The organism is Streptomyces sp. NPDC090499 (assembly GCF_044769305.1).
Taxonomy (GTDB): domain Bacteria; phylum Actinomycetota; class Actinomycetes; order Streptomycetales; family Streptomycetaceae; genus Streptomyces.
Window position 1 is genome coordinate 1 of sequence record NZ_JBIVXP010000005.1, and the last position, 57,277, is coordinate 57,277.

50 protein-coding genes and 2 pseudogenes (1 of these 52 cut by a window edge) are annotated in these 57,277 nt (G+C 67.9%); 26 read left to right on the forward strand and 26 right to left on the reverse strand.

Going from position 1 to position 57,277, the window contains the following annotated elements; genetic code table 11:
- Positions 1–245 precede the first annotated feature (245 nt).
- From ACIQVL_RS19290 to ACIQVL_RS19300, 3 genes are all read left to right on the forward strand, one after another.
- Positions 246–1,676 (forward strand): hypothetical protein, encoded by a 1,431-nt coding sequence (locus ACIQVL_RS19290; RefSeq protein WP_403442681.1) that lies wholly within the window; start codon positions 246–248, stop codon positions 1,674–1,676.
- Between the two features lies 1 nt (position 1,677).
- Complete coding sequence (locus tag ACIQVL_RS19295) at positions 1,678–1,830, forward strand: hypothetical protein (RefSeq protein ID WP_403442679.1); 153 nt, start codon at positions 1,678–1,680, stop codon at positions 1,828–1,830.
- An 895-nt stretch (positions 1,831–2,725) separates the two neighbouring features.
- On the forward strand, positions 2,726–3,319 hold the full coding sequence (locus tag ACIQVL_RS19300; RefSeq protein WP_403442678.1) for a DUF4352 domain-containing protein: 594 nt from the start codon (positions 2,726–2,728) through the stop codon (positions 3,317–3,319).
- 1,345 nt (positions 3,320–4,664) lie between these two features.
- On the opposite strand, the pseudogene ACIQVL_RS19305 reads toward ACIQVL_RS19300, so the two are convergent.
- Positions 4,665–4,802: pseudogene (locus ACIQVL_RS19305) on the reverse strand (pyridoxamine 5'-phosphate oxidase); the annotation flags it as partial.
- 457 nt (positions 4,803–5,259) lie between these two features.
- The gene (locus ACIQVL_RS19310; RefSeq protein WP_403475926.1) at positions 5,260–8,916 is read right to left on the reverse strand and encodes a LamG-like jellyroll fold domain-containing protein; all 3,657 of its coding nucleotides are present in this window, start codon (positions 8,914–8,916) and stop codon (positions 5,260–5,262) included.
- Between the two features lie 421 nt (positions 8,917–9,337).
- Here ACIQVL_RS19310 and ACIQVL_RS19315 point away from each other — a divergent pair, with 421 nt between their 5' ends.
- From ACIQVL_RS19315 to ACIQVL_RS19340, 6 genes are all read left to right on the forward strand, one after another.
- Entirely contained in the window at positions 9,338–10,360 is a 1,023-nt protein-coding gene (locus ACIQVL_RS19315; RefSeq protein ID WP_403442708.1) for a LacI family DNA-binding transcriptional regulator, read from the forward strand.
- Between the two features lie 142 nt (positions 10,361–10,502).
- Positions 10,503–11,750 (forward strand): extracellular solute-binding protein, encoded by a 1,248-nt coding sequence (locus tag ACIQVL_RS19320; protein WP_403442673.1) that lies wholly within the window; start codon positions 10,503–10,505, stop codon positions 11,748–11,750.
- A gap of 7 nt (positions 11,751–11,757) precedes the next feature.
- Positions 11,758–12,744, forward strand: coding sequence for a carbohydrate ABC transporter permease (locus ACIQVL_RS19325; RefSeq protein ID WP_403442670.1), 987 nt, complete (start codon positions 11,758–11,760; stop codon positions 12,742–12,744).
- Entirely contained in the window at positions 12,741–13,565 is an 825-nt protein-coding gene (locus tag ACIQVL_RS19330) for a carbohydrate ABC transporter permease (RefSeq protein WP_403442667.1), read from the forward strand. Before ACIQVL_RS19325 ends, ACIQVL_RS19330 begins: the two co-directional genes overlap by 4 nt.
- A gap of 77 nt (positions 13,566–13,642) precedes the next feature.
- Positions 13,643–15,382 (forward strand): amylo-alpha-1,6-glucosidase, encoded by a 1,740-nt coding sequence (locus tag ACIQVL_RS19335; protein WP_403475927.1) that lies wholly within the window; start codon positions 13,643–13,645, stop codon positions 15,380–15,382.
- Between the two features lie 79 nt (positions 15,383–15,461).
- Positions 15,462–17,306, forward strand: coding sequence for an RICIN domain-containing protein (locus tag ACIQVL_RS19340; RefSeq protein WP_403442663.1), 1,845 nt, complete (start codon positions 15,462–15,464; stop codon positions 17,304–17,306).
- Positions 17,307–17,532: 226 nt separating this feature from the next.
- Here ACIQVL_RS19340 and ACIQVL_RS19345 read toward each other — a convergent pair.
- The 4 genes and pseudogenes from ACIQVL_RS19345 to ACIQVL_RS19360 all read right to left on the reverse strand — a co-directional run bounded on the left by ACIQVL_RS19345 (position 17,533) and on the right by ACIQVL_RS19360 (position 22,768).
- Positions 17,533–18,260: pseudogene (locus tag ACIQVL_RS19345) on the reverse strand (integrase core domain-containing protein).
- A gap of 388 nt (positions 18,261–18,648) precedes the next feature.
- Positions 18,649–19,530 carry an aldo/keto reductase gene (locus ACIQVL_RS19350; protein WP_403442660.1) on the reverse strand — a complete coding sequence of 294 codons (882 nt, stop codon included), beginning with the start codon at positions 19,528–19,530 and terminating at the stop codon, positions 18,649–18,651.
- 710 nt (positions 19,531–20,240) lie between these two features.
- A complete protein-coding gene (locus ACIQVL_RS19355) occupies positions 20,241–21,200 on the reverse strand; it encodes an aldo/keto reductase (protein ID WP_403442658.1) in 960 nt (319 codons plus the stop codon).
- 293 nt (positions 21,201–21,493) lie between these two features.
- Positions 21,494–22,768, reverse strand: a complete 1,275-nt coding sequence (locus ACIQVL_RS19360; protein ID WP_403475928.1) for a LuxR C-terminal-related transcriptional regulator — start codon at positions 22,766–22,768, stop codon at positions 21,494–21,496.
- A gap of 164 nt (positions 22,769–22,932) precedes the next feature.
- Between ACIQVL_RS19360 and ACIQVL_RS19365 the strand changes: the two genes are divergently transcribed.
- Together ACIQVL_RS19365 and ACIQVL_RS19370 are read left to right on the forward strand one after the other, a co-directional pair.
- Positions 22,933–23,871, forward strand: a complete 939-nt coding sequence (locus ACIQVL_RS19365) for an NADP-dependent oxidoreductase (protein WP_403442652.1) — start codon at positions 22,933–22,935, stop codon at positions 23,869–23,871.
- Between the two features lie 337 nt (positions 23,872–24,208).
- On the forward strand, positions 24,209–24,673 hold the full coding sequence (locus tag ACIQVL_RS19370; RefSeq protein WP_403475929.1) for a hypothetical protein: 465 nt from the start codon (positions 24,209–24,211) through the stop codon (positions 24,671–24,673).
- 573 nt (positions 24,674–25,246) lie between these two features.
- On the opposite strand, the gene ACIQVL_RS19375 is transcribed toward ACIQVL_RS19370, so the two are convergent.
- On the reverse strand, positions 25,247–25,705 hold the full coding sequence (locus ACIQVL_RS19375; protein ID WP_403442647.1) for a MarR family winged helix-turn-helix transcriptional regulator: 459 nt from the start codon (positions 25,703–25,705) through the stop codon (positions 25,247–25,249).
- Positions 25,706–25,922: 217 nt separating this feature from the next.
- Between ACIQVL_RS19375 and ACIQVL_RS19380 the strand changes: the two genes are divergently transcribed.
- The 3 genes from ACIQVL_RS19380 (at position 25,923) to ACIQVL_RS19390 (ending at position 28,864) form a co-directional block, all read left to right on the forward strand.
- Complete coding sequence (locus tag ACIQVL_RS19380; RefSeq protein WP_403475930.1) at positions 25,923–26,867, forward strand: ABC transporter permease; 945 nt, start codon at positions 25,923–25,925, stop codon at positions 26,865–26,867.
- An 839-nt stretch (positions 26,868–27,706) separates the two neighbouring features.
- Positions 27,707–28,183 (forward strand): hypothetical protein, encoded by a 477-nt coding sequence (locus ACIQVL_RS19385; protein ID WP_403442641.1) that lies wholly within the window; start codon positions 27,707–27,709, stop codon positions 28,181–28,183.
- A 99-nt stretch (positions 28,184–28,282) separates the two neighbouring features.
- The gene (locus ACIQVL_RS19390; RefSeq protein WP_403442639.1) at positions 28,283–28,864 is read left to right on the forward strand and encodes a hypothetical protein; all 582 of its coding nucleotides are present in this window, start codon (positions 28,283–28,285) and stop codon (positions 28,862–28,864) included.
- 194 nt (positions 28,865–29,058) lie between these two features.
- Here ACIQVL_RS19390 and ACIQVL_RS19395 read toward each other — a convergent pair whose 3' ends face one another.
- From ACIQVL_RS19395 to ACIQVL_RS19430, 8 genes are all read right to left on the reverse strand, one after another.
- Complete coding sequence (locus tag ACIQVL_RS19395) at positions 29,059–30,018, reverse strand: amidohydrolase family protein (RefSeq protein ID WP_403442636.1); 960 nt, start codon at positions 30,016–30,018, stop codon at positions 29,059–29,061.
- 53 nt (positions 30,019–30,071) lie between these two features.
- Positions 30,072–31,655: a Na+/H+ antiporter gene (locus tag ACIQVL_RS19400; RefSeq protein ID WP_403442634.1), complete on the reverse strand. Its 1,584-nt coding sequence runs from the start codon at positions 31,653–31,655 to the stop codon at positions 30,072–30,074.
- Positions 31,656–31,788: 133 nt separating this feature from the next.
- Positions 31,789–32,160, reverse strand: coding sequence for a DUF2255 family protein (locus tag ACIQVL_RS19405; protein ID WP_403442632.1), 372 nt, complete (start codon positions 32,158–32,160; stop codon positions 31,789–31,791).
- Positions 32,157–32,990, reverse strand: a complete 834-nt coding sequence (locus ACIQVL_RS19410) for an MFS transporter (protein WP_403442629.1) — start codon at positions 32,988–32,990, stop codon at positions 32,157–32,159. Before ACIQVL_RS19410 ends, ACIQVL_RS19405 begins: the two co-directional genes overlap by 4 nt.
- A 77-nt stretch (positions 32,991–33,067) precedes the next feature.
- Entirely contained in the window at positions 33,068–33,490 is a 423-nt protein-coding gene (locus tag ACIQVL_RS19415) for a nuclear transport factor 2 family protein (protein ID WP_403442626.1), read from the reverse strand.
- 96 nt (positions 33,491–33,586) lie between these two features.
- On the reverse strand, positions 33,587–34,603 hold the full coding sequence (locus ACIQVL_RS19420) for a zinc-dependent alcohol dehydrogenase family protein (protein WP_403442624.1): 1,017 nt from the start codon (positions 34,601–34,603) through the stop codon (positions 33,587–33,589).
- 41 nt (positions 34,604–34,644) lie between these two features.
- Complete coding sequence (locus ACIQVL_RS19425) at positions 34,645–35,052, reverse strand: cupin domain-containing protein (RefSeq protein ID WP_403442622.1); 408 nt, start codon at positions 35,050–35,052, stop codon at positions 34,645–34,647.
- Between the two features lie 103 nt (positions 35,053–35,155).
- Positions 35,156–35,488: a carboxymuconolactone decarboxylase family protein gene (locus ACIQVL_RS19430; protein WP_403442621.1), complete on the reverse strand. Its 333-nt coding sequence runs from the start codon at positions 35,486–35,488 to the stop codon at positions 35,156–35,158.
- A 413-nt stretch (positions 35,489–35,901) separates the two neighbouring features.
- Here ACIQVL_RS19430 and ACIQVL_RS19435 point away from each other — a divergent pair, with 413 nt between their 5' ends.
- Both ACIQVL_RS19435 and ACIQVL_RS19440 read left to right on the forward strand, forming a co-directional pair.
- On the forward strand, positions 35,902–36,747 hold the full coding sequence (locus ACIQVL_RS19435; protein ID WP_403442618.1) for a helix-turn-helix domain-containing protein: 846 nt from the start codon (positions 35,902–35,904) through the stop codon (positions 36,745–36,747).
- 106 nt (positions 36,748–36,853) lie between these two features.
- Entirely contained in the window at positions 36,854–37,723 is an 870-nt protein-coding gene (locus ACIQVL_RS19440; RefSeq protein ID WP_403442615.1) for a helix-turn-helix domain-containing protein, read from the forward strand.
- 236 nt (positions 37,724–37,959) lie between these two features.
- On the opposite strand, the gene ACIQVL_RS19445 is transcribed toward ACIQVL_RS19440, so the two are convergent.
- The 10 genes from ACIQVL_RS19445 to ACIQVL_RS19490 all read right to left on the reverse strand — a co-directional run bounded on the left by ACIQVL_RS19445 (position 37,960) and on the right by ACIQVL_RS19490 (position 48,141).
- Positions 37,960–38,877 carry an alpha/beta hydrolase gene (locus ACIQVL_RS19445; RefSeq protein WP_403442612.1) on the reverse strand — a complete coding sequence of 306 codons (918 nt, stop codon included), beginning with the start codon at positions 38,875–38,877 and terminating at the stop codon, positions 37,960–37,962.
- Positions 38,878–38,907: 30 nt separating this feature from the next.
- The gene (locus tag ACIQVL_RS19450; RefSeq protein WP_403442610.1) at positions 38,908–39,840 is read right to left on the reverse strand and encodes an NADP-dependent oxidoreductase; all 933 of its coding nucleotides are present in this window, start codon (positions 39,838–39,840) and stop codon (positions 38,908–38,910) included.
- Positions 39,841–40,014: 174 nt separating this feature from the next.
- Positions 40,015–41,421, reverse strand: coding sequence for an MFS transporter (locus tag ACIQVL_RS19455; protein ID WP_403475931.1), 1,407 nt, complete (start codon positions 41,419–41,421; stop codon positions 40,015–40,017).
- A gap of 41 nt (positions 41,422–41,462) precedes the next feature.
- Positions 41,463–42,332: a helix-turn-helix domain-containing protein gene (locus ACIQVL_RS19460; protein WP_403442605.1), complete on the reverse strand. Its 870-nt coding sequence runs from the start codon at positions 42,330–42,332 to the stop codon at positions 41,463–41,465.
- 186 nt (positions 42,333–42,518) lie between these two features.
- The gene (locus tag ACIQVL_RS19465; protein ID WP_403442603.1) at positions 42,519–43,217 is read right to left on the reverse strand and encodes a type 1 glutamine amidotransferase domain-containing protein; all 699 of its coding nucleotides are present in this window, start codon (positions 43,215–43,217) and stop codon (positions 42,519–42,521) included.
- Between the two features lie 24 nt (positions 43,218–43,241).
- Complete coding sequence (locus tag ACIQVL_RS19470; RefSeq protein ID WP_403442601.1) at positions 43,242–43,634, reverse strand: nuclear transport factor 2 family protein; 393 nt, start codon at positions 43,632–43,634, stop codon at positions 43,242–43,244.
- 198 nt (positions 43,635–43,832) lie between these two features.
- Entirely contained in the window at positions 43,833–44,078 is a 246-nt protein-coding gene (locus ACIQVL_RS19475; RefSeq protein WP_403442598.1) for a hypothetical protein, read from the reverse strand.
- Positions 44,079–44,728: 650 nt separating this feature from the next.
- Positions 44,729–45,184, reverse strand: coding sequence for a putative PEP-binding protein (locus tag ACIQVL_RS19480; protein WP_403442706.1), 456 nt, complete (start codon positions 45,182–45,184; stop codon positions 44,729–44,731).
- A gap of 31 nt (positions 45,185–45,215) precedes the next feature.
- Entirely contained in the window at positions 45,216–46,010 is a 795-nt protein-coding gene (locus ACIQVL_RS19485; RefSeq protein ID WP_403442595.1) for an IclR family transcriptional regulator, read from the reverse strand.
- Positions 46,011–47,133: 1,123 nt separating this feature from the next.
- Positions 47,134–48,141, reverse strand: a complete 1,008-nt coding sequence (locus tag ACIQVL_RS19490; protein ID WP_403442593.1) for an SDR family oxidoreductase — start codon at positions 48,139–48,141, stop codon at positions 47,134–47,136.
- Between the two features lie 336 nt (positions 48,142–48,477).
- On the opposite strand from ACIQVL_RS19490, the gene ACIQVL_RS19495 reads away from it, so the two are divergent.
- From ACIQVL_RS19495 to ACIQVL_RS19535, 9 genes are all read left to right on the forward strand, one after another.
- On the forward strand, positions 48,478–49,872 hold the full coding sequence (locus ACIQVL_RS19495) for a Rieske 2Fe-2S domain-containing protein (RefSeq protein WP_403442591.1): 1,395 nt from the start codon (positions 48,478–48,480) through the stop codon (positions 49,870–49,872).
- Positions 49,869–50,516, forward strand: a complete 648-nt coding sequence (locus ACIQVL_RS19500; RefSeq protein WP_403442588.1) for a 3-phenylpropionate/cinnamic acid dioxygenase subunit beta — start codon at positions 49,869–49,871, stop codon at positions 50,514–50,516. The genes ACIQVL_RS19495 and ACIQVL_RS19500 overlap by 4 nt, the downstream gene beginning before the upstream one ends.
- On the forward strand, positions 50,513–50,830 hold the full coding sequence (locus ACIQVL_RS19505; protein WP_403442586.1) for a hypothetical protein: 318 nt from the start codon (positions 50,513–50,515) through the stop codon (positions 50,828–50,830). The genes ACIQVL_RS19500 and ACIQVL_RS19505 overlap by 4 nt, the downstream gene beginning before the upstream one ends.
- Positions 50,827–51,612: a 3-(cis-5,6-dihydroxycyclohexa-1,3-dien-1-yl)propanoate dehydrogenase gene (gene hcaB, locus ACIQVL_RS19510; protein ID WP_403442585.1), complete on the forward strand. Its 786-nt coding sequence runs from the start codon at positions 50,827–50,829 to the stop codon at positions 51,610–51,612. Before ACIQVL_RS19505 ends, hcaB begins: the two co-directional genes overlap by 4 nt.
- 43 nt (positions 51,613–51,655) lie before the next feature.
- Positions 51,656–51,853, forward strand: coding sequence for a ferredoxin (locus ACIQVL_RS19515; RefSeq protein ID WP_403442583.1), 198 nt, complete (start codon positions 51,656–51,658; stop codon positions 51,851–51,853).
- The gene (locus ACIQVL_RS19520) at positions 51,853–53,094 is read left to right on the forward strand and encodes an NAD(P)/FAD-dependent oxidoreductase (RefSeq protein WP_403442580.1); all 1,242 of its coding nucleotides are present in this window, start codon (positions 51,853–51,855) and stop codon (positions 53,092–53,094) included. Before ACIQVL_RS19515 ends, ACIQVL_RS19520 begins: the two co-directional genes overlap by 1 nt.
- Positions 53,094–53,855, forward strand: a complete 762-nt coding sequence (locus ACIQVL_RS19525) for a class II aldolase/adducin family protein (protein WP_403442579.1) — start codon at positions 53,094–53,096, stop codon at positions 53,853–53,855. Before ACIQVL_RS19520 ends, ACIQVL_RS19525 begins: the two co-directional genes overlap by 1 nt.
- A 612-nt stretch (positions 53,856–54,467) precedes the next feature.
- Entirely contained in the window at positions 54,468–54,800 is a 333-nt protein-coding gene (locus ACIQVL_RS19530; RefSeq protein WP_403442576.1) for a non-heme iron oxygenase ferredoxin subunit, read from the forward strand.
- Positions 54,797–55,399 (forward strand): TetR/AcrR family transcriptional regulator, encoded by a 603-nt coding sequence (locus ACIQVL_RS19535; protein WP_403475932.1) that lies wholly within the window; start codon positions 54,797–54,799, stop codon positions 55,397–55,399. The genes ACIQVL_RS19530 and ACIQVL_RS19535 overlap by 4 nt, the downstream gene beginning before the upstream one ends.
- A 214-nt stretch (positions 55,400–55,613) precedes the next feature.
- On the opposite strand, the gene ACIQVL_RS19540 is transcribed toward ACIQVL_RS19535, so the two are convergent.
- Positions 55,614–56,261 (reverse strand): TetR/AcrR family transcriptional regulator, encoded by a 648-nt coding sequence (locus ACIQVL_RS19540; protein WP_403442571.1) that lies wholly within the window; start codon positions 56,259–56,261, stop codon positions 55,614–55,616.
- 148 nt (positions 56,262–56,409) lie between these two features.
- On the opposite strand from ACIQVL_RS19540, the gene ACIQVL_RS19545 reads away from it, so the two are divergent.
- Positions 56,410–57,277 carry the 5' portion of an NADP-dependent oxidoreductase gene (locus tag ACIQVL_RS19545; RefSeq protein WP_403475933.1) on the forward strand. 41 nt of this gene lie beyond the right edge of the window, so the window shows 868 of its 909 coding nt (coding positions 1–868); it begins with the start codon at positions 56,410–56,412; the stop codon falls past the right edge of the window.

The following is a 57,277-nucleotide window of genomic DNA, read 5'->3' on the forward strand; positions in this document are numbered from 1 at the left end:
CGACGACACGACACGCCACCACTCCCACCGAACCACCCGCACTATGCCTGACCAGCGAAAACACCGCCCTCATGTCCGGAAAGACAACAGCGTCTCAGGCCACGATTCAAGCCGTTAATGCCAACATTGTGCATATCGGGTACCCGCACGGGTGAAGTCTTCCTGATCTGGCCGCTCTAAAGGCGGGTGGTGCGCCTTACTGCCATCAGTGACGGTTCGGTGTTCCGCAGATGGGAGAGGCGGCGGTGAAGTACGCGTTGAATGAGAAGCAGCTGGAGCTGCTGAAGCAGGTTGCGGCGGCGCCGAAAGCGTACGAGGCAGCCAGTGCGCACAGCGGTGTTCTGTGGGCGTTGCAGCAGCGGGAACTTATTCAGAGGGAGCGTGGGCCGGCAGGGCGCGAGGTGGTGGTGCTGACAGCCAGTGGCCGCTTCTACCTCAAGCACGGGAAGCATCCCAAAGAGGTGGAAGCGGTTGAGCAGCGGCTGAAGGACGACCCGGCTCAGGCTGCTCTCGCGCCGGCAGACGGGGCGGAACTCGTGGCCAGGCTCCGCGCGGGCCAGGGAACGGTCACCGTGGCCAACGCCGGCCCCCAGACCCGCTCCCGCTGGCGTGCCGCGTACTATCACGCTCTGCACCACGGACACGTCCCAGACGGCTGCAAGCTGCGCTTCAGCGGCCGGGACAAGGGCGACGTGGTGCTGAAACTCCTGGACGAAGCAGCCCTCAAGGCTGCCGAACCACCTGCCGTCCCCGCAGTCGAGGTTCCAGATCACCTCCCGTCGAACCCCCACGCCCTTGTCGCACGCACGCGTAAAGCACTGGGACGTTCGAAGACCACCGTGGACACCCGGGACCGGCCCGACGTCGTTCCGATCAGCATTTCGCGTCACCTCGCCGACCGGGCTATGCGCATCGCCCACGCCCTCATCACCGAAGCCGAACGACGTGGCTACGAGGTCACCACCGACAGCAGCCGCCACCGCGGCGAAGCAACCCACCGCCTCGTGATCCGTATCGGCGCCCACGCCTACCCCTGGGAGATCACGGAGCGTACTGCCAAAGTGCCCCACGAGCCCACACCCCAGGAGCTCCAGAACATCGAGAAGAACCCCTGGGCCCGAAAGCCTCCCAAGTACGACCACCGTCCCGACGGCCGCCTCATGATCGCTTCGCCATACCAGAGCCCCTACGGCAGCTCCTCCTACGGCCACTCCGACGGCGCGAGATGGAAACTGGAAGACCGGCTCGGCCACTTCCTGCAGGACCTGGAGGAACGCGCCGCCCGCGCCGAGGAACAGCGCATCGAGAGAGAGCGCGAAGAACGGGCCCGCCAACGGAACTGGTACAGGACCCTGCGGCAGGCCCGCTCAGCCCAGATCACCGAGCACCGCAGCGCCGTCCTTGCCGACCAGGTAAAGCAGTGGCGCCTGGCAGAAGACATCCGAGCCTTCTGTACCGCAGCTCGTCAGTCCGGCGTAGCAACTGACTGGATGGAATGGGCTGAGAGCTATGCAGCATCCGTCGATCCACTCGCTACGCCCCTCAGCATGCCGTCCGATCCACCTGCTGGCCAGTACGACCTGCGTGAATACTTCCGGGGCGACCCCTACGCCCACCCGTGGCCGTTCGACAGAACCGGCCTGTGGACCCTGGCCGACGACGACACCGACAGCTGACGTGCGTGATCGCGAAGGGCTTGCAGCTCTGCACGCTGACGACGGCGCCTACACACCAGCACATGCGGTGCGAGCCCTGCTGATCGCTCAGGCTGCACTGCGCTGGCTGGACAGTTCTGTCGCCGATGAAGGGGTCGAGGGCGACGCCGCCTGAGGGCGCCGTCCTCGACCGGCGGTACACGATCACGGGCGTCATGGCAGCCATGCCGTCAGCCTCGCCGCTCGGCCTCCGGCCGTGCGCTGAGCCATCTGCGCAGGCAAACCCCGCGATCAGGCGGAGCAGGCCGAAGTCCGGTCGGGCACGGTCTCAGTGTGACCGATCCTGCGAATCAAGACCACAGACCGGAACGTCCGAAGGACTGTCTCCTCTACTGCCTGACGCCGGCCGAGCGGCGCCGGGCCATCCTGGGCGACGATGTCCTCGCCCACATCCGTGCCCTGGTGGAGGCTGCCCCTGAGCCTCCGCCTGAGGTCATCGGGAGGCTGCGCTGGATCATGGCGCACCCCGGCCGCGGCAACCGGTCGGCCACGGTACCCGAGCCGCCTGCGCCGCGACAGACAGGGCCCTGGTGCGAGCGACGGAGCGAGTCCGACCGAGCCGAGCCGATTCAGCCCCCCAGCGGGACCCAGGTGTGAATGCCGAAGAGCGCAAGCTTCGCGCCAAGCTCGGCGCCCGCGTCAGCTGGGCCAACACGACCGACTGCACCGTCTGTACCCGCCGCCGGCAGTCGAGCCGCCGTGGCCCGCGAGCTCCACCCCGGGGAACACTCATCCGCGCGGGCGACGGCTCCGAATCATCGGTAGGGGCATCAAGAAGCCGGGCCCTCACCCGTCGCCCGGGTGTTGCCGGGACGCTCAAGCCGGGCGACGAGAGCCGTGCCAAGCACGTGCCATCATTACTCGAAACCACAGGCCGTGGGCCCTGTTATCGCATCCCCTATGCGGTTGGTGGGTCACCCGTTCAGGGTCACAAGACGGACACAGCGCCCACGCTCCTGCCCTCGCCCCGAGCATGATGCCCCTCTCGACACGCACGTCCAGGGGGGACTATGAGCACCCGCACAACTATGGCCGTCGCCTTGCTACTCGGCGCTGCCGCCACCGCCTGCAGTAGCGGCGGAGAGCCCAAGACCATCCGCGTCACCGTCACACAGACGGTCACAGCAACACCCGACGGGGGGAGCGCTTCCGCCGACACGTCATCGTCGTCCGAGACGTACGCCTTCGGTGACCCGTGGGAGTTCGAGAGCTCTGACACCGCTGATCCCTTCGAGGGGTCTGTCGCCGTGCTCGGCTACAAGCAGGGCGTCACCTCCGTCGGCAGTGCCAGCGAAGAAGCGGGGGAGTCGGGCTATGTGTGGGCGTACGCGGACCTGAAGGTTTGCTCGACAAAGGGTTCGTACACGGACGACAACTCAAGCTGGACCCTCTACTACAGCGACGGGAGCCGGGTCGATCCGTCGAGCAGCACGTACGACGACTTCCCGAAGCCGGAGTTCCCGGTTCAGGTCACGATCACGGCGGGCAAGTGCGCGCGGGGGAAGCTGGTGTTCCCGGTCCCGGGCGGCAAGAGACCGGCCGCCGTGCTGTACGCGCCTTCGGGGTTGCAGGAGCCGAAAGAGTGGACCGTCCCGAAGGCATAGGAGAGAGGAGCTCCCGGCGGTCCGTTTCGGGTGCACTGGATGACCAGGCGGCTGGTCAGTTGCCTGCAATCACCTACCGACTGCGCTGCTCGCGCAATCACGCGAGAGCAGGGGCTTTGGGGTTGGCTGCTGTCGCCGCAGCCAACCGCTTGGTTTGAGGACCGTCTCGTAGACGGCCCGGAGTGTCGTCCGGGAGATGCCGGCTCCTTCCGCGGTCTGCCGCTCACTGGCGTGCTGCAGGAGGCCGCCCGCGATCTCCGCGAGGTTCAGGTGCGCCCGTGGCACCCGCAGCGCGGTGAGGGCCTCGTAGGCATGCTCGGGCGACTCCACGGTTCTTGTGCTGGTGACTGCGGATGAGGCGCTGGCCCACACCCGGCGGATGTAGTCCAGGATCGGATTCTAGTGATCAAGCCAAATGCCCAGGTCGGAGGGCCTTCATTGCTCCCTGTAGGGGCTTGTGCCTCACATTCCTGGCATCGGTTGACGGCTCTATGGCGGGAGCGTTGGCGTCGTTGCTTTCGGCAACTAGCCAGTGCTCCTGCCCATGGCAGCCTTGGTCGGTGTCTTGCTGGGGGCTTCGGCGATCAGCGGCGTTGTCGCGTCCGGTCGGTGGCAGCAAAACGTCTACTCAAGGACACCGCCGGAACTCGAAGATGTCCACGGCGAGACGCCGACGTATCAATCGGGTAGGAGGGCCGGGGGACCGGACCTCCTACCCGATTGATGCTCCGTCAGAAGAGCAGCCCAGGCTCAACTTCCGAGAAGCATCCTCCGCGGTCCTCTACAGCGAGGGCCCGTGGGACGACCGTCGGCGACTCCCAGTCGACGAAGAGCGCGACGACACAGACGGCCTGCGCTGACATGGACACACACGCAAACGCCCCGGTGAGCGTCAGGGAAGTCACAGGGGTCGTCCGGGCCTCGCAGGGCAATTGTCCGCAGGCTGGTTCCGCGCGGCCTGTACGGGCCGGTGCTGGCACGCCGACTGCCGCGACTGGAGGTGGAGTTGGCGCGGTGGATGCGCTCTGGAGCTCGGGCGAACCAATCTGAGTTCCAGGTCCTGCAACGGCTTGAACACAGCGACAGTCCGAGATCCGTCCGGGTCCGGCTCCCTGAGGGCCGCCGATGCCTCGAACAACGCCCTCACACTCTCCCAGCCTGGCCCCGGGGTGAAGCGCGCCAGGAAGAACGGCTGATCGCAACCGTACTCACTGAGCTCGCGAATCAGTATGTCCCCTCGCAAGAGATGCCACTGCGTCATCATGCGGCCTGCCCATCACTGCCGAGTCGAAATCGCATCTTCGCAGCGCACAACCGCCTGACCAGACACTTCTTTCTGAAACGATCAGTTAAGCGAGTCCGCCTCTACCTGCTTGATGTTGGCGATCGTCGGTTCCGGCATCCGCAGCTGGACTGGCGTTCCCTCGGCCAAGGTCGGCTGGGCGTCCGCCGCCTCCCACTGCTCGGGCTTCCAGGCTCCACTAGGTTCCCGGGAAGTGCGGTTCCGTCACCGGCGTTCCGGCCAGTCACCGTTGTCGTCCGGTGCGAGGGAAGAGTCGGCGGCCACCCATCAGTCGATCTGGAGCACGTACGAGAGTGGCTGCATCGCCCAGACGCACATACTTGATTGCACCACCGACTGGGCCCGCTGCGGGCCGGCGCCGCCTTCGCCGGGGCGCCGACGTACAGCTGTGCCCGCTTCAGGAGTCTGGGTGCCGCCAGGTCAGTGGCATCGCCGGTGTACCCGGCCGAGCTTGCCGACGCACGAGTGGCTGACGCACAAGAGCGCCGGTGAGGAGACGCGCCGCAACCATGAAGGGTTCGTACGTACTGACTTCGGCGACCGGCAGCCGCAGCCTGCCCGTCGGACGGGGCCCGCGGGGCAGGGGGCGGCCACCCGGCCGAAGCGCACGTCGCTTCATTGCCGGTGGTCAGTCACTTCATCGCACCTCGTGCGCGTACGGCGTGACGACCATCCGGTCGATCAGGGGTGCGTAACGGGAGCGGAGCAGCACCCCGGGGAAGGTGTCCGAGGCGTAGGTGGTCCCGTCGAAGTTCGGCAGTTCCTCGGAGCGGAAGGCGATCGTGTTCCTTCCCTTCTTCAGGTGCACGGGGACGGTCAGCTCCCAGAAGTTGTTCTGGTGGAAGGTGTGGGGGAAGCCGACACGGTGTACCTCGCCGTCGTTGACGGTGATGTCGGCGTGGCGGGCGAGCGGGTCCGGGTTGTAGTGGGTGGCCTCGGACTGCTCGGGGTTGGAGTAGCGGATGCGCAGCGCGTACAGCCCGGGCTCGTCCGCGGCGACCGTGAACGTCGCGGTGTTGCCGTTGCCCGGGGCGCCGCCGATTCCGGTGATCGCTGTGCCGTCGGTGGCCAGGGAGAGCGGGGTGGGCGAGGCCGTGCCTGCGAGTTCGGCGTCCTGCGCCTCGTACGTACGCGCCTTGAGCGTGCCGGCGGTGGGCGTGACCGACAGCCGATCGACAAAGGTGGCCGAACGGCCGGTCACCGTCACCTTGTTGATGCCACCGGAGAGGGAGACGGCGACCTTGTGCCGGGACTTGGTCACGTGCAGGACGTCGTGCCCGTTGACGGACAGCCGGGCGTCCGCGCCGCCGAGGGTGGCGACGTCGAGAGTGGCCTCCCGGTCGGCGGGGGAGTAGACCCAGAACGTGGCCGTCTGGTGCTTCGCGACCCGGACCGCGCCGGAGCCGGTGGCGGGGGCCGGGGTGTGCTTCGGGAGGTCGTAGACGGGGTGCGCCCCGCCGCTCGTCCAGGCCAGCTCGCCCTCGTGGACCTCGGTGGCCGCCGACGCGTCCGGCAGGGACAGGGTGAGGCGGTCGACGATGGCGTCACCCCTGGTGGCACGCTTGCCGTCGAGACTTCTCGCGGCGAGCGTCAGGGTGTGCCTGCCCTTGGTGAGATGCACCTTGGTGTCGGTGTGGTCCCACACCACCCATTTGTAGCCGAGCGGCATGTACAGCTCCTGCTCGCCGGCCGCCTGGCCGTCCACCCGCAGGAAGACGTTGGTGGGGCCCTGGTCCTTCACCTTGTCGAAGGTGTTGAGGGAGTTGGCGAAGACGCTCAGGTCGTAGGTGCCGTCCTCGGGCACGTCCACGGCGAAGTCGAGCGTGACGTCCGAGCCGGTGCGCAGGCCGCCGACGTCGTAGCCGCCGGAGGTGTAGAACTTCGACACATCGCTCGTCGACCCCTCCGGGCCGTTCTTCGAGTAGCCGGACCCGGTGTGGGCGGCGTCCTCCGCCTCGTACGATCCCTGCCAGCGCACCGGCGCCGACCGGGTGCCGCGCGCCCGGCCGGCCGGGCTGAGGACGATCTCGTACGCCGAGGACTCCTTCAGCTTCGGCAGCGTGCCGTCGCCGAAGTCGACGACGACCTTCCCGTCGTCACCGACCTTCAGCTCCGTCTCCGTCAGCAGCTTCGGGCCGGAGCTGTCGCCGACCTGTCCGCTCCAGTCGATCTCGCTCACCCAGGCGTGGACGCTGTCCCCGAAGACCTTCCTGGGCACGTTGTCGAAAGTGATGTGCCCCCTGCCGGTGGAGCCGCCGAAGACAAGCCGGGACTGCTTCTTCTTCTCGTCGAGTGCGGCCACTCCCTGCATCGTGTAGTTCTGGCCCGGGAACGGTGGTGTCACGTTCACCGTGTGCCCGCTCATCGAGGCGTAGGAGTGCAGCAGCCACCACTGGCCGTTGCCGCGGTTGGACTGCACCGCGGAGTCGGAGAGGTTGCCGTCGATGTTCCAGTACGCGATGTCGGCGTCCACCTTGGACTCCTCGATCGCGGAGACCCACTGGATCATCTGGCCGGGGACGGAGGTGTGGTAATTGAAGGCGTACTCGTTGATGTTGATCGGGAGTCGGGTGCCTTCCCGGTCGGTGCCCTTGAACAGGTCCTTCTCCCACGCCCGGTACCTGGCGACGCTCTGGCGCACCGCCTCCGGGTGGCTGAGCTCGTGCCAGGTGATCACGTCGGGGAGCGTGCCGGCCGCCAGGGTGTGCGTGAGGAAGACCTTCACCTGGTCGAACAGGACGCTGGTGTTGGGGCCGGCGATGCGGGCGTCCGGCATCCTGCCCTTGATGAGCTTGTAGGCGGAGTCCCAGGCGGCGAAGAAGTCCTTCGGGTCGGTCAGCCAGCTGACCTTGTCGTAGCTCCAGTCACCGGTGCCGAACATGTTGCCCTCGGGCTCATTGAACGGCACGAAGACGATGTTGTCCTGATACTGCTTCGGCAACTGCAGGACCTGGTCGACCTGCTTGCCGATCTTCTCCTCGTAGAGCTTCAGCTTCTCCGCGGGGGTGTCGCCCGGCCACTCGTACGGGAATCCCCGGTTGATGTCGGTCATGTAGATGTACACATCACCATCGGTGGCGTCGGCCAGCGGCCTGACCACGTCCAGCGCGTCGGCGCCGGGGTGCTGCGGGCCGTCCTGGGCCTTGGTGGAGACCGTGCGCAGGCCCATGCCCTCGATGAGGTTGCCGGTGGGGACGTCCGGTCCGTACACGCCGTAGAGCGTGCCGGAGGCGCCGCCGTGGAAGGTGCCGGTGTCCGAGCCGAGGTCGACGGTGAGCGCTCCCTCGCGGACCACGGTGACCGTTGCCCGCACGGTCTGCCCGGACGCGGTTCCGGTCACCGTGAAGGTGCCCGTACCGGCGTACTTCTCGGGCGGTACGGTGTCCCAGGTGACCGGCGTGTCGCGGTCGTAGCCGTCGGAGAAGGCAGAGCGGACCGAGACGGGCAACGACGGGGCGGTTCCGGTCATCGTACGGACGTCGAAGGACGTCTGCGAGAGCTGCGTCAGGGTGGGCACGCTCGCGACCGTGGCCACCACCTGCTCGGCGGTGAGCGCCGAGTGCCAGACGGTGAAGTCGTCTATCGCACCCCGGAGCAGCGGGTCCTGGTAGAAGGACTTCCCGATGTAGCCGGCCACGGCGGCCGAACCGTCCAGCAGGTCCCTGGCCCTGACGGTCGTGGCGGCCGAGGAGACGGCGACGCCGTCGAGGTAGGTGGTGACCCGCTGGGCGGCGGCGTCGAGGGTGACGGTGACCGTCCGCCAGCCGTCGACGGGCAGCGGCGCGTAACCGGACACCTGTGCCTCCGCACCGCCGCCGCCGGTGGTCACGGCGGTGCGCAGCACGCTGCCGTTGGACGGCGTGGTGAACAGGTACCTGCCGGTACCGGTGCCCAGATCGAAGATCCGCTGCCACGCTGACTTGTCACCGCTCCACTTCACCCGGGCCGAGACCGTCAAGTCACTCGCGTCACCGAGGACTTCCCGGGGCAGGCGGACGTACGCCCCGTCGGAGGTCGGCGCCCCACCGGGCAGAGACAGCGCCCTGCCCCCGTCCGTGCCCGCGACCGACTCGGCGGTGGAGGCATTCACCAGGGTCGCCGTCAGACCGTTGCCGGAGCTGTCGGTGATCCTGCCGGAGGCGAGGTCGTCCTGGTCGAAGGTGTAGTGGGCGGTGGGCTGAGGCGTCTCGGCCGCCTGTGCGGGCACGGCGGGAGCGGCCAGCAGGCCCGCGCCGAGGGTCAGCGCCACTGCGGCCGGGGCCCGGCGCCGGTCGGATCTGTCAGCGGATGGCATGGATCGCGTCCTCAATCCTTGTGTATCAGCGTAACGGCGTGTCGACATATGTCGAACCGGTTCGATCCAGAGCGCGCGGTAGCAGGAGAAGTCGTCGGACGGCGGAGGGCGGGCCCTTCGGCTCCAGCGGAGGTGCGGAACCGCCTTGCGGTCGCCAGAAGGATCACTTCATCGAACCGGTTCGGGGAAGCTAGCACCATGGAATCCTGACCCTCAATCCCCCGAGCGAAAGAAAACCGGACCTTCTACCGGACAGGAAAGTCGCGTCGGGGGTGTTGACAGTGGATGCTGCTGTTTCTACTTTCACTTCACGCGAACCGGTTCGACGATCGGATCCGCGTCGCGTTCCACCACCCACTCTCGTGAGCCGATGAGTACTCTCTCCATCGAGGAGTCGAACCGGTTCGAGCTAGGAGCCGCCGTGAACATCGGTGAGATCGCCCGCCGGGCCGGTGTCTCGCGGAGCACCGTGTCGTACGCGCTGAGCGGCAAGCGCCCGGTCTCGGACGACACGCGCCGGAAGATCCAGCAGGTCATCGACGAGTTGGGCTACCGCCCGAACGCGACCGCCCGGGCCCTTGCCAACGGCCGGACCAACACGATCGGGCTGGTCTTCCCGCCGGCGGGCAACCACTACACCGGGATGCAGCTGGATTTCATCGGCAGTGTGGTGGAGGCCGCCGCCACCTACGACTACGACGTACTGCTGTCACCGAGCGGTGTGGACAGCGACCGCTCCTTCCAACGGCTGCTGGGGGAACGCCGCGTCGACGGCGCGATCCTGATGGAGATCAGGCTGGCGGACGACCGGGTCGACCACCTGGCAGAACTGGGCTTTCCCTCGGTCGCCATCGGCCGTACCGCCCACCCGGAAGGCGGCTGGTGGGTCGGGCTCGATCACACCGCCCTTGCGGCGGCGTGTGTCCACCACCTTGCGGACCTCGGCCATCGCCGGATCGCCTTCGTCAACCGTCCCGATCAGCTGCTGCGGGCCGGATACGAGTCCGCGCACCGCGGCCTGGAGGGCTTCACCAAGGCCGCGGCCGAGCGCGGTCTGACCATGCGGGCGTACAGCTGCGGGGATGACGCCGCATCCGGCCAGGCCTGCCTTGAGAAGATCCTGCACGACGAGCCGGCCACTACCGGTCTGGTCACGCTGAACGAGGCCGCGCTGGGCGGTCTCTACCGGGGGCTCGCGGAGGCGGGCCGCCATGTGCCGCGTGACTTCTCCGTCACCGGGGTCGTGGCCGGTCGGTGGGCGGAGACGGTGACCCCGCAGCTCACCGCGGCCGACGTACCGGCGGAGGAGATGGGCCGGCGCGCCGTCGACCTGCTGGTGGAGCGCCTCGACCATCCCGACGCGCCGCCGCGGCACCACCTCCTCGCCCCGCCGATCTCCCTGCGGGCCAGCACCGGACCCGCCGGCACCGGCACCGCGCTCTGACCGCACTCGCGTAGCCCTGCTCCTCGATTCCCTTCACCTCACGGACGCCCGAACGGCCCGACAGTGCCGTTCGCCGTGCCCGCCACTCCTTCGCTGGCCCGTGCCTCGGCGCCAGCATGCCCAGAACAAAGGAACCCTCGCGATGAACAACACCTCCAGACAGCGCCGCCTGGCCGCCGCGGCCGCCACCGTCCTCACGGTGGCCGTCACCGCCACCGCCTGCTCCTCCGGCTCGGGCAGCAGCGACACCAAGGGCGTCGGCAGCGGTACGTACACCGTCTGGGACCCGTACCCGCAGTTCGACAAGACCTCGGACTGGGCGAAGCTGCTCGACCAGTGCGGCACCAAGGCCGGAGTGAAGATCAAGCGGACCGGCTTCGACACCAGCGACCTGGGCAACAAGACGCTGCTGGCGGCGCAACAGGGCAACTCCCCGGACGTGCTCATCGTCGACAACCCGGTGGTGTCGACCCTGGCCGAGGCAGGCGTGCTCACCACCACCGACGACAACAAGCTGGACACCTCGAAGGTCGACCCCAACCTGCTCGCGGCCGGCCAGCTGGGCGGGAAGACCTACGGCACACCCATCGGCGCCAACACCCTGGCCCTCTACTACAACAAGAAGGTCCTGAAGGCGGCCGGCGTGGACATCGCCTCGGTCAAGGACTGGGACACGCTGACGGCGGCGCTGGCGAAGGTCAAGAAGGCCGGCAAGAAGGGCATCACCTTCTCGGCGATCGGCACCGAGGAGGGCAGCTTCCAGTTCCTGCCCTGGTTCTGGGGGTCGGGCGCGAAGCTGACCGAACTCGACTCCGCCCAGGCCGTGTCGGCGCTCTCGTTGTGGAAGGGCTGGCTGAGTCAGGGATACGCCCCCAACTCGGTGCTCAACAACACCCAGACCACCAGCTGGCAGGAGTTCGCCAGCGGCGACTACGCGTTTAGCGAGAACGGCACATGGCAGCTCGCAAACGCCAAGAAGGCCGGCTTCGACTACGGCGTGCTGCCCATCCCCGGCGTGAACGGCGGCAACGCCGCGGCCCCGACCGGCGGCGAGTTCGTGACCATCCCCGTCCAGAAGGACACCGCCCGCTACGCCACCTCACAGAAGCTGGCGACCTGCCTGACCAGCACCGCCAACCTCTACACCACCGACACCACCCTGTCCTACGTGGCCCCGACCGGCGAGGTTCAGGACAAGCAGGTGGCCGCGAACGCCGAGCTGAAGCCGTGGGTCGACGCGGTCAAGGCGGCCAAGGGCCGCACCAGCGACGACCTGGGCACCAAGTACCCCAAGATCTCCGAGCAGATGTGGAAGGCCGTCCAGTCCGCCCTCAGCGGCTCCAAGTCGCCCAAGGACGCGCTGTCCGCGGCGCAGGCTGCGGCCAAGTGACGTGCCGATGAAGCAGACGACACACCCGCTGGACCACCGGTCCGAGCGCATCCGGATCGGGGCGGCGCCCGCCGCCGCCCCGCCCCGAGCCCGCAGCGGGAAGCGCCCCCGGCCCACGTCCACTCAGTGGGCCGCCTGGGGATTCCTCGCCCCGGTGACCCTCTATCTCGCCCTCTTCTACGCCTATCCGCTCTACCGCAACCTCGACCTGAGCCTGCGCGACTACACCGTCCGCTCCTTCGTCCAGGGCGACGCGCCGTTCACGGGCCCGGCGAACTACCGCAAGGTGTTCGCCGATCCGACCTTCGCCCCGGCCCTGCTGCACACGGTGGTCTTCACCGCCGTGTGCCTGATCTTCCAGTACGCCATCGGGCTCGCCCTCGCCGTCTTCTTCAACCAGAACTTCCGGCTCTCGGCCACCCTGCGCGCCCTGTTCCTCGTACCGTGGCTGCTGCCGCTGATCGTGTCGGCCTCCACCTGGTCGTGGATGCTCAACAGCGAGTCGGGCGTCGTCAACGCCGTCCTGCAGGCCGTCGGCATCGGGCCGGTGAACTGGCTGACCTCGCCGTCCTGGTCGCTGACCTCAGTGATCATCGCGAACATCTGGATCGGAGTCCCGTTCAACCTGGTCGTCCTCTACAGCGGCCTCCAGTCCATCCCCGCCGGCCTGTACGAGGCTGCCGCCCTCGACGGGGCGGGAGCCTGGCGCCGGTTCTGGTCCATCACCTTCCCGCTGCTGCGTCCGGTCTCCGCGATCACCCTGCTGCTGGGGCTGGTCTACACGCTCAAGGTCTTCGACATCATCTGGATCATGACCAAGGGCGGCCCGGCGGACTCCTCCACCACCTTCGCCACCTGGTCCTACCAGCTCGGCTTCGGCAACCTGCTGCCCGCCTTCGGCCCGGGTGCGGCCGTCGGCAACCTGCTCGTGGTCGCCGCCCTGGTCTTCGGCCTGGCCTACGTCCGCGTACAGAGAAGGCAGGCGCTGTCATGAGCCACATAAGCAGGCATACCTGGGTGAAGACCGCGATCGGCGTCGTGCTGACCGGGATCATGCTCTTCCCGGTCTACTGGATGGTCAACGTCTCCCTCACCCGGGACCAGGACATGCGGAAGAGCCCGCCGGATCTGCTGCCGCTGCACGGCACCCTGGCCGGCTACCGCACCGTCCTCGACGAGCAGTTGCCCTACCTCGGCACCAGCCTCGTCATCGGTCTGGGCACCGTCGCCCTGTCTGTCGCCCTGTCCGCCCCGGCCGGTTACGCACTGGCCAAGCTGCGCCCGCGCGGTGGCGGCATCCTCAGCTTCGTCCTGCTGGCCGCCCAGATGATCCCCGGCATCATCATGGCGATGGGCTTCTACGCCATCTACCTGCAGCTCGGCCTGCTCCAGTCCGTCCCCGGCCTGATCGTCGCTGACTCCACCCTGGCCGTACCCTTCGCGGTCCTGATCTTCACGGCGTTCATGTCCGGCATCCCCGGCGAACTCCTCCAGGCCGCGCAGGTGGACGGAGCGAAGGCCCTGCGCACCTTCTGGTCAGTCGTGCTGCCGATGAGCCGAAATGCTGTCGTCACCGTCTCACTGTTCGCGTTCCTGTGGTCCTGGTCCGACTTCGTCTTCGCCAGCACCCTGGTCAACGGCGGCGCCCATGAGCCGATCACCCTCGGTATCTACCACTACATCGGCAACAACAACCAGCAGTGGAACGCGATCATGGCCACCGCCGTCGTGGCCTCGCTTCCGGCCGCCGTGATCCTCGTCCTCGCCCAGCGGTACGTCGCCGCCGGGGTGACCGCCGGCGCCGTCAAGGACTGAACCGCCCAACCCGCCGGCGCGACCGGCCAGTCGCCAGTCCGCTGCTGCCCCCTGCTCCAGAAACGAGTCACGCCACCATGACCGCCGCCCCACCCGGCCCGGCCTTCTCCGTCCACGACATCCCGTTCAGCACCTACGGATCCTGGTTCGACATCTCATACGTGGTAGCGGAGAAGACACACGCCGAGGACCTCCACCTCGTGTCTCACCAAAACGGCATGCACGGAGTCCTGCGCCTGGTCCCCCTGAACACCACGGCTGAGGGCGACTGTGCCGAGGCTCGCGTCGTGGCGACACCGGGCCTGCTCAGCTGGATCGGCGAGAACGGGCGCGTCGACCTCGCCTACGAGTCGCCGGAGATCGTACGCCTGCGGGGCAGCGGCCTGGGCATCGGCGTCTTCGCCGCCGCCAAGGCCCTGACACCGTTCAGTGGCACGTACTTCTTCCACGACCCGGCGGCGGACGCGCACGTGTTCACCTCGTACGAGACCGGGCGCCGCTACCGCGTCACCGTGTTGTCCGGCACCCTCGCCGAGGTGGCCGGAGCGCAGGCCCTGGGTAGCGTCGACCGCGGTGTCGGCGTGACGGCGGACGCGGACGGGACCTGGGAGATCGCGATCGACGAACTCGACACCGCCCGCCCGCCCTACGTGCCCTCGGGGACCTTCGAAGACGTCGTGGAGTCCGCGCGACGTGCGTTCGCGGACTTCCTGGACGCGGTGGCACCCTGGCGTTCGGCCGCCACGCCGGCGGCCGAACTCGCCGCCTACGTGGTCTGGTCGGCGACAGTACGGCCGGCGGGCCTGGTCACCCGGCCCGCCGTGCTGATGTCCAAGCACTGGATGGACAAGGTCTGGAGCTGGGACCACTGCTTCAACGCCCTTGCTCTTGGCCGCGGTTGTCCCGAACTCGCCCTGGACCAGTTCGCCCTGCCCTTCGACCACCAGGACGACAGCGGTGCCCTGCCCGACTCGGTCACCCACTCCGAGGTTCTGTACAACTTCGTCAAGCCGCCCATCCACGGCTGGGCCTTCGGTCGCCTCCGCCGGCTCCTGCCAGTACCTCCCGACCAGGAGCAACTGACCCAGGCGTATGACCGGTTGGAGCGCTGGACCACCTTCTGGCTGACCGCGCGACGGACCCCCGGCACCGAACTGGCCCACTACCAGCACGGCAACGACAGCGGATGGGACAACGCCACTACTTTCGACCCCGAGCGCGTGGTCGTCACCGCCGACCTGGCCGCCTTCCTCGTGCTCCAACTGCACGAACTCGCCCAGTTGGCCGAGGAGCTGGGCAAGGAGGATGTGGCACGCTGTTGGACGGCCGCAGCTGAGAAGACACAGACCGCACTGCTCGACGAGCTCTGGACCGGAGAGCGGTTCGTCGCCCGGGGAGTCGCCAGTGGGGACACCTGGAGCAGCGCCAGCCTCCTAGACCTGATGGCCATCGCGCTGGGCGAGCACCTGCCCGACGAGATCAGCAGCGCGCTGGCCGACCGCATCAAGGCCCACCTCACCCCGTACGGGCTGGCCACCGAACTGACCACTTCGCCGCACTACCTCGCCGACGGCTACTGGCGCGGCCCGATCTGGGCCCCGGCCACCGTCCTCGTCGAGGACGGCCTGCGCCGCGCCGGACACCACCGGCTGGCCGACGACGTCAGCGCCCGCTTCCGCGCCCTGTGCGAGACCCACGGCTTCGCCGAGAACTTCGACGCCGTCACCGGAATGGGCCTGCGCGACCGCGCCTACACCTGGACCGCCAGCTGCTACCTCCTCCTCGCGGAAGCGTACGCACACCGAGACGGCCACTGACCGGCCGCCTCCCACACAGCCCCGGGGCCGGACCGGCCCTGGTTTCTCTCCTTCCCCCAGGAGCCGCACAGTGAAGCCGTTGAGAGCAGTCCCCGAAACCACCTACCGCACCAGACGTCGCGCGGCCGCGTCCGTCGCCGTCCTCATGGCAGCCCTGGCCTCGACCCTGGTGCCAGCCGCCGCCTCCCGGGCCGCGGACACCAGCGTCACCGTCGACTTCGCCACTGCTGGCGGCACTCCCACCTACCACGCCTCCGGCATGATCTACGGCATGACGCCGGACGGCTCGCTCCCGCAGGACCACTTCTTCACGGACATCAAGTGGCACTTCATGCGGGCCGGCGGCGCACAGCTCAACAGCGGCGGCTACGCCACCAGCCTCGCCGACTACCAGACCCGCTGGAACTCGACTCTGGCGCAGTACAAGCGGACCGCCGCCCTCGGAGGCACGTTCGTGCTGCTACCACACGACCTGTGGGGCGCCGACAGCACGACCAGCCAGGGCTGGCCCGGTGACAACGGTGACTGGACGCAGTTCGACAACTTCGTCAACCAGCTCATCAGCGACGTCCAGGCCAACAACATGACGGTCGAGTGGGACCTGTGGAACGAGCCCGACAACGCACCGTTCTGGGGCGCCTCACAGACCCAGTACCTGCAGATGTGGTCGCGTTTCTACGCCAAGGTGCGCGCCGCGTTCCCCAACCAGCTGATCGTCGGCCCCAGCATCGCCGGCCAGCCGAACTCGTCCTACGCCTGGTGGACGACGTACCTGAACTACGTCAAGGCCAACAACGTCGCCCCCGACATCTACAGCTGGCACGACGAGCCCGGTGACCCGGTCACCGACGTGGGCCGCGCCAACTCGACCATCTCCGCGGCAGGGCTGACGAACACCCGCCCCTACCAGATCAACGAGTACGCCACCCTGTCCATGCAGTCCCCGGGCGGCGGCGCCTGGTTCATCGGCCGTCTGGAGCGGGCCGGCGCCGACGGCCTGCGCGGCAACTGGGCCTCGGGCACCGCCCTGCACAACAACGAGGCGAACCTGCTGACGAAGAACAGCTCCGGCCAGTACCTGCCGCTCGGCGAGTGGTTCATGTACCGCTACTACGGCTCGCAGACCGGCAACATCGTCAACTACATCCCCGGCACCAACACCGATGGCCTGGCCACCAAGGACAACAGCGCCAAGAACGCCAAGATCCTGCTCGGCAGCAACGGCAACACCGGCACGGTCACCGTCAACCTCACCGGCCTGAACACCACCTCGGTTGTGGAGAGCGGTCAGGTCCGCGCCGTCGTCCAGCGCATCCCCTACAACAGCGGTGCCGCAGTCACCGGACCCACCACCATCTCCGACACCACCCTGACCGTCAGCAACAACGTCGCCTCTCTGACCGTCCCGTACACCAACGCCAAGGACGGCTACACGATCACCCTTCTCCCGCCGTCCAACACCACCATCTCCACGGTCGCGGTGAGCGAGAACAGCGGCCAGTGCCTGGACGACACCAACCTGAGCACCGCCGACGGCACCCAGTACCAGCAGTACTACTGCGAGGGCGGCTACCAGCAGATGCTCGACTTCAAGCCGGTTGCCGGGCGGACGAACACCTACACGGTGGTCAACGAGCTCAGCGGCAAGTGCCTGGACGTCTCCGGTGACTCGACCGCGGACGGCGCCGCCGTCATCCAGAACACGTGCAACGGCCAGACCAACCAGATGTTCACCCTCAACCCCGTCACCGCGCTCGGCAACAGCCAGGACTACCAGCTCGCCGCCGTCCACAGCGGCAAGTGCGTCGACGTCTCCAACGTCTCCACCCAGCCGCGAGCACTCATCCACCAGTGGACCTGCGACGCGGCGAGTGCGCTGAGCACCAAGAAGAACCAGATCTGGAGACTCGCCGGCAAGAGCTGATGCCTCTCCTCGCGCGGGTGACCGTCCGGTGCTGCCGCCGAACGGTCACCCACGTTTCACCGGGTCGGCCGAGGTTGCTGAGTTACAAGGTCCGTTTCTTGGAGATACCGCGAGAAATTGGACTGCGCGCCTGCGCTCCACGCGCTCGTGCTCGGTCGTCATCCCGCTCATGTGGATGTCTCTGCCCTATCGGCATGGTGCGTGCCGAGAATCACGTCCGTGAAGGTCAAGCGGCGTGTTGGTACTCGTGGATCACTCCGCCGAGGCGGTCGTGTCGACGTACGTCGAGGCGAGCGATCCCCCTGGGGTCGGTGATGGTTTCGGGGAGAGCGCGCAGCGGCGCGGCTGCGTGCAGGAAGCGGTGGGTGCGGTGCTCGTTGTGGAACCGCTCGTACTCGCTCAGGGCATGGCGCAGGTGGTGAGCGTTCCAGATGAGGGTGCGGTCGAGGAGCTCGCGGCGGAGGCTGAGCACCCATCTCTCCATGATCGAGTTCATCCTTGGCATGCGGACGCCGGTGAACACGCTCTGGATGCCGACGTCGGCGAGGATCTCGTGGATACGGCGGTAGCCCCAGCCGCTGTTCTCGCGGGCCAGGCGCAGGACCAGCGCCCGGATCGAGCGGACGGTGCGCGGCCGTCCGGGCCGCTTGGGGCGGTAGATGCGGGCGTGCCGCTGCTTCACCAGGTTGTGGTGCCACCGCAGCACCGTGTCCGGACGTACCAGAAGCCGGAGACGACGCAGCACCTGGGCGGCAGCGGTGCCAGGAGCGCGGCGAGGAAGGCCCGATCCTCGGGGACAAACTTCACCCTTTTCGGGCCGAGTTGGCGCTCAAGGACCGTGATCTGGTGGCGTAGGGCCAGGATCTCGGCGTCCTTGGCGCGGTCGCTTATCGGGAGCAGCCAGAGCGCGGCGAAGGCGTTCGACACGGCCAGACGGGCGAGACGCAGGAGCACGAGTGGTCATCATGCCGTGCCAACTGGCAGCGGCCGCAAGCGGGATGACCTGAGCGGACGAGATTCTCGGCACGCACAATGCCGCGCGTGGGGCCTTACCACAGCAATCAGCCCATCTGTTTGAGCGGCAGTTGTGGCGTCGGATCCTGTACTGCCCGCCAGGCCCAGGTGCGCGTGCCGGCACGCGCAGCGCACTGCGCGTAATCCGGTGCGTCGGGATGAAGCAGGAGCAGGCGACCAAAACATCCGTTTCGTCACCTTGTTCGGCGTGAAAGTTGCATCACCCTCATCGACTCCACCGGACCTGACTGCGACGGCGTCCCAAAATGGAGCAATTGGTGAAAAGGCTCCCGCTCATGTGACTGGAAGGCTTCCGCCTTGTGGGTTGTCAGCCCTGGTGAGTGTCGGGGTGCGGGCCGACCCGTCCGCTGGGGCCTCGGTCGAGTGCGTCGATGGCACGCATCTCGTCCGGCGTGAGCTCGAAGTCAAAGATGTCGATGTTTTCGCGCATGTGCTCGCGACGACTGGACTTGGGGATGGCGATGTGGTCGTGCTGGATGTGCCAGCGAAGGATGATCTGCGCTGTCGACTTGCCATGCTCGCCGGCGATGTGGGTGATGGCCGGATCGGTGAGAGGTTCGCGATTGTGGCCGAGCGGACAGTACGCCTCGATGGCGACTCCGTGCCGCATGGACGCTTCGCGTACGGTGCGATTCGGGAAGTAGGGATGGATCTCGAACTGGTTGAGGGCGGGTGCGATGCCGGTCGCCTCGACGATGCGGTCGAGATGGGCAGGCTGGAAGTTGGAGACGCCCGCGCTGTGCAACCGTCCCTCGGCGACGAGTTCGATAAGAGCTTGCCAGGTTGAGACGTAGTCCCCGTCATAGAGCGTGGGGGCCGGCCAGTGGATCAAGAATAGGTCGAGCTGCTCCAGGCCGAGGTTCTGCAGGGTCTGGTCGAAAGAGCGTCGTACGTCGTCCGGTGCATGGTTGCTGGTGGCAAGCTTGCTGGTGATGTAAAGGTCGTCGCGCGGGATTCCGCACGCGGCGATAGCTCGTCCGACGGCTTGTTCGTTGCCGTAGGACTGGGCGGTGTCAATGTGCCGATACCCTGCCTCTAGGGCCTGAGCGACGGTTTTGGCGGTCGCCTCGACATCGGCTTCCGCGGTTTCCCAGTCCGGTTGCAGGGCCAGAGTGCCGAAGCCGAGCTGCGGGATCGTGGTCCCGCCTCGCAACGTGATCCGGGGAGTTGACGTGGGGTTTGAGTGCATGAGTCGAGTACTCCGCGTCGTGCGTGACGTGTAATCCGGGGCGCCCCGGTCCGAGCCAGGACAGACGCAGGTGCCCCAGGCTTTGACAGGCCTCGGTCCTGCAGATCCTCACTCGCGGGCGTACCGTTCGACGATGTCCGAACCTGGAATTCCATCGCACCCCCGCGATCTGGGGAGCGGCGGCGCATCGGAGGTGGCCTTCCCGCCTGTCGCCGGATGTCAGCCAGCGCAGTCCGGCGAGCTGGGGTGGGTCTGGCAGTACCCCGGAGAAGGCGGCACGGGCACGCTCGTGGCCTGGGCTTGGGGGACGAGAACGAATCCGAGCACGGCACTCAGGACCGCGGTGACCAGGGCTGCCCGGCAGAGGTGGCTGACTGAAGGTGTGACGCTCATGATTCTCCTTGGATGGGCAGCTGCCCAGGTGACGGCAGTGTCAGGGGGATTCCCGGGCGCCATTGCGACGTTCGCGGGAGGTAGCTGATCGGTCGACGTTCGTGACAGCAGCACTTTTCCTCAGATGCGCTTCAAGACGATTGCGAGCCGACTCGAGGTCGCCGAAGCCGGCCCGAAGGAGGGAAGGTGCTAGCCAAAGGAGTAGCTGATTGGTTCGAGAGGGCGAGGCAAGTGGCTCAGCCGACGAGGTGATGCCGGTAGAGCGGCACATAGTGAGCCTCCGAGCTCCTGCCAGGACGACGCTGCTCAGTCTGCGATCAGCGCTCAAGCAGGCGCATCTGCGCCTCGGGATGGTGCGCCCCCGCTGCTGTGGGCAGCTCGCCGAGCTTGGCGATCTGCGCGGGGGTCAATTTGATGGAGTCGGCGCCGAGGTTCTCCTCGAGGCGGGAGACGCGCTTGGTGCCGGGAATCGGTGCGATGTGCTCGCCTTGGGCGAGGAGCCAGGCCAGGGCGACCTGTGCAGGGGTGGCGTCGGCTTCGGCGGCGATGGACCGTACTTCCTGGGTGATGCGCAGGTTGTGCTGGAGGTTCTCGCCGGTGAAGCGCGGATGGTGCCGGCGCCAGTCACCCTCGGGGAGGTCATCGGGGGAGTTGATCGTTCCGGTCAGGAAGCCGCGACCGAGCGGTGAGTAGGGGACGAACCCGATCCCCAGTTCGCGGCACAGCGGCAGTACGGTCACTTCCAGGTCGCGGGTCCACAGGGAGTATTCCGACTGGACCGCGGTGACCGGGTGCACGGCGTGGGCGCGGCTGATGGTCTCGGGTCCCGCCTCGGACAGCCCGATGTGGCGGACCTTGCCCTCGGCAACCAGGTCGCCGAGCGCGCCGACAGTCTCCTCAATCGGGACGTTGGGGTCGACTCGGTGCTGGTAGTACAGGTCGATGCGGTCGGTGCCCAGCCGTGTGAGGGAGCCTTCGACGGCCTCTCGGACGTTGGCCGGGCTGCTGTCGAGCCGCCCCACCCCGGAGTGGTAGACGAGTCCGAACTTGGTGGCGAGCACGACCTGGTCGCGTCGAGTGCTGACCGCTTTGCCGATCAGCTCCTCGTTGACGTAGGGGCCGTAGCCCTCGGCGGTGTCCAGGAGGGTGACGCCCAGATCCAGGGCCCGGTGGATGGTGCGGATCGACGCGATCCCGTCGGTACCCGCGCCGGTCATCCCCATCGCCCCCAGGCCGATGCGCCCAACGTCCAGGGTTCCGAGAGTGGTGTGCTTCATGATCGCTTCTCCGTTGGTGACGAGGCGGCTGGTGCCGACGGGCGCCCGGTCAGCTGATGGTTCCGGGACATGTCCTTGACGTGCTCGCGACGTGAGTCCCAGGCATGCCGTCAGTCCTCTTTCACAGCCCAGCAGCACGGACTGTGCGCGAGTGCGGAAGCCTGGCTTGGCTGAACGGCTCGCGGACGTCACGGTGTCACTGAGCGTGATGTGGCTTGTTGCTGTGCTCAGAGGATCTCTGAAGAGGTTCGAGGAGGTTCATGGCCGCCTCGCCGAACGCACGTTGGTGCGCGCTACGCGGCGCCCCAGTGATGGGCGAGTGCAGCCGCCTCTCCGCGGGAACTGACGCCCAGCTTGTCAAAAATCTTGGCCAGGTGGAACTTCACCGTCGACTCGCTGATATGCAGTTGCTGGGCGATGTCGCGGTTGCGACGCCCGTGGGCCAGCTGTTCCAGCACTTCCAGCTCTCGTGGGCCCAGTTCGGCCAATGGGTCCTCGCGGGGCGTTTCAGGCGGTGTGAGAGGGACTTCGACGGTCACCGTGGTGCCCCAGCCCGGCACCGCGTCCACCTCGAGCCGCCCGCCGAGCGCTGCCAGCCGCTCGATGACCCGACGAGTGTCGAAGGAACGCCGGGACAGAGCTCCGGGCCCGTCGTCCCGGACGGTGGCGCGCACGTCTGCGTTGTCCACCTTCCAGCCGACGTGGATCCGGCTGACCTGACGATCGGATCCACCCTGATCCTCCAGTGAGGCGTACACGACTGCCCGGACCGCTGCGGACACCGTGTTGACCACATCGCCGGGCAGCATCCGGTCCGCGCCTTCCTCCGCGCCGGGTATGCCGAGGTCCAGCTGTACTCCGCGGGGACGCAGGATTCGGCGCAGCGAGTCGGTGAGCCGCTCGAAGGCATCCGAGCCACGCTCCTCGACCAGCACCTGATCGAGTTCGGCACGCGAGCGCAGTTCGGACAGGGCGGTGACGGCGAGGTCGATGCCGCGCGTCCGGGCGTCGGTGTCGTCGAGGTCACGGTCGCGGAGCGTCTGGAGAAGTGTGGTCAGGGCGGTTGCGTGTGCCTCGCCCAGCTCGGAGATGGCCATCGCGCGTGCGGCTGCCGCGGCGCGTGACGTGGCCAGTCTCCCCGGGGGGATCGCGTCGGTCTGCAGGCCTACTCGGTGGGCGGTCAGCAGGTCCCACATCGCCAGCACAGGTGCCAGCTCCTCCTGTGGCACGGGAGTGTCCTCGGTCCGCAGGAGGACCAACAGCGCCGCCGGCTTGGACCGGGCACTGGACAATGCCACCACCGGCACCTCGACACCCGCCATGGTGGCCCGACCCTGCCAGATTCCACTCGCAGGCATCAGGGGCCGTAGTGCGGCCACCTCGCCGATGGTGACGGCCGAGCTTGCATTGCCGGGCGATTCTCCGTGGGTCTGGAAGGGGGACTGCGCACAGTTGGTCAGCTCGGCCAGTCCTGTGTGGTGAAGGGCGTCGGCCAGGGCGGCGGACAGGCGCGGCAGGGTCTCGGGCTTGGGTGCCGCGATCACTTCGGCTGCGACGGTGAGATCCATGTGTACCAGCGTAAGCAGCCCGTCCTTGCCCGGTGCTGTCCTTTCGGCTGGCCGTAACCGTCCGAAAGGACAGCGGGGGCCGGGCCGTGCCTGCCGAGAATCGAAGGTGTTGTCCACCGCCCGTTTCCGTGGCGGCATGTGCATGTACAGAGGAGTCACCAGAGATGAAGGCAGTCATTTACACCGAGTACGGCGGCTCGGAGGTCCTGCGGGTTGCCGAGGTCCAGGAGCCGCACGCGGGCCCCGGCCAGGTCCGGCTGAAGGTCATGGCCGCCGGCGTCAACCCGATCGACTACAAGATCCGCTACGGGTGGCTGCACCAGATGTTCCCCATGTCCTTCCCCGCCGTGCCGGGCGGGGAAGTGGCCGGCATCGTGGACGAGGTCGGCGAAGGCGTCACCGGCGTGGCGGTGGGCGACGAGGTCCTCGGCTTCAACATCGCCCCCCACTTCCCCGTCGCCGGCATCACCGGCGCGTACGCGCAGTACGCCCTCGCCATGGCCGCGGACGTCGCGCCCAAGCCGGCCGGCCTGAGCTGGGAGACGGCCGCGGCACTGCCCGTCGCCGTCGAGACCTCCGACCGCGTGCTGGACCTGCTGAAGGTGACGGCCGGCGAGACGCTGCTGCTGCACGGGGCCGCCGGCGTCGTCGGCTCGGTCGGCGTCCAGCTCGCGGTCCGCCGCGGCGTCACCGTCATCGGCACCGCCTCCGAGGCCAACCACGACTTCCTGCGTTCCCTGGGAGCCGTCCCCGTCACCTACGGCGACGGCGTCGTCGACCGCGTACGCGCCGCCGCCCCGCAGGGCATCGACGCCGTCTACGACGCCGGCATCGACGCCCTGGAGATCTCCATGGAACTGCGCGGCAACACCACCGACCGCATCGTCACCATCCACGACGCCCGCGCCCCCGAACTGGGCATCACCATGTCCACCGGCCCCCGCCCCCAGTTCGGCCCGCAACTCGCCGAATACGCCCGCCAGGCCGCCGACGGACAGCTCAACGTCCGCATCGACCGCAGCCTCCCCCTCACCGAAGCCGCCCACGCCCACCAGCTCAGCGAAGCCGGCCACCCCCGCGGCAAGCTCGTCCTCCTCCCCTGAACCACACCCCCACCACAACCCACCCAACACACAAAACCGGGGTGCGGGAGGGCGGCTGCGAGGCCGCCCTCCGGCCGGACCTCCGCGAGCCAGGTCGGCAGAGCGGGCAGACCTGGCCGCGTCAGCTCTGATCGTTTGGAGGGCTGTCGGGGAGGCCTTGGATCTGGGGTTCCCATGAGGATCGGCTGCCCGCCCTGTTGCAGGGTGGTGAGCCATTGGGTGGGGGTGGTGTGGATGTATGCGTTGATGGCCTGGCCTGGCCTGGCCTGGCCGCGGTCGAGCAGGAGCCAGGCGAGACCCGGAATCCACCTCGAAACCACATGAAAGCGAACCCGCCATGAGCGACAAGACCGCGATCACCGCCTCCGACATCGTCCGGATCAGTAAGGCCTACTACGACGCCGTCGACTCCGGGGATCCTGCCCGCATCTCGAACGCCTACCTCGCAGCGCCGACCACGATCTTGCAGTTCAACACCGACGAGCCGATCGTGACCGTCGAGGCAGTCAAGGAGTGGTCGGCACAGTTCTGCAACGTCGTCACCGTCAAGCACACGGGGATCGAGGTCTGGAACACTCCGCTGATGGGTGACGTCGTTCCGGTGAATCTGCTGCCAGGTCGGCGCGCCTCGACCGTGACCGTCGTCTCCACCGCCCTTCCGACCTTCTCCGTCAAGGGCAAGGGCACGCGAGTCGCGGTGCCGTCTGCCTCGATCTTCACCATTGACATCGAGTCGCAGAGGTTCGTCTCCGTCCACAACATGTTCGACCTCGCCAAGGTCTATGCCGCCGTCAGTGGCTGACAGAACGCTGACGCCGGCGCGTTGAGTCCGGGTAGCGGCCGTGCGCCGGCCAGCCTCAAGGAACATGGCCGAGGCCCGCTGCCCGTTTGCGCGACGAGGTGTGGCTGGTCTGTGTTGCGCTCGCTGTGCTCTCCGCCCGGATCGGTCGAGCGGCCACCGCCGTTGTCGCCCGGCACGGGGTCCGTGGTTTCGCGTGGGTCGAGCGGACGAGTTTGCCCGCGGCCCGCGACGTGCCTACGACGCCTGGCACAAGGCTCCGCGCTTGACGCGAAGTCGGACCACGGCTCGTCGCGCCGGATTGGCGTCTTCTTGGGCGCACGACCTGGCATGGACGCAACGGACCGACGCCCGCAGCATTGCGCTGGGAAGTGATCTGGGCGGCCAGGGAGCCTCCGACCCCGGGTAGGGCATGGTTCTGGTTCACCGATGCAGTCTGAACCGTTCCGGGTTCGACGTCCGTGAAGGTCTTCCACGACCCGCAGCGGTTGATCAGGCGAAATTGGCCCCGCGTTGTCAAGATCACCGGATCCATGACGCAACGGCATAGCCGTCGGTCGCATTCCGCCCCCATCGTCATGCGGAGTGGTCGGCGGCAGGGAGTGCATCGGGGTTGAGATCGACGAGCAGGCGCATGAGGAGCGCATGCACCGACGCGCGTTCCTCACTGCTGAGCACCGACACCGCATCGTCGTCAACGCGCGTCAGCACTTCTTGTGCCTGTGTCGCCAGCGCCTCCCCGGCTTCTGTGATTCCCAGCTGAACGACTCTCCGACTGGTGGGGTGCTGCCTGCGCTCGAGCAGGCCACGCTCGACCAGTGCGTTGACCGCTGCCCCCATTGACTGGGGCGTGATCCCGGTGCGACGAGCGATGTCGGCCGAGGAGATCCCAGGCGTGCGTGCGACGTGCATCAGCGCATTGTGCTGCGCCGTGGTCAGGCCGAGTGGGCGTAGTGCCTTCTCGGTGCGTACCCCCATGACATGGGCAACCTGCCAGGCCAGATAGCTAGTGCGAGTGGATGGGTCGTGGATCACACGAACTCCTGATGGAAGGTGCCTTACAGTTAGATGCGATAACTATCAGGCAGCTTACATTGGAGGAAGAAGATCCGTGCCCACATCGTCCACTCCGGCCCCCTCTCTGGCGGCCACCGTCCCGCACACTCCCGATGCTCCCCGGCACGCGCATCATCACCATGCCGAAGACTCCGCTCCTTCCCAGCGCGGCGCCACGGGGCTCAAGGGCATCCTCATGCCCGTTGCCGTGGTGCTGATCATCGGCTCCACTTTTGTGAGCGTCTACCTCGCGGCCTTCCACGCCCCGAAGCCTCACCACCTCCCGGTGGCCGTCGTCGGCACCACGCAGCAGTACGGCTATGCTGCCGCGGGCCTGGAGAAGGGCATACCCGGCGGGTTCGACGTGAAGTGGTACAGCCATGAGGCCGACGCCCGTGCCGCCGTGGAGGACCGCAAGGTCTACGCGGCATACGTCGCCCATACGAAGGGGGCGCCGACGCTGTTGTACGCCGGTGCCAACGGCCCCTCGGTGACCTCCACGGTCACCGGGGCGTTCACGGCTGTCGCCCAAGCGAGCGGGCACGCCCTCGTACAGAAGGACATCGTCCCTGCGCCGGCCGGAGACAGCCGCAGCATGTCCGTCTTCTACGCCGCGTTCGGAGTGGTCCTGGCCGGGTTCCTGTTCGGCATGATGACCTACCAGATGGCTCCCCGCCTCGAGTTCCGCTGGCGCATGGCGAGTCTTGCTTCGTTCAGTGTGCTCGGTGGAGTGGTGGTCGCGATGCTGGCGGGAAGCCTCGGTTTCGGCGCGTTGACCGGTTCGTTCGTAGGGATCGTGGGCATCGTCGCGCTCATGGCGGCTGCGGTCGGAGGCGCGACGATGGCCTTCATGCGACTGTTCGGGGCGGCAGGCATGTCCTTGGCCTCGGTGGTTCTTCTGACATTGGGCAACAGCACCAGCGGCGGGACGCTTCCGGCGGCGTACCTGCCGGGCTGGCTCCGTCCGCTGTCGGAGATCCTTCCGGTCGGTGTCGGTGTACGCGCGGTCCAGGGGCTGTCGCACTTCCACAACGACGGCCTCACCGGGGCCATCGTCATCCTCACAGGATGGATAGTGCTGTGCGTCGGTGTCATCTACTGGCGGGACATCCACACCCCGCGCCGTAAGGCAGCCGTCTGACAGCGGGCCGACATCCGGGGCGGCCGCCCACACCGACGTTCACACCATGCGGCGGCCGGTCAATGGCACCGCCCTCATGGTTGCTCAGGGTGCCGACGCCTCTTCGGGGTGCCTGAGCCGCGCACCCCAAGAAGTGAGCACAGCGCCAACCTTGACAAGGCTGCGAGCGCGACATCCACGCCGCGAAAGCCGATGTTCGTGGGGAAGCACACCGCTGTCGATCACGGTCCATCCCAGTCTCGCTGACGTGCGGATGGTCTGGGTACGGCGCCAAGAACGTCAGCACGGCACGACGAAGAAAACGCCCTGGGCGAGCGATGGCACGATCACTACGGCGCAGGCTGCCCGCTGTTGGAGGATGGGCCGGCCGACCGGCTGCTGGGCGCGCAGCTCCATGAGATGGCGAAGGACACCATCGCGAGCACCCCGGAAGCCAGGCGGAGGGCGCTACGGGGCCTGGCCCGGTCCCAGTTGCCGCGCCTTTCCTATGCCGAAGACGACCAGAGCCATACCGCCCCCAGCAGTAGTCCGCCGGCCCAGTCGAGGTGCATCACACGGCTTGCCGAGGAGAGCGCCCAGATTCATGGCAGGGCATGTGTGCATGTTGACGAGGGACCCTGCGCCGTAGACGTACGCCGTGGATTCCAAGCCCCCCAACCGTCCCTCCGGTCACGGTTTCCGCAGTAGGAGAAGGGGTGCAGTCGTCGAGCCAGGCAACGGCGGCCTCAGGATGGAGGCTGAGGGAGCGGTCCTGGTTGTAGGTCCTAGTGCTTTGTTCCGAGGCGCGTTGCGCCAAGAGACCGATTCGTGCCCAGCTTGGAGCCCATAGCGTGAGCCCCATGAGCGATGCAGCGCACCAGATCTCCCACGGCCGGGCATTGAAGCTCGTCCGGGGCTACATGGACCACAACGGCATCGCGGTTCGAGAGGCGCTGGAGGGTCTGAACGAGGGCGGTTCGATCGAGGTGTACGCCATCCTGAACGGTCTGCTGCGTTCCACGATCAGTATTTTGGAGCTGACCGGTAAATCATGGAACCTGGACGACCTGGTGCGCCAGGCCGACGAACTCGCCGCCGCGGCCCCGCCCCACTATGAGTTCGCCGTGGGCGAGGCGACCCGGGCCTGGGCGCGCGGCGACCAGTCGGCGATGCGTGCGGTGTCGTGCCGAGATCTTTCAGGGGCCGTGCACATTACGGCTGTGGGTACAGCCGTTCTGGGGCTGAAGCTGTGGGGAAGGACCGGTTTCCTCGACGTTCTGAAGGAGTTCCACGAGGCCGCCACCGCGCTGGTGAGCGATCCGCGCTCCGGTGTCTGATCCCTCGGAACGCCGACTGCCTACAGACTCTCGTCGGCTCCGCCGTCGATGCCACCTGCCTGCGGAGCCGACGAGAACCTTCTCACCTCAGGACGCGCCATGAACTTCAGAACGCCTCTGTCCTCCCTGTTCCCCGGAACCTCGGGTCGGCTTCTCACAGCCCTCGTCGACCATCACCTCGCAGACGCCGCCCGGCCAGTACCCCTTGCCGACTTGTCCAAGAATGCCGCGGTCGCACCTGCCCAAATCGAGGCGGCGCTCTTCCGGCTCGGTCTGCTCGGCCTTGTCGCTCCCAGACGGAACGGCGAAGCCGTGCGTATCGTCCCCGGTCACATCGCCTGGGGCGCGCTAAGCCAGTTGGCGAACCTGCGTGACCGCGTCGTCGACGCGGTCCTCGAACAGACGCGAGCCCGCCTCTACCCCGTACCGGCATACCTCGCGCTGAGCGGCGCCGTCGTCGAGGGAACTGCCGCGCATCCCGCCGACGTACTGGAGCTGATCATGGTCCCGCCTGTGGGCGCCCCGCCCGACTGGGACCGTGGTGTGTCCGCGCTTGTCGCGCAGTTGTCCCGGGACCTGGGCAACGTCGTGGTTCACCGCATTGCCCGTGACACCCAGGAGGCGGAGGATATGGGCGGAGCTCACGCTGTGTGCGTTCTCCCGTCGTGTCCACCGTGCTGATTCCCGACGTTCACCGTTCGCCGGCTCCGGTGCCACACGACGGCTCGTCGTGCTGATGCCGAAACTCGGAAGCCCGGCCCATGAGGCGCCGCGGCCCGTGGCTGTTGCGATCGACCTGGTGCGAGGAGGACCGGCCGACGCTGTTTGACTTCGTGAGTCGAGCTGACCTCGTGAAAGCCGCGCTGCGGCTGGCGTTATCGGGCGGTTCCCGGGAACAGGCGGTTGGCGTTGGCCGTCGTCAGGGAACGCCACGTGGCCCCTGCCACCGGTGGCTCCACTGCGTCGATGGCCGCGATGTGTGCGTCGGCCAGCGGGGAGGGCGTCCAGCAGTAGTCGCTGCCGAACAGTACGCGGTCAGGGGCGATGAGGCCGAGCAACGCGGGGATCTGGCGGGGGAAGGCGGTGCCCGCGGTGTCGTAGTACAGGCCCTGTAGTTGCTGTACGGCGTCCTGGGCGGGCGCCTCCTCCGGAGGCAGGAACAGTCGCATGAACTCGTTGATGCGGTCGGCCAGGACGGGAACGGCGCCGCCGCAGTGCGGGACGATCACGGTCATGTTCGGATGGCGGGTCAGGACGCCTGACATCAGCAGGTCCGTGACGGTGCGGGCCGTGTCGAAGATGTACTCGACCATCGGCCGCGGCCTGCCGAGTGCGGACTGTTCCCAGCAGACCGGCGAGGTGGGGTGCAGGAAGACCACGGCCCGCCGGCGGTCGAGTTCCGCGAAGACCGGGTCGAGGCGCTGGTCGCCCAGATACATGCCCTGCGTGTGGGTCAGCAGTGCGACGCCGTCGACGTGGAGCTCGTCGAAGGCGAACGTGATCTCCTCCAGGGTTCCGTCCACGTCCGGGAGGGGAAGCGACGCGAAGGTCCCGAAGCGGCCTGGGTGGTCGCGGGTCAGCTCGGCGGTGTACTCGTTGACGCGCCGGGCGAGGCTGCGGGCCGCCTTGTCGTCGCCGAAGTGCACGCCGGGGGAGGACATGGACAGCATCGAGGTCTCGATGCCGTTGCGGTCCATCAGGGCCAGGTGGGCCTGCGCGGACCAGGTAGGCCAGCCTCCCATTCCGTCGGGGTGGGCGTGCCCCGCCGCTGTCGCCTCCTGGACGTAGAAGTCCGGGAGGAGGTGGGCGTGGACGTCGATGAAGGCGGAGGACATGAGAGCGGGATCCCTTCTCTGGGGCGTGGCGAAGCCGGGTGGTGGTATCGGACTCACTCCACTTGCTCGAGTCCGGCCAGTCGTACCTCCTCGTTGTCCAGGGCGGCCTGGAGCCGACGCAGCACGGTGTCATCGATTTGTCGTTCGTCGCGCAGGCGGACGACGGTGGCGCGTTTGTGGGCGATGAGTGCGAGACGCAGGTCGGTGTAGTGGCGGTTGTGGAGAAGGGCAGGGTCGTCGGAGCCGGCGCCACTGGCTCGTACGGTCGCCAGGTGGGCCTCGTACTCCTGGCGAAGCCACTCCACGACCTTCGGGCCGGTGCCGAGTTGGGCGGCGAGGTGCGGCAGCGCCTTGAGGGCTTCCTCGGTCGCCAGGGTCTCGGCAAGAAGGTGCTCCTCGTCGACGGAGGTGTCGCGTGACAGCCGGGCCCAGCGCACCACGCCCGGCAGGAGCAGGCCTTGCACCACGAGGGTCACCACGATGACCCCGGAGGTGACGAAGACGATGAAGTCACGGCCGGGGAAGGGCGCACCCGAGTCGAGGGTCTCCGGTACGGAGAGCGCGACGGCCAGCGACACCGCTCCGCGGAAGCCAGCGAAACCGCTGACCACCCGGGCCCGGTGGCTGATCCTCAGCTCCAGCTGCTGGGGGCGCCGGTCGATGGCACGGATCAGGAAGGCGGAGGAGAACAGGAACGCGAACCGCACCGCGACCAGCACCACGCTGATCACACCGACCGCGAGCAGGGCGTCTCGCAGATCGGACCGGCTCAGGTGGCGCAGCGCGTATTGCAGTTCCACCCCGACCAGGACGAACAGCGCGCCGTTGATGATGAACGTGGCCAGCGGCCAGAAGGCCAGGGCCTGGCGGCGGTGCTCGGCACGGATGAGAGTCGGCGCCACCTGGGCCATGATCAGCCCGCTGACGACGACCGCGAGGACCCCGGAGGCGTGGATCAGCTCGGCGAGCAGATACGCCGTGAAGGGGGCCAGGATCATGACGAGATTGCCCAGCAGGGGATCGGCCAGGCGGCGGCGCAGGTTCATGTTGATCCAGGCGACCGCCATGCCCACCGCGGCCCCGCCGCCGTAGGCGAGAAGGAACAGGGCGCCGACGTGGGGGAGGGTCAGGTGGTCCTCCCCGACGGTGATACCGACCGCCAGGCCGTAGATGACCAGCGCGGTGCCGTCGTTGACGAGACTCTCCGCCCGCAGCACGGTGACCTGGCGGCGCGGCAGGGCGCCGGCCAGGGCGCCGACCGCCGTCGCGTCCGTGGGAGCCACCGCCGCACCCAGCGCCCAGGCCGGTCCCCACGGCAGTCCGAGCGTGTGCGCGGCGAACGCCACGGCCCACGCGGTGAGGATCACCAGGACGGTGCTGAGCAGGACGATGCCGCGCAGGTTCGTGCGGATCTCCCGCGTCGACGTGGTCAGGCTCTCCCAGTACAGCAGCACCGGGAGGAAGAGCAACAGAACTACTTCCGGGGGGAGTTGCGTCTGGCGGACGGCCGGAACGAGCCCGATCACAGCGCCCAGGGCAAGGAGCATGACGGGCGGCGCGACACCGATGCGCTGTCCGAGGGCGTTGCCCGCCAGTACCGCCACGCCGAGGATCACCACAAGCTCGAGACCTAGCATGGAGTTCTCTCCCGCCGCGCGTGTTCGGCGTGCAGGTCGGCGAAGGGGAGGCCAAGGACGGCGGATCGACGGTCGGCGGCGCGCTCGTGGGTGGGCGCCGGGATTGTCACGGGAACCGCCGGGGGTGTCGCACTCACCGGGGCACCAGCCTCAGTGTCGTCGAGCGCGCCGCCACCATGGGGTCGACGTAGGCGCCGCCGAAGCGGCCGTACTTGGTGCGGTACGCGGTGTCGATGCGGTCGTTGGTACCGGGGTCCGGCACTTCCGCGAAGGTGACGTTCCTGTCGACGCCGCCGGAGCGGATGTGTGCCTCATGGCTTGCTCGGGCCGTGCGCCACCAGGCGCCTTCGGGTCCCCGGTAGGAGCGGACGTACAGGTCGTCGCCGTCACGGACGACCCAGATGGGCACCGGCTCACGCAGGGTGCCGTCGCGTCGTAGTGGAGCCATCTCCAACTCGTCGGCTCCGCCGATGCGGTTCAGTTCGTCGCTGGTCCATGCAGTCATGAGGTTGCTCCGGTTCTTCTGGGCCGGCAAGAGGTCTTGGCTCGCTGGGAGGCTGGCTGAGCGGTCACGAAGACGGCCAACGCCAGCGCGGTGACCGTCAGGGACACGAGCACCCGTGGCGCACCGAGGCCGTCGGCGCCCACCTCGATCACTCCGTACGTCAACGCTCCCATGGCCGTGACGGCCGCGATCTGTCCGGTCCGGTCGTGCGGCACTTCGCGTCCCGCTGAGCGAGCCACGCGCACCAGCAGAACCACTGCCGCGACGCCCACCGGCAGGTTGATGAAGAAGATCATCCGCCAGCTGATCAGGCTCAGAGCGCCACCCGTCACAGGTCCGGCCGCCGCGGCCACGGCGCCGCCGACGGTCCACAGGGCGATCGCTCTGCCCCGCTCGACCGGGTCGCTGTAGCCCTCACGGATCAGCGTCCGGGAGGACGGCGTCATCATCGCTGCGCCCAGGCCCTGCACCACGCGGGCGATGACGAGCGTGGCCAGGTCGGGTGCCGGACCGCACACCGTCGAGGAGGCGACGAACACCGCCAGCCCCATAGCGAACGCACGCCGTGCGCCGACCCGATCGCTCATGGACCCCGCGGACAGCAGCACCGCCGCGAACGCCAGCGCGTATCCGTCCATCACCCACTGCAGTCCGCTCATACCGCCGCCGAGGTCGCTGTGCACCGCGGGCAGGGCGACGTTGACGACCGAGGTGTCGAAGGTGATCACGAAGAAGCCGAGCAGCGCGGCGGCCAGCGCAAAGGCGGGCGCGGCACGACGGTGGCCGGCTCCGTGCGTGGTGGGTGGGGACGCGGCGTGCGGGGCGGACATGCGGTGGTCTCCTGGGACCGAGGAATGCGTACGGACGAACGGGAACCGCCTGTTCGCGGGTGCCGGAGGAACTGAGGTCAGGCAGGACCGGTGAGGGGCTCACCGAGGTGGGTACGGGTGACACCGAGCGAGTCCTCGAAGACCCGGTAGTCAGTGATCACGCCGTCGGCGACCGCGAAGCGCAGGATCATCTCGCTTTCGAGTACCTGCCCCGAGGGATGGAACCGGGAGACATACCGACCCGGTGCCAGTACCCGGCCACCGGTCTCCACCAAGGGGCGCAGTTCGAACGTGAGCGGTTCGACGGCGGTGAAGAACGAGGTGAGGGACTGACGGATCTCCTCCGGCCCGGTACGGCTCCCGGCCCACGGCGTCAGCGCAGGATCGCCGGGGATGGTCCAGGTGGAGTCGGCGGCGAAGTGGGAGAGGATCTGTTCCATGTCCCGCGCGCCGAGGGCATCCAGGTACGCCTCGACGGTGGCGATCGCCTTGCTGGTCATGGCCGTCGGTCCGTTCTGCTTGGCAGCGATGGGCGGGCGTGGTTCCTTCCGGGTGGTGGGTGCATCACTGGGTGCGCCCACCACCCGGAACTCGGGTCATGGACGCAGCAGTGCCTTGATGGCGCGGCGCTCGTCCATGGCCTTGTATCCCTCGGCGACCCGGTCCAGAGGCAGGGTGAGGTCGAAAACCTTGCCCGGGTTGATCCGACCGCTCAGGACGCGGTCGATCAGGTCGGGGAGGTAGGCGCGTACGGGGGCGGGGCCGCCGCGCAGGCCGACGTGGGAGAAGAACAGCTGCTCTCCGTCGATCCGTACGTCGTGGGGCATGCCGACGAAGCCGACGTTCCCGCCGGGGCGGGTGGACTGCAGGGCCTGGTGCATGGACTGCTGCGTGCCGACGCACTCCAGGACGGAGTCGGCGCCGATGCCGTTCGTCAGCTCCTTGACGCGGGCGATGCCTTCCTCGCCGCGCTCGGTGACGATGTCGGTGGCGCCGAACTCCAGGGCGAGCTTTTGGCGGGGCTCGTGCCGGCTCATGGCGATGATGCGTTCGGCACCCAGTTCCTTCGCCGCGATGACGCCGGACAGACCCACCGCGCCGTCACCGACCACCACAGCTGTCGAACCCGGCCTGACCTCCGCCGCCCTGGCGGCGTACCAGCCGGTGCCCATGACGTCGGACAGAGTCAGCAGGCTCGGGATCAGCTCCTCGTCCGGCTGATCCCGGGTGGCGACCAGCGTGCCGTCGGCGAGGGGGATGCGGACGTACTCGGCCTGGCAGCCGTTGGGGAAGTCCCGATGCCGGCAGTTGGTCTGGTAGCCGGCCTGACAGTTCGGGCAGGTGTTGTCGGAGGCGATGAAGGAGCCGATGACGAATTGGCCGGGCTTGACGGTCGACACCTCGCTGCCGATTTCCTCGACGATGCCCACGTACTCGTGGCCGATCGGCTGCGGCCGGGTGACCGGGTTGATACCCCGGTAGCTCCACAGATCGGAACCACACACGCAGGTGGCGACGGTACGGATGACCGCGTCGGTCGGTGCCATGATCTTCGGTTCGGGGGCATTCTCCACCCGGATGTCACCAGGGGCGTGAATAACCGTTGCTCGCATGACGCTTTCTCAGTTCTCGTCGGGGTCTGGTGGGTGGGATGTCAGGGACGGGTACGGGTGGTGATTCGAGGGCCGTTGTACGCGTCGTCGGAAACGTGCTCGAGCCATGTGGCGTCGTCCGTCTCCCACAGGGCGAGATGGACCATGAACCGGTCGGGCGCGGCGCCATGCCAGTGCTCCTCGCCCGGGGGTGTGTGTATGACGTCGCCTGGGTGGGCCTCGACGAGGTCACCGCCGCGGGACTGCACCAAGGCGATGCCCTCGACGATGTAGAGGGTCTGGCCGAGGGCGTGGGAGTGCCAGGCGGTTCGGGCACCTGGGGTGAACCGGACCATGTTGGCCCTCATCCGCGACGGGTCCTCGCCGCGGTAGATCACGTCCGCGTAGGCGTCGCCGGTGAACCATTCCGCAGGCAGCTTCATGGTCGGGGGCTGCTTCAGCAGTTCCATGGTGCGTTTTTCCTTGGTGGCGGGTGCCGCTCAGACGGTGCAGCGGCTTCGTGGGGGGGGCGATGATGGAGCCCGCGCGTGGGGGAGGGTTGTGGGGAGAGGCTCAGCCGGACTGGTCGGCCTTCTCCACGATGTCCTTGAGCAGGTTCATCGCGGTCATGGCGTTGGGCCATCCGGCGTAGAAGGCCAGGTGAGTGATGGCCTCGACCAGCTCGTCCTTGGTCACGCCGTTCTCCAGCGCCTTGCCGAGGTGGAAGCCGAGCTGGTCAGTGCGGTAGAGGGCGGCGAGCGCGGTCACCGTGACCAGGCTGCGATCGCGCGGGGACAGGCCCGGCCGCTCCCAGACGTCGCCGAACAGGACCAGGTCGGTCACCTCCGCGAGCTTGGGGGCGAACTCCTGGATCGCCGGCGGCGCGAACTTCTTCCGTTCGGACATGCGGTTGTGCTCCTAGCATGTGTTGAGTGTTCAGGGCAGCCGGCTCCCAGCCGGTGCCTGGTTCAGGTGCGAACCAAGCTGAAGGACGTCAATACCGGGCGACTGCGAAGGGGTCGTCGGGGCTGTGCGGATGCCCTGTTCATGATCCGTCCTTACTGTCGTTTCACACCTCCTCGTCTGGGATGCAGGCCACGAAGTACCGGTCACATCCGCAGGACTTGCCGATCCGAGAAATCGGCGTGGCTGACTGTTCCGGTGAATTCCTGCCAGTGTGGAACGTCTGCCCTCGTCTTCTTCGACCCTGCCAGGCACTGTGCGAAACCTCAAAGAGGAGAGTTCCAGTCCGGGAAGTACTTATCCAGGGAAAAATCCTTCCCCCCTTGGGAGGGCTCCGTGGTGCCATACTGGCCGGTATGTCCAGCGACGCGCATCCGAACGAGCTGGGAGAGTTCCTCAAGGCGCGGAGGGCAGAGCTGAGCCCGCGCACCGTCGGACTACCCGAAACCGGTGGCCCAAGGCGTGTGGCCGGCCTACGTCGGGAAGAGGTCGCCCTGCTCGCGGCCATCAGTACCGACTACTACACGCGGCTGGAACAAGGGCGCATACGGCCGTCCGCGCCCGTACTGGCTTCTCTCGCCAAAGTCCTTCACCTCGGCAACGGGCAGCGCGACCACCTCTTCGAACTGGCAGGCCGGCCAAGCATGCGGTCTCGTCGGCAGACCGCACAGAAGGTGCAGCCGCAACTGCGGCGCCTCCTCGACGACATCTCCTCCATACCCGCGGTGGTGATCGGCCGGCACATGGACGTACTTGCGTGGAATCCGCTCGCCGCGGCCCTGCTCACCGATTTCTCGAAAGTTCCGGAGACGAAGCGGAACTACATCCGCATCCTCTTCACCGACCCCGCCATGCGGAGACTGCACGCGGACTGGCGGACCGTCGCCCAGGCGTGTGTGTCCCATCTGCGCCTGCTGGCCGTCAGGTATCCGGACGACCCGTGGCTGAACGCGCTGGTAGGTGAACTGTCTTTGCAGGACAAGGACTTCGGGCAGTGGTGGGCAGGCCGTGTCGTTGCGTCGCGCCGCCTGGGCCCACAGAGGCTCCGGCATCCCGCCGCCGGGGAACTGATCCTCGACTGCGATGCCCTCACCTGTGCCACGGAGACCGATCAAAAACTCGTCGCCTGGACAGCGGAACCTGGTACGCCGTCGTACGACGGACTACGCATTCTTGCCTCGCGGGCCGCGGGTCGCGCCTGATGCGGTCTGAATTCGTAGGGGGTTTGCCCGGGTTCCATGGTTGCCCGGATCCTGGGAAAGGATTTTCCCCCTCACTCTTCGGCCAGATACTGTCAGGCTAGTTGCTATGTACAGCAAAGCGCATTTGTCCGAGCTGGGAGAGGTCCTCAGAGCGAGTCGATCGCAACTCAGCCCGCGCACCGTTGGACTGCCCGAGTCCGGGACGCCCAGGCGAGTCCCCGGGCTGCGCCGCGAGGAGGTCGCCCGGCTCGCAGGGATCAGCATCGGCTACTACACACGCTTGGAGCAGGGCCGTGCTTCCGTGTCCAGGTCGGTGCTCGCCGCACTCGTCCGCGTCCTGCATCTGGGCGACGATCAGCGCGACCACCTGTTTGCACTCGCCGCGATGGAAGGCCCCACACCGCGCCGCAGGTCGGCGCAGAAGGTCCAGCCGCAGCTCAGGCGTGTGCTGAACGAGGCGCCGACGACGCCTGCGATCGTCATGGGCCGCTTCACGGACATCCTGGCATGGAACCCACTGGCAGCTGCTCTGCTCACCGACTTCGACCGCGTGCCCGAGGGAAAGCGCAACTACATCCGGCTCCTCTTCACCGACCCCGCCTTCCGGGAGCTCTATCCGGACTGGACGTTGAACGCCCGGATCTGCGTCACCCAGCTGCGCATGGAGGCCGCCAGGTATCCGGGCGATCCCGTGCTGGCGTCTCTCGTCGGTGAACTTTCCGTTGCCGATGCCGACTTCCGGCGATGGTGGGGCGGCCGCCAGACGGCGGGCCTGCGGGTGGGCACGAAAAGGCTGCACCACCCGGTCGTGGGTGACCTCACTCTCGACTGGGACAGCCTGACCTGCGCAGCAGACCCGGCGCAGCAGCTGGTCATCTGGACCGCCGAGCCCGGCACCCCGTCCCACGACGGACTGCGTTTTCTCGCATCGTGGACAGCCGACTCGTACCAGCCGGGACGCGATGCGACGGCATGAGCGAAAGGTGGCGATGCGCTCGTGGCGTCGTCCCGATCCTCAGCAGCGCGGCGCGGAGAAGCGGTGGAGCAGGCAACGCAGACCGTGTCAGACCGCACACGGATCGCGACGTGATAGCTACCGCAGGAGAGCGAGAATGTCCCGTAGAGGCTGCAGGCGCTCCCCACCCGTCGGCGCGTCAAGCCCGTCGGTCGGCAGCACAGGTCACGTGCCGCCGGCCGACTGCGATTGATATGTCAAGGTGCCAGATGCTTGCCGAAGAACTCGGTGAGTTTGGCGACCGCCGGGGTCACGTACTCGTCCCGGTCGTAGAGGTCGATGTGCGAAGCGCCCTCGATGAGGAACAGCTCCTTCGGTTCAGCGGCCTTGGCGACACCCTCCTCGCTGAAGTACAGAGTGTCGGCGTCCGTTCCGGCGATCATCAGCAGTGGGCGCGGGGAGATCCACGCGTTGTTGCCGAAGGCGTCGTACTGGGCGACCACATCGGCCCGCAGCACGGACCAGTTGTCGGAGCGCGGGTGGCCGCCGCGAGGCGTGAGGTAGTACTCGAAGCCCTCCCTGTACATGCTTCGCTCCGGGAGGGCGGCCAGTTCCGCCTTGCCCGGGAAGGCGGCGTGGAAGGAGAAGGCGCCCTCTCCACGGGCCTCGGCGCTGCGCAGGACCCCTGCCTGGTTCAACAGGGCCTCGCGGACCTCAGGACCCTGGATCCTGCCGATGCCGTCGAAGAGCGCGCCACGGGTGTCGAACGCGCTGACCGTGGCCACGGCCCTGATCCGGCGGTCGGTCTGCGCGGCGAACGCCACATAGCCGCCGGACGCGCAGATGCCGAGCCCACCGATCCGCTCGGGGGCGATGTCCCTTCGGGTGGTCAGATAGGAGACGGCCGCGCGCACGTCCTCGGCGCGCTGGAAGGGGTCCTCCAGCCCACGCGGTGTCCCGCCACTCTCGCCCTGGTAGGCGGCGTCGAAAACGAGGGTGGCGAAGCCCTCGCGGGACAACCGTTCGGCGTAGATCGAAGCGGTCTGTTCCTTCACCCCGCGCCACGGATGGCCGACGACCACCGCGGGCAGGCGTTCACCGGAGTACCCGTCAGGTACGAACAGAATGCCTGCGACCTTCAGCCCCTGACTGGGGAAGAACACTCGAATCTTCACGAGAACACGCCTCTCAGGTGGATTTCCGGGTCAGTACGTCAGGACCAGTCGGCCCCGTACTCCGCCCGTGGCGAGAAGTCGGTGCGCCTCGGCGGCCTGTTCAGCCGGGAACGTCTTCGCGATCCGGAGGGTGATGCGGCCGTCCTCCACCTGCTGCCGGAGCCGGTCGAGCCGGGCGTGTTCGCGTGCGTACCGGAACACGAGGACCGGCTGGAAGGCGATGTTCCGCTCGCCGGGGCCGTCGAAGCCGCGCATTGTCGCCACCCGGCCGCCGTCGCGGACCGCCTGGGCGGTGAGAGCGCCGAGCAGCGCGCCGTCCACGAGTCCGTCGACCCCGTCAGGGACCTCCGCGCGTACACGGCCCGGGTACTCGGCACCACGGCGGAGCACGATGTCGGCGCCCAGTTCCCTGACCAGTGCCTCATCCTGCTCCGAGGCGTCGGCCACTACCCGGAGTCCGTCCGCCTTGGCCAGCTGGACGGTGTAGCCGCCGACCGCTCCGGCCGCTCCGGTGACCGCGACGGTCTGCCCGGACCTCAGTTCGAGGGTGTCCAGTGCCAGACGTGCGGCCAGACCGTTCATCGGGAGGACTGCGGCCTGTTCGTGGGTCGTACCGCGGGGAGCGCGGACGACCGATTCCACCGGCACCACCACCTGCTCGGCATGGGCGCCGTGCGAGCCGCTGGGTACCACGATCGCCATCACGCGGTCTCCGACTCGCAGATCGGTGTCGGCGCCTGGGCCGATCTGGTCGACGACGCCCGCGGCGTCCATGCCCGGTACGAACGGCGGTTCTGCGTCCGGCTGTGCGGCGGGGCCGCCGCGCTGCAGGGCGTCGACCGCGTTGACGGTCGCGGCGTGCACCCGGATGCGCACCTCGCCCGGACCGGCCTCGGGTGTCGGCAGCTCCAGGACCCGCAACACCTCGGGCCCGCCGAACTCTGTGAAACCTACCGCCTTCATTCGGATACCTCTCATCACTCTGTACACAGTCGTCCGAGGTATCCGACATTCCATGGTCGCGCACGCCAGTAAAAGGGGAAGATTCTTTCCCAGGATGCGTGCAGTGGGGCGAGGGATTTTCTCTTACTGGCACAGCCGTGTTCGCTTACCGCGCTTCCGGAGCGCACACACGGTTCAGCGTGAGCGCGGAACAACCACGAGCGGTCCGCGAAGGCCGAGCGCCCACACTACGAGTGCGAAGGCGCTGAGGGCCATGCCCGCGACCGTCACGGACGTCCAACCACCCCTGCCCCAGAGTTCCGAGGCGACGGCGGAGCCGACGGCGCCACCGACGAAGTTGCTCGTGACGAAGGCCGTGTTGAGCCTGCTGCGCATCTCGTCGGACACGGCGAACATCCGTGACTGGTTGAGCAGGTTGACGCCTTGGACGGCGATGTCGAGCAGGACGATGACGACCACGACGAGTGCCACGGAGTGCCCGGCGAACGCGGCCAGGACGAAGGCCGCCAGGGCCAGGGCCCAGGCGACGCCGGTAGCAGGCAGTGACATGCCGCGATCGTGAAGGCGTCCGGCCCGCCTGGCGGCGAGAGCCCCCGCCACACCGACCAGTCCGAACAGGCCGATCTCGGTCACCGAATACCCGAATGGCGGCGCGCTGAGCAGGAACGTCAGTGCCGTCCAGAACATCGTGAACGCGGCGAACGCCGTCGCGCCGAGAACGAGTGTCCAGCGCACGGCTCGCTCACGGCGCACGGCCGTCCCGACGGAGGCGATCAGAGCCGGGTAGGGTATCCGGCTCTTCGGAGGAAGGGACGGGATCCCTCGGCGGAGCAGTGCCGCGAACACGACCGCAGCGGCGGCCGCCCCGACGTACATGGCCCGCCAGCCGGCGAATCCGGCAATCAGCCCGCTGAACGTCCGGGACACCAGAATGCCGGTGAGGAGACCCGAAACCACGGTCCCGACCACGGTGCCGCGGGTGTCGTCGTCGGCCAGATCACCGGCGAGCGGAGCGAGCAGTTGTCCGGAGACGGTGGTCACCCCGAGCAGGGTGATGGCAGCCAGCAGGATTCCGAACGACGGCGCCAACGCGCACAACAGCAGTGCGACCGCTGAGCACAGCATCATCAGGGGAACGAGTCCTCGCCTGTCACGTACGTCACCCAGCGGCACGAGGAGCAGGATGCCCGCGGCGTAGCCGATCTGGGTGGCTGTGATGAGCCAGCCCGCAGCGGCGGTGGAAGCGTGCAGGTCGCCTGCGATGAAGCCGAGCAGCGGTTGTGCCCAGTACAGGTTCCCAACTGCGGCACCACCCGCAGCCGCGAACAGGAATGTCAGACCGCGGGTCATCGGGTTCCGGGAGGCGGTGGGAGCGGCCGGACTCTCGGATTCGGTCGCGGTCGGCGACGACCGCTCCGGTACGGTCACGGGATGTTCTCCTTCGGGGCCGAAGCCGGTGCTTGACCAAGTTGCCGGTCCTGCTGGGCATTGACCGACGGTCCCGAGCTCGTAAAGGGAGAGCTTCCCGGCTCGAAAATGTCCCGACCAGGGGATATCGCCTTCACTGGCCGGAATGCGCAACAGTTGATCTCTGATTGCAGTCGCGTTTATCGGAGGTGGACTCACATGAGACGGTCGGACGCCGCGCGCTGCTGATCCGCAGCCCAGGAAGCCAGAAGGCGCAGTCCGTCGTGGGCCGGGGAGCCGACCGGGGCTGTCCACACGATGATGTGCTGTTCGGGGTCCGTAGCGCAGGTGAGCGTGTCCCAGTCGAGCGTGAGCTCTCCCACCACAGGGTGACGAAGTGTCTTGACGCCCCTGTTGCGCATGGCGACGTCGTGCTCGGTCCACCACTGCCGGAACTGGGAGTCGAGGGCCGAGAGCTCTTCGACCAGAGCCGTGAGGCGAGGGTCGCCCGGGTAGCGTGCGCTCTCCATGCGCAGATGAGCGATGGCCAGACGGGTGACCTCTTCCCAGTCCGCGTACAGCTCGCGCATCCAGGGCTCGGTGAACAGCAAACGGACGAACACACGGTCCTGCTCGGGGAAACACCCGAAGTCGGTCCACAACGCAGCGGCGAGCTGATTCCAGCCCAGGATGTCGGTCCGCCGGCCGATGACAAAGGCCGGCGTCGCGGTGAGATCGTCCAGCATGCGTTGCAGTTGCACGTCCAGTTGCTGGCGCGCCCCCGACGCCGCAGGACGGGCCGACTCCTTCGCCGCCAGTTCGAAGAGATACGTTCGTTGGTCCTCGTTCAGACGGAGAGCCTGGGCGATCTCGGTCAGGAGGTGAGCCGGCGCTTGGAGGCGTCCCTGCTCGATCCGCGCGTAGTACTCGGCGCTGATCGCCGCGAGCATGGCGACCTCCTCGCGGCGTAGACCGCTCACGCGCCTCCGTTGCCCGCCGCGAAGCCCGACGTCGGACGGGCTGAGCTCGGCGCGGCGGGCCTTGAGGAACTCACCCAGCTCGTTCAGATGCGGGTCGCGGTTCATGATCTACAGCCTCGCACAGGAACCCGGAGCTGTGAGGGGGATGAATTCTTCCCACGTTGCACAGCTTGACGTAGGCAAATCGTACATTGCTCAGCTCTGCGGGCGTCTGCGGAAAAGGAGAGGAAAGGGGGGCTCGGTGGCCCAGGAACCCTACTGGGCCACCGAGCAGGCACACGCTGAGGCTTGTCAGCCCAGTGCCTTGAGTACCTCCCTGGCCAGCGGGGTGGCAGAGTAGGGGTTCTGGCCGGTGTACAGGGTGCGGTCGACCTCGACGTGGGGGGTGAAGGGGTCGGTTTCGCGGTAGTCGGCCTTGAGGTCGTTGACGAGGCGGTCCTGCAGGAGCCACTTCGCGCGGTCGGCGAGACCGTTCTGCTTCTCCTCTGCGTTGGACAGTCCGGTCAGGCGGTAGCCGGAGAACGGGGACGTCCCGTCGGGGCCGATGGTGGCCAGGAGCGCCGCGGGGCCGTGGCAGACCAGGGACACGGGCTTGCCGGAGGCGAGCCACTCGGTGAGCAGCCTGCCGGACTCGGCGTTGTCGGGCAGGTCCTCCATGGGACCCCAGCCGCCGGGGTAGAAGACGGCCGCGTAGTCGTCGATGTTCACGTCCTCGATGCGCATCGGGTGCGCCAGCTCGGTCGCCTCGTGCAGTGCCGTCCGCATGCGCTGTGCGCCTTCCTCGCCGCCGTTGAACTCGGCGGTGAGGCTCATGGCGTCCGCAGTGGGCGGTACGCCGCCGGGGGTCGCCGCCGCGATCTCGTACCCGGCCTCCTTGAAGACCTGGTAGGGGCCGAGGGCCTCCTCGGCCCAGAATCCGGCCGGCTGCCGAGTGCCGTCGGCCAGCGTCCAGTGGTCGGACGCGGTGATCACGAAGAGGATCTTCGCCATGATTGTGGATCTCCCGGTGAGGTGTCAGCCCTGGAGGGCTTCGCGGAGGATGTGGCTGTCTGCGGCCTGACGCATCCGTACGAGCTTGCCGTCACGGATGGTCCACAGGTGGATGAACCGGACGTCGGCCTTGTTCCCGGTCTTCGTCTCGGCGTGGTAGTGGCCGAAGACGAAGACGTGGTTGTCGTCGTCGGCGTAGAACTCCTCGGGCACCGCGCCGAAGGATTCGTAGCTCGGCATCATCACGCCGAAGAAGTCCTTCGCCACGTTGTCCCAGCCGTGGTACACGCCGCTGTTCGGGAAGCCCGGCGTGATGTCCCAGACGAGGTCTTCGGCCATGACCTCCTGGGTGACCTCGGGTGCCATTCCCGAGTCGTACAGCCGACGGACGAGGGTGATGTTCGAGGAGTCGGACATGGTGAGTTCCTTGGTGGTCGAGGGGAGCAGGATCGGCGAGGCCAGGCCTCTGTGAGACGGCGGCTGGAGCGGTTCAACCGACGCGGAAGGCCGTGGTCCGACGGGCGCTACGCGGAACCAGACACTCTGCGGTGGTGCGGTCAGGTTTGCCGACCATGAGGGTGGGTCATGGTGGCGACGTAGCCCGACGACGACTTGTCACCGGTGGCGAAGCTGGGGGAAGACACGGGCAGTGGTGCCCTTGCCGGAAAGGACGCCGAAGGTGATCGCCCCGTGGGCGTCCAGGTGCTCCCCCTGCCTGCCGGTGACGGCATCGGCCGGACTCGAGACCACGTCGATGCCGATTCCCACCATCCCGCGGACGGCGGTTTCGACGGCGATCGCCGAGTGGCCGCAGCCCGAAGGAGATGCGAGGGCGACCTTGAAGCAGTCGCAATTCGCCATCACGATGATGCTCCTCGAAAGAGTCCTGCTCAGTGCTTCGTCAAGCATTACATCGGTCGGCCACATTGAGAGGGGGAAAGAATTTTCCCTGTATAGGGTTCGCGCGGTGAGTGATTCCGTTCCGCGCGGGCGCCGGAAAGGCGTGAGCACAGACGATTTCCTTATGCTCGTTGCGCAGACGGGGCGGATGCCTCAGCGGCGGCGGGACTGCGCTCGTCGCTTCTCCGCACCGGAGCACGTCGGCGCCGCAGACAGGCGTCCTACCGTCGGCTGCCTCCCCCGGGCCGGTGGCCACGACCGTTCGGCGCGACGCTGTCACTGGGGAATGCGGCACCCATGTCTGATGGCGCGGCCGCAACACCTCCCGTAAACGTAGAACAGGGAAAACCGCCGATGGAGAATGTCGAGCAGTGGCCGACCATGGAGCTCTGCGCGCTGGAAGCGGCTGGCCGACACCGACGGCTGAATCCCGGGCCGGTGACCGTAACGGATGCGCCCCCACGGGGCGGTGAACCATGAGGCCGGGACGGCCGAACCGTCCCGGCCTTCGCGTGCGGGCAAGGGGCTGCCGGAGCCACCGACTCGTCACCCGGTGATGTCCGTGCGGTCGCTGGGTGTCGCGGGAATACCCAGCGCGGGCAGCGCATGTCTCAACCGAGCGAGAGCAGGCCGCCGGCCTCGGGGTCGGCGAGCGCGAGCACGTTGTCACGTGCGGCGGCGGACGTACCGGCGGCCAGCGCGGCCCCTGCGATCTGCGTGCATTGCTCACGGCCGTGCCGGGACAGCATGAATCGCACGGCCAGCACCGCTGCGGGTGCCATCGACAAGGAAGCGGCCCCGAGTCCGGTCAGGACAAGCGCCATGAGCGGGTCGGCTGCGGACTCGCCGCACACGCCGGCCGGTTTGCCGGCTTCGTGCGTGGCGTGCAGGACCTCTGCGACCAGGTGGAGCACCGCGGGCTGCCAAGGGTCGAGCAGGCCGGCGAGATCGCCTTGGAGCTGGTCGGTGGCCATCGTGTACTGCGCGAGGTCGGCAGGGCTTGAGACGCCCCCGGCTGCGGGGCAAGTGGTCGAGCCGCACGGAGTTCCGGCCGGACTGGCTTCGATCGAGTGCCGTTACCGGCCCTGGGCAGGAGGCTCAGTGCAAGACATCGGCCGCCTCCTCGGCGACCTCACGCAGCACCGCACTGATCCGACGCTGGTCGGCATGGTTCATTCGGCTGATCGGCACGGAGACGTTGAAGGCGGCCTGCATGGGGGCTCGTTGGGTGGACAGGGCAACGGCGACGGAGCCCACGCCCTCCTCGCTCTCCTCGGAGCTCGTGGCGTACCCGAGCCGGCGGGCCATTTCGACCTCCTTCTCCAACTCCGTCCGAGTGGCGATCGAGTTCGGTGTCAACTGCGTCAGTTCCTCGTCCGGGTAACGTCGTCGCAACTCGTCACCGGGTAGCTGGGCGAGGAGCGCCTTGCCGGTGGAGGTGCAGTGAGCCGGCATCGACTGTCCGAGGCGGGATGCGACACGCACGGCGCGCGGACTCTCCAGCGCGTCCACGAACCGGACCGTCGTCCCGTCCAGTACTCCGAGGTGCACGGTCTCCTTCAGTTCGGCGTTCAGTCGTTCCAGCAAGGGATGCAGGGCTTGCCGGACGTCGAAGCGCTGCAGGATGGAGAAAGCGACGCTGGTGAGTGCTGTTCCTGGCACGTACGCCTTGCCGCGCTCGGCCTGCCTGATGAACCCGCGGTACGTCAACATTGCGAGTAGGCGGTGCGCGGTTGAGGTCGCGACTCCCAGGTAGTTGGCGACCTCGGTGAGCCTGAGCTCGTTCCGCTCGCCGAGCAGCAGCAGCACCTTCAGTGCGTTGTCCACCGACTCGATCGGATACTGCGGCGCCGGTCCGCTGTCGTGGATTGACTGAGCCTCGGACTTCTTCATGGCAGAAGAATACCCTGTGCTCATCGGCGGCAGAGCTCCTTGAAACGACGGACCCGCTCTCCGTTGCCCAACACTGGGTCCGATTCTCTGCATCACAGAAATAATGTGTTGACCAGAAGCAGGGAGTCAACGGCAACTACGTCGAAGTACCCCAGGGCGTCCGCCAGGTGTTCAGCCTTGCGTGGACGCTCGTAGGGTGCGAGTCCGAGATCCCGGCCCAGGCGGCCAGCCTGCGCACCGAACCCAAGCCGTTCATCTGGGCCAAGACGCCGAGGACGTCCTCCAGTCCCCGCCTGCTACTGCTGACGGATCTCCGTCGCAGGACAACAGAGACGGAAACTCTGGGAGTACAGGCCTTGTCTGCGATGACCCGGTCAGGTCGGCAACGTGGTCGGTCAGGTCCGGTGCGGGGGACTCGGACGCTTTCCAGGGGTGGGTGTGCGCAGATGCTGTTGTGGAGTTGCCCCGGGGCAGCAGGATCGCCGGCGGTCGGCCCTTGCCGTCGACGGCGAGGTGGACTTTGCCGGCCAGTCCTGGTGGCTGAGTTCATGACGGTGAATCACCCCGCGATGATCCGTCGTTCAGTCATTCTCGTCGGCGGAACTTAGCTGCGGACGAGACTCGCGGCCAGTTCGTGGACGTCCTTGTGGTCACCGGCCTCGGCAAGCAACTCCACCTCGGATCCCCAAGCTACTCCGGCTCCCTGATCTTGTATGGCCTGTGCGGTGCCATGACGACCTGCTGTTGCTTGAAGCGCCGCTAGCCAGTCTGAAATGAACGCATATGGCCGGAATCTTCATCATCGCGGCGCTGGTAGCACACTCATTCGCGGACCTGTGGTCTGCTTCTGCTCGTAGCCGCCGCCGACCGCGCTGCCCGCGACGGTGGCACCTGCGTGCCGGGGCCGTGGGGTAGGCAGCTGAGCGCACGGCCGAGGGGGGAGCGGACGGTCTGTTGGCTGGAGACGCCCGTGTGCAGGCCCCGATCCTCGACGGCCCCGTCCGCACTGGGCAGTGCGCTCGCCGCGTCGTCGTCGCCGACTGTCAGAACCTGGGTGGTTCGTCCTTTCCCCGTGCCTCGCTTTCGTCCAGCCTGCGCGGCGCCCGCTCCGGCCGCGAGGTCACTACACGAGGACGCCGCCCCCGTCGACGATCAGAGTCTGCCCCGTGACATAGCCGTTGGTCATGAAGAACCGCACCGCCTGGGCGATGTCCTCGGCTCGGCCGACGCGTCCCACCGGCAGCCGCTTGGCGATCGTCTCCAGGGCATCCGCCGTTCGTGTGAACAGCGGGGTGTCGACGATTCCCGGGGCGACGGTGTTGACGCGTATGGGCGCTAGCTGTACCGCGAGCGCGCGGGTCATCGACTCCACCGCGCCCGCCGAGGCAGCGGCGAACGGATTCGTGGCCTTACCCGGTCGGGCGCCGGCCGCTCCCGAGCAGAAGGTGATCGATCCGCCCCGGGTCATCTTCGGTGCCCCGTACTTGGCCGCGTAGGCCGCTGCCCAGACCCGCGCGTCCAGACATGGGCGATGTGTCGCGGTGTCCGACTCGACAAGGGTGCCCCCGCCGACCACTCCGACGGTGACGAAGATGTGATCGACGGTGCCGAGACCATCGAACAGTTCCGCCACCTGCGCCTCGTCGACGGCGTCGACAGCAGCCGTCCGCACCTTGTCGCCGATGACGGCCCTCGCCTCGCGGAGCCGTTCTTCGGAGCGGCCCGCGATCGTGACCTCTGCCCCGTCATCGAGAGCCGTCGCCGCGAGTGCAAGCCCGAGACCCGAGCTCCCTCCGATCACGACGACCGTCTGACCCTTCAGTGAACCCATGTCCTCTTCAACTCCGTCGCACATGCTTCTGCCGAGTGCTGCTCGACACGTCTTCGAGCTGACGGCCCGCGCCATCGGTGAACGCCCCGCAAGGCGCTCTGCTGCCGCACACGGCGGGCGAACGGTCGCAGGGCCGGATTGCGGCCTCACCGGACAGTCCAACGAGGACACCGCGATCAGCTCATACAGCTTCACGGCTTCGTCCACCGCGATCGGCGCCCCGGCGAGCTGGGCGGTCGGCTCCACACACCGCCCGTATCCGAACGTCGCAGAACCGAAGTGACGCACGCCGCGCTGCATCTTCCGCTTCCTTTTTTGACACTTCTGCATTACAGAAGTGTCATCTGAATCTAACGCCGACGGCTCACTACCGCAAGGTCACCGGTTCGACAGGTCCGGCGAGCCGAAAGGGCCCGACTGTCGCCGCCCCCTCCGTGCGCCCCGGGTGGCCGGATGTCGCCGAGCGAGCGGCATCGCGTCGGAACTGCTCTGCAGCGGCACATCGAGGAGGTCGACGTGACCCTTCGTGGTTGACGGACCCCCGCCCCCCGACTGTGGGCCCTTGACACGCCGGTGTCGGTCAGGGATTTTGTTATACAGATATCTACTCTGCACAGCAGAGATTTGGAGGACGAGTTGAAGACCACCCTCGACCTCGTGCTGGGAGATGTGCGGCGAGGGATGATCCCCGCGCACATCTACAACGACGAGGAGATCTTCCGACTTGAGCGGGAGCGGTTGTTCAGCCGGGCATGGCAGTTCGTGGGGCACGAGTCGGAGATCCCCCAGGCCGGTGACTACGTGGTGCGGCGGGTGCTCGATGACTCGTTCATCCTGTCTCGCGGCGAGGACGGTCAAATGCGGGCGCTGTTCAACATGTGCCTGCACCGCGGGATGCAGGTCTGCCGGGCGGAGATGGGTAATGCCTCGCACTTCCGCTGCCCGTACCACGGTTGGTCCTATCGCAACGACGGGCGCATCGTCGGGCTGCCTTTTCACAAGGACGCCTACGGTGGCGAGGCCGGTTTCCGGCGCAAGGGGCAGACCTTGCTCCCGGCGCCGTCGGTGGACACCTACAACGGCCTGATCTTCCTGAGTCTGGACCCCGACGCCCCGCCGCTGCGCGAGTACCTGGGCGACTTCACCTTCTACCTGGACTACTACACGCGACAGTCGGCGAGCGGGATCGAGTTGCGCGGACCGCAGCGCTGGCGGGTGAAGACGAACTGGAAGATCGGCGCCGAGAACTTCGCCGGCGACATGTACCACACGCCGCAGACCCACACCTCCGTCGTGGAGATCGGGCTGTTCCGTGAGCCCAAGGCGGAGAAACGCAAGGACGGCAACACCTACTGGGCCGGCAATGGCGGAGGCACCACCTACAAGCTGCCTCCGGGGACGCTGGAGGAGAAGCTGCGCTATGTCGGCTATCCCGACGTGATGATCGAGAAGATGAAGGAGCAGTGGTCGCAGGACCAACTCGATGTCATCGGGCGGGACGGGTTCATGATCTCGGCGGCGTCTGTCTTCCCGAACATGAGCTTCGTGCACAACTGGCCCCGGGTCGAGGACTCCGACGACGTGCTCCCGTTCATCTCGATTCGCACGTGGCAGCCGGTCGGTCCGGACGAGACCGAGGTCGTGTCCTGGTTCGCCGTCGACGCGGAGGCGCCGGAGGAATTCAAGGCGCTGTCCTACAAGGCGTACCTGATGTGCTTCGGGTCGACGGGCATGTTCGAGCAGGACGATGTCGAGAACTGGGTCTCGCTGACCAACACCGCGGCGGGTGCGATGGCCCGCAGGCTGCTCCTCAACAGCCGCATGGGCATGCTGGAGGACGGTACCGAGGTCGTTCCGCCGCTGACGCGCGAGCAGTACGCGGGTCCGGGTGAAGCGCACGTCGGATACGGCGAGTACAACCAGCGCCACCTGCTGAGCCGGTGGGCGGACCACCTGGAGCGCCCGGTGGAGAAGGTCTCCCAGGTCGAGGTGTCCGGCGTCCCGGCGGACAACAAGGAGGTGCGAGCGTGAGTGTGGAGACGCAGCCGACGGCCCCGAAGCCGGCGGAGGAGAAGGTCGGTGCGAGGCCCACCGGGAACGGCGGCCCCTACTCCGCGGAGTCCCGGCTGGGCGGACACGCACCACGTACGCAGCGGGTCGGCCGGAGCCTGCCCTTCGAGGACCCACGCCACCTGCAGGCCCACCACTGGATGGTGGAGGAGGCCTACATCCTCGACGCGCAGAACTACGAGGACTGGCTCGACCTGCTCACCGACGACATCCACTACATCATGCCGGTCCGGGTCACCACGGCACTCACGGCGGGGTTCGACTCGGCCCCGCACATGGCGCACTTCGACGAGAACAAGTACTCGCTGTCCAGGCGTGTGGCCCGGTTCCTGACCGAACATGCCTGGACCGAGGACCCGCCGTCGCGACTGCGTCACCACGTCACCAACGTGCGCACTTTCGCCACGCCGAACCCGGACGAACTGGTTGTGGACACAGCGGTCCTGCTCTATCGCAGCCGCGGCGACGTCCGGGAGGCCTCGATCATCTCGGCAGGCCGGGAGGACCTGCTGCGCCGCGTTGGAGACGGCTGGCATCTGGCCCGTCGCACCATCCTGGTGGATGACGCCGTGTTGCGGACCCAGAACCTGGCGGTGTTCCTATGACTCCGCGGGCGCGACTGCAGTGGGAGGGCGAAGCCGAGGACGCCGCCGCCGCGGGTCGGGCCGCGGCCGAACTTCGCGAGCTCAAGGCCCACCAGACCGGGGTGGCGATCACGGTGGGCAACGAGTTCGCCGAGATCCGGGTGTCCCGGGTCGAAACCCGCAACGGCGCGCGGCTGCTGGTCGAGGCACCGAAGACCGGTCAGTGGGTGTCGCTGTGCCCGCTCGAGGTGGAGTCACTGACCTGGCAGAACGCGGAAACGTTCTCCGCGATGATCGGCCATCCGTTCGGCCCGCTGCTCGAGGAGGAGACGTGAGTGACTGGCTGACCGGCCGGCGCGCCCTGGTCGTCGGGGCGGGATCCGGGATCGGCCGCGCGGTGGTCGACGCCTTCCGCTCGGAAGGCGCGCAGGTAGCGGTCCTGGAACGGGACGAGGCCAAGTGCGCGAAACTTTCCGCCGAGATTCCGGGCCTGCCAGTGGTCGTCGGCGATGCCACCACACGGCAGGCCAACGAGCAGGCTGTCGCGACCGCGGTGGAGGCGTTCGGCGGTCTGGACATCCTGGTGAACTGTGTCGGAGTCTTCGACTTCTACCGCGGCGTCGGCGAGCTCGACGGTGACGAGATCGACGACGCGTTCGACGAGATCTTCCGGGTCAACGTCAAGAGCCACCTGCACTCGGTGAAGGCGGCGTTGCCCGCGTTGCGGGAGAGCCGAGGGACGGTCATCCTCACCGAATCGACTTCGGCGTACTACCCGGGCCGGGGCGGGGCGCTCTACGTCTCGACCAAGTTCGCCGTCCGCGGGCTCGTCACCGCGCTCGCGCACGAGCTGGCACCCGACATCCGGGTCAACGGGGTCGCGCCCGGCGGCACCCTCAACACCGACCTGCGCGGGCTGAGCAGCCTCGGGCTGGACCAGCGGCGTCTGAACGACGCCCCTGGCCGGGAGGCCGAGCTCGCTGCCCGTGTCCCCCTGGAGGTCGCGCTGTCAGGTGAAGACCACGCGTGGAGCTACGTGTTCCTCGCCTCGGGGCGCTCCCGGGGGATCACCGGTGGGGTCGTGCACCCGGACGGCGGCATCGGTGTCAAAGCGTGAGTACCGGGGGGCTTGCCCCCCGGGGAAAGAAAGGAAGAACGACATGGCGGTCGTGAAGGCGGATCTCAAGGCGTGCCAGGGCTACGCGAACTGCGTGGTCGGCGCGGAGGATGTGTTCGACATCGACGACGACGGGGTGGTGGTGCTGCTCCGCACGACGATCGAGGAGTCCGAGCGCAGCAGGGTCGAGGAGGCGGCCCGGAGCTGCCCCGCCTCGGCGTTGGTCGTCGAGGACGACTGATGGCACGCACAGTGATCGTCGGCGCCTCCGTCGGTGGCGTCCGGACCGCCCAGGCCCTGCGGGCGGCGGGCTACGACGGCGAGATCGTCCTGATCGGTGATGAGGACGTCCCACCCTACGACAAGCCGCCGCTGTCCAAGGCACTGCTGGCAGGAACAGCCACCGTGGAGAGCGTGGGTCTGTTGCCTGCGGACGCCGCGGCCGAGGCACGCGTCGAGCTCGCCCTGGGCAACGCGGCGACAGGGGTCGACCAAGAGCACCGCCGGGTTCTCCTCAGCGACGGCACCAGCCTCCACTACGACGATCTCGTCATCGCCACCGGGTCCCGCGCCCGACAGTCCCCGTGGGGAACGCCGTTTGGTGTGCACGTGGTGCGATCACTGGCCGACGCCGAGGCGCTCGGCGCCGCCCTGCGGGTGGGCGGGCCGCTGGTGGTCGTCGGAGGTGGGTTCATCGGCGCTGAGGTCGCGGCCACGGCGCTGGGCATGGGCCTCGACGACGTGACGGTCGTCGACCCGGTGCCGGTGCCGTTGTCCCGGGTGCTCAACCCCGAAGTCGCCGCCGTGTTCGGCACGTTGCACGCCGCGCGTGGAGTACGCACCCGCTTCGGGGTGGGCGTCACCGGCATCGAGGAAACCGGAGAAGGGCTGGAGGTGTGCCTCGACGACGGCACCGTACTCCCTGCCGCCACGGTGGTCGTGGGAATCGGGGCCGTCCCGAACGACGACTGGCTCGCCGGCAGTGGGATCCCGACCGACGACGGTGTGCTGTGCGACAGCCACTGCCGCTCCATCGAAGACCCCCGCATCTGGGCGGTTGGAGACGTCGCCAGGTGGTGGCACCCCCGCTACGGGCGCACAGTCCGGCTCGAGCACTGGACGAACGCGGTCGAGCAGGCCGCCTGCGTGGCCCACAACATCACGCACCCGGACGACCTGCGCGACCACGCCCCCGTGGAGTACGTCTGGAGCGACCAGTACGACTGGAAGATCCAGCTGGTGGGGCGGACGGGCGGTGAGATCGCGCACGTCCGGGTGGACGGTGCGGACCCCGAGCGTTCCTTCGCCGTGCTCTACGCGGATGAGTCGGACCGGTTCGTCGGCGCCCTCACGGTGAACTGGCCGAAGGCGCTGATCACCTGCCGCCGGGTGCTGAGCAGGTCCGAAGTGGTGCCGAGCTCGCTGCCCGAGGTGCGCGCGCTCGTGGACAACGCGCGGCCGCCGGCCCGAAAGGGGGCGTGATGAGCACGCTCACGTCGGCATCGACCGAGCTCCAGTCCCGGCGGGAGCTGATCGCACAGGCCTGCCGGGTCCTGGCCGGCCGCGGCCTGGCCGATGGCATCCTGGGGCACATCAGCCTGCGAATCGATGAGCGTAGGCTGCTCGTCCGCTGTCGAGGCCCCCAGGAGCGCGGGCTCGGCTACACCACGCCGGACGACATCCGCCTCGTCGATCTCGACGGGACCGAAGGCGCCCCGGGCGAGCTGGACGGGTACTCCCCGCCGAACGAGTTGCCGCTGCACACCGAGCTCCTCCGGCAGCGCCCGGAGGTCGACGCGGTCCTGCACGCCCACCCACCCGAGGTCGTTGCCGCAGACCTCGCCGGCATCGGCATCCGACCCATCGTCGGCGCCTTCGACATCCCGGGCACCCGCCTTGCCGCCGGAGGTGTGCCGGTGCATCCGCGCGGGGTTCTCGTCCGAAACCGCAGGCTGGCCGACGAGATGGTCCGCTCGATGGCCGACCGTCCGGTCGTGGTGCTCCGTGGTCACGGCCTGACCAGCGCCGCGGCCACTGTCGAGCAGGCGGTGCTGCAGGCGATCAGCGTCGACGGCCTGGCCCGACTCTCCCTGCGGATCGTCTCCGCCGGCGGAACCCTCATCGACCTGCCCGACACCGATATGGCCGAGCTGCCCGACCTCGGCGCGGGCTTCAACACGGACACCGCCTGGCGACACGAGCTCGCCCGTCTCCGTGGCGTCGTCGATTCCGAACCGACCTGACCGGGCCCGACCAGTCGTCGCCACGTAGTGAGGAACGATCGATGACGATCCGCCTGAACACAGAAGGCGTGACACGGTGATCCCTCGGTCACTGCCCCGTCGGATCGGCGGGACCGCCGTCCCACCGTCGTCCTTGTCCTCGCCTGCCGCCCGTCGTGGCAGCGACGCCGAGACGTACTCGGGTTGGTCGATGCCCCTTGCTGTCCCCGTGGAGGTGGTGACTGTGGACGCCGAGCCTTTCCCGATCACGCGCCTCGTGTTGCTGCGGCGAGACGTCTGCCTCGCGCGGCCGTGGCTCGCCAGGTCGCTCTTCGACGCGTTCATTCGGGCGAAGGAGGTGACGGAGGCGCGGATGGCGGATGCGGCGGCGAGCCCCTGGTCAAGACGTTGGCCGACACGCTAATTTCCGCCGAGTCCGAATCCCTGTCTGCGTCTTAGGACCTTGTACCGAGTCCGGTTCGGGCTCTGGGCGGGCGCCGAACACGGCCCGCGTGGCTAGCGTTGGCGGCCAGGCGCGATCAAGCGCGTGACGTTCCCGGTGCGGGTGGCCTGCCCTATGCCTCGGTGGAGCGGACCCGCCATTCGATCGCATGGACGTGCCGGAGGAGATCAATGACCAGCAGCGGCTACACCTACCTCTGCAGGTTCGATGTGCTGGAGGTCGGTGTGCCCCGGCGGTTTGAGGTGGAAGGTGTTCCGGTGTCTCTGGTCCTGACCGAGGGCGAGGTGTTCGCCATCCACGACGTGTGCTCGCACAGCGCCGTATCGCTCTCTGAAGGGGAGGTGGACAAGTGCACGGTCGAGTGCTGGCTGCACGGCTCCCGCTTCGACCTGCGTACCGGAGCCCCCCTTGACCCGCCGGCGACACGGAACGTCCCCGTGTATCCGATACGGGTCGAGGACGGAGCCGTGTACGCCCATGTGGTGGCGCGGAGTGCTCGATGACGCAGGCGCCGGACGATGACACCGGTGAGCGGGCCGACGCGGCCCGGAATCGGGCCCGGCTCCTGGAGGCGGCTGCCTGGCTGGTGGCCGAGCGGGGAGCCGAGCATGTGACGATGCACGAGGTCGCACAGACGGCCGGGTTAGGCAAGGGCACGCTCTTCCGCCGGTTCGGCGACCGCAACGGACTCCTACTGGCACTGCTGGACGACGTGGAGGCGCAATTCCATGAGGCGTACACCTGTGGCCCCCCTCCGCTGGGACCGGGAGCACCGGCGAAAGACCGGCTGACGGCATTCGGCTGTGCCCTGATCGAGCGCGTCGCCGACGACACGGATCTGGGTCCGGCGCTGGCCCGCCAGATCCCCGTCGAACGCCGTCAGAACTCGTCCTACGGCCGCGCCTTTCATCGGCATGTCGCGTCGCTTCTGCGGGAGACGGGAGTGGTGGGAGACCACGACATGCTCGCCCACGCCCTGCTTGCTTTCACGGACCTGGAGATCATGGACCATGTGCGCAACGAGCGGCAGGTCGGCACCGAACGTCTGCAAAGCACATGGGTGGACCTGGTGCGGCGCGTCACCGGAGGTGGCGCACGCTGAACGCCAGAGCCCAGACGGCGGGCCGGCACACGCATCGCGCTTGTCCTGTCTCTGCCCCGTCCTGCCACACGGTTCGGGCAGTTGCCGACGGCGAGAGCGCGGATCACACAGCGGGGCAATGGCCCACCCTCAACAGCGATACCCGGCAGAGACCGGCTCCACCATGGGTGATCCCGGCGTGGTCCTGTTCGGTGATTTGCTGCCCTGGAGCGGATCAGCTCTGATCGCTTGGTGGGCTGTCGCAGGAGCCTCGGAGCTGGAGGTCCGCGTGCGGGACAGCTCCCGTGCCCCGCCGGGTACCGAGCCACTGGGCCACAACGGTGTCGATGAATTCGTCGGTGATCGGGCCTCGGTCGAACAGGAGCCGGGCGAGCACGGGTCCGTAGAGCAGGGTGTACTCGTCGGCGTCGATCTGGATGCCGGACGGCTTGAGTACCTGGTTCAGGGCGGCTCGCCGGTCCTCGCTGATGCGGGTGAGTGCCTGGGCGCTGTCGGGGTGGTGGTCGGCCTGGGCGATGACGGCCAGTAGGGCGGTGCGCATTGCGGGGACGTTGATGCCGGTGCGCAGGCTCCTCAGCCAGGCGGTGGCCACGGTGCGTACGTCGCTGCCTGGTTCGGGGTAGTCGCCGATCTCGGGTCCTTCGAGGACGAGGTCGAAGAGGAGGGTGGCGCGGTCGGGCCAGTGCCGGTAGAGGGTCTGGCGGGTGACGTCGGCGCGTTCGGCCAGCAGGGCGTAGGTGAGTCCGGTGGGTCCGACCTGGGGCAGGAGTTCCCGGGCGATGGTCAGGATGCGGGCGCGGGTGCGCTGGACGCGGGGGTTGCTCGGGGTCGGCCGGCGGCGGTGGACAGGCGTCGAGGACACGGCTCAAGGCTAGCCGGTCTCATGCACGATGTGTGACGAGCACCTCAGGCTTGCAAATCATACGGGGCGTGTGATAAACCGGAAGCCAATCACACATTGTGGATGATTCGTGTGTGAGGGTCGGTTTTCCTCGTTCTGGGAGTTTCTGTTGTCTGTTGTGATCGCCTTTTCCGAGTACGGCGCACCCGGTGTGCTGACGTCGTCCGATGTCCCGGTGCCGCAGCCGGGCCCGGGTCAGGTTCGTGTCCGGGTCCGGGCCAGCGCGGTCAATCCCATCGACCTCAAACTGCGCTCCGGTGAGCTGGCCGGGCTCATGCCTGTCGAGTTCCCGTTCGTCCCCGGCCAGGATGTGGCCGGGGTGGTCGACGAGGCGGGTGAGGGCACCGGCTTCGCGCCGGGTGATGAGGTCTTCGGCTCGGCGCACGGCGGTGGCTACGGCGAGTACGCCCTGCTGGACCAGCCGTTCGCCAAGCCCGAGGAGGTGTCGTTCGAGACCGCGGCGGCCATGATCACGGTCGGGGAGACCGCCTACCGGGCCCTGGAAGAGCTGCGGCTTTCGCCTGGGCAGACCCTCCTGGTCCACGGTGCGGGCGGTGCCGTCGGCGCTGTCGCGGTCCAGCTGGCCGTCGCCCGCGGCGTCACGGTCATCGGCACCGCCGGCGAGCACGACTTCGACCGGGTGGGCAGGCACGGGGCCACGGTGGTCCGCTACGGCGAGGGCTGGGCGGAGCGGGTCCGGGACGCTGCGGCGGGGACGGTGGACCGGGTGCTCGACACCGCGGGCGCGGGTGTCCTTGCCGAGTCCATCGCCCTGACCGGGGATGCCGCGCGGGTCGTCACCATCGCCGACCTGAGCTTCGCCGAGCACGGCGTGCGCTTCACCGGGCTCGACCCCGCCGACCACTTGCCGCAGGCCCTGCCGCTGCTGGCCGACCTGATCGCCCGCGGCGACCTCGAGGTGCCGGTCTGGCGCACCTTCCCCCTCACTCAGGCCGCCCAGGCCCACGCCGAGATCG

Bases quoted from the DNA above. Each gene is read 5' to 3' on its own strand.
- ACIQVL_RS19405 (WP_403442632.1), bottom strand. From the start codon at position 32,160: ATGACTGCATGGACCAGCGACGAACTGAACCGCATCGGCGGAGCCGAC.
- ACIQVL_RS19465 (WP_403442603.1), bottom strand. From the start codon at position 43,217: ATGGCGAAGATCCTCTTCGTGATCACCGCGTCCGACCACTGGACGCTG.
- ACIQVL_RS19360 (WP_403475928.1), bottom strand. From the start codon at position 22,768: ATGGATCTCACCGTCGCAGCCGAAGTGATCGCGGCACCCAAGCCCGAG.
- ACIQVL_RS19350 (WP_403442660.1), bottom strand. From the start codon at position 19,530: ATGCACTCAAACCCCACGTCAACTCCCCGGATCACGTTGCGAGGCGGG.
- ACIQVL_RS19530 (WP_403442576.1), top strand. From the start codon at position 54,468: ATGACCAGCAGCGGCTACACCTACCTCTGCAGGTTCGATGTGCTGGAG.
- ACIQVL_RS19485 (WP_403442595.1), bottom strand. From the start codon at position 46,010: ATGAAGAAGTCCGAGGCTCAGTCAATCCACGACAGCGGACCGGCGCCG.
- ACIQVL_RS19380 (WP_403475930.1), top strand. From the start codon at position 25,923: ATGCCCGTTGCCGTGGTGCTGATCATCGGCTCCACTTTTGTGAGCGTC.
- ACIQVL_RS19410 (WP_403442629.1), bottom strand. From the start codon at position 32,990: ATGTCCGCCCCGCACGCCGCGTCCCCACCCACCACGCACGGAGCCGGC.
- ACIQVL_RS19475 (WP_403442598.1), bottom strand. From the start codon at position 44,078: ATGGCGAATTGCGACTGCTTCAAGGTCGCCCTCGCATCTCCTTCGGGC.
- ACIQVL_RS19515 (WP_403442583.1), top strand. From the start codon at position 51,656: ATGGCGGTCGTGAAGGCGGATCTCAAGGCGTGCCAGGGCTACGCGAAC.
- ACIQVL_RS19435 (WP_403442618.1), top strand. From the start codon at position 35,902: ATGTCCAGCGACGCGCATCCGAACGAGCTGGGAGAGTTCCTCAAGGCG.
- ACIQVL_RS19440 (WP_403442615.1), top strand. From the start codon at position 36,854: ATGTACAGCAAAGCGCATTTGTCCGAGCTGGGAGAGGTCCTCAGAGCG.
- ACIQVL_RS19355 (WP_403442658.1), bottom strand. From the start codon at position 21,200: ATGAAGCACACCACTCTCGGAACCCTGGACGTTGGGCGCATCGGCCTG.
- ACIQVL_RS19470 (WP_403442601.1), bottom strand. From the start codon at position 43,634: ATGTCCGACTCCTCGAACATCACCCTCGTCCGTCGGCTGTACGACTCG.
- ACIQVL_RS19335 (WP_403475927.1), top strand. From the start codon at position 13,643: ATGACCGCCGCCCCACCCGGCCCGGCCTTCTCCGTCCACGACATCCCG.
- ACIQVL_RS19520 (WP_403442580.1), top strand. From the start codon at position 51,853: ATGGCACGCACAGTGATCGTCGGCGCCTCCGTCGGTGGCGTCCGGACC.
- ACIQVL_RS19320 (WP_403442673.1), top strand. From the start codon at position 10,503: ATGAACAACACCTCCAGACAGCGCCGCCTGGCCGCCGCGGCCGCCACC.
- ACIQVL_RS19330 (WP_403442667.1), top strand. From the start codon at position 12,741: ATGAGCCACATAAGCAGGCATACCTGGGTGAAGACCGCGATCGGCGTC.
- ACIQVL_RS19415 (WP_403442626.1), bottom strand. From the start codon at position 33,490: ATGACCAGCAAGGCGATCGCCACCGTCGAGGCGTACCTGGATGCCCTC.
- ACIQVL_RS19325 (WP_403442670.1), top strand. From the start codon at position 11,758: ATGAAGCAGACGACACACCCGCTGGACCACCGGTCCGAGCGCATCCGG.
- ACIQVL_RS19490 (WP_403442593.1), bottom strand. From the start codon at position 48,141: ATGCAGCGCGGCGTGCGTCACTTCGGTTCTGCGACGTTCGGATACGGG.
- ACIQVL_RS19310 (WP_403475926.1), bottom strand. From the start codon at position 8,916: ATGCCATCCGCTGACAGATCCGACCGGCGCCGGGCCCCGGCCGCAGTG.
- ACIQVL_RS19300 (WP_403442678.1), top strand. From the start codon at position 2,726: ATGAGCACCCGCACAACTATGGCCGTCGCCTTGCTACTCGGCGCTGCC.
- ACIQVL_RS19395 (WP_403442636.1), bottom strand. From the start codon at position 30,018: ATGTCCTCCGCCTTCATCGACGTCCACGCCCACCTCCTCCCGGACTTC.
- ACIQVL_RS19430 (WP_403442621.1), bottom strand. From the start codon at position 35,488: ATGTCCGAACGGAAGAAGTTCGCGCCGCCGGCGATCCAGGAGTTCGCC.
- ACIQVL_RS19460 (WP_403442605.1), bottom strand. From the start codon at position 42,332: ATGAACCGCGACCCGCATCTGAACGAGCTGGGTGAGTTCCTCAAGGCC.
- ACIQVL_RS19535 (WP_403475932.1), top strand. From the start codon at position 54,797: ATGACGCAGGCGCCGGACGATGACACCGGTGAGCGGGCCGACGCGGCC.
- ACIQVL_RS19450 (WP_403442610.1), bottom strand. From the start codon at position 39,840: ATGAAGGCGGTAGGTTTCACAGAGTTCGGCGGGCCCGAGGTGTTGCGG.
- ACIQVL_RS19505 (WP_403442586.1), top strand. From the start codon at position 50,513: ATGACTCCGCGGGCGCGACTGCAGTGGGAGGGCGAAGCCGAGGACGCC.
- ACIQVL_RS19420 (WP_403442624.1), bottom strand. From the start codon at position 34,603: ATGCGAGCAACGGTTATTCACGCCCCTGGTGACATCCGGGTGGAGAAT.
- ACIQVL_RS19385 (WP_403442641.1), top strand. From the start codon at position 27,707: ATGAGCGATGCAGCGCACCAGATCTCCCACGGCCGGGCATTGAAGCTC.
- ACIQVL_RS19390 (WP_403442639.1), top strand. From the start codon at position 28,283: ATGAACTTCAGAACGCCTCTGTCCTCCCTGTTCCCCGGAACCTCGGGT.
- ACIQVL_RS19525 (WP_403442579.1), top strand. From the start codon at position 53,094: ATGAGCACGCTCACGTCGGCATCGACCGAGCTCCAGTCCCGGCGGGAG.
- ACIQVL_RS19400 (WP_403442634.1), bottom strand. From the start codon at position 31,655: ATGCTAGGTCTCGAGCTTGTGGTGATCCTCGGCGTGGCGGTACTGGCG.
- ACIQVL_RS19365 (WP_403442652.1), top strand. From the start codon at position 22,933: ATGAAGGCAGTCATTTACACCGAGTACGGCGGCTCGGAGGTCCTGCGG.
- ACIQVL_RS19370 (WP_403475929.1), top strand. From the start codon at position 24,209: ATGAGCGACAAGACCGCGATCACCGCCTCCGACATCGTCCGGATCAGT.
- ACIQVL_RS19425 (WP_403442622.1), bottom strand. From the start codon at position 35,052: ATGGAACTGCTGAAGCAGCCCCCGACCATGAAGCTGCCTGCGGAATGG.